Consider the following 57671-nt stretch of genomic DNA (forward strand, 5'->3'; position numbering starts at 1 on the left):
CCTTATGTAGGGGGATTCTTTGTGGCCGATCCGGACCAGCGTTACTTCTTTGTCAGTCAGAATGCCGCTGGCTGGGCCGGCGCCCTGCGTGAGGCTAAGGCAAGCCTGGGCGACGGGGGTGGATTCCTGACCTGTGAGGGCAGTTTCACGCAGTACGCAGTGGGCGAGTACTTCCAGGACGTCGAGGGTCGCTTCCCGATTCAGGAGCTGGTGGAGTGCCTGGAGGATCGCGAGACCCCAGGGCCGGTCTGGTTCGCGGACCTGACCCCGCAGCAGCGCCCTCATCCGCATGCCCAGCTGGCCTTGGCCTATCCGGCGGCCACGGAGCTCGGCTACGCGCTCACCTTCGTGCTCGTCACGACCAGCCTTCGCTACATCGCGACGTTGGTGCCGACGGAGTAGGGGTCAGGTCCTGAGTAGTCCGCGGACGACGTCGGCCGGGTCGGTGCGGGATGTGTCCTTCGCCTCTGGCCGGCGGCGGCCCGGTACATCGCGGTAATCGGTCTGCAACAATGCCCATGTTCACTGATCGGAAACAAGGGTTCCTGTCGGTGGATGAGTGGGACGGAGAAGCAGATGACAGAGGCGGTTGGTGGGCCGGTGAGCCCAAGCCTGGTCGAGCTGTGCGAGCGGACCGGTACCACGTTCGTCCTCGCCCTGTTCGTGGACCTGAACGGCAAGCCGTGCGCCAAGCTGGTGCCGGCCCGGGCGGTGGACGTCCTGGAGCGCGACGGGGTGGGATTCGCCGGGTACGCGGTCGGCGCGATCGGGCAGGAGCCGAAAGACCCGGATCTGATGGCAGTTCCGGACGTCTCCTCGTTCACTCCGGTGCCGTTCGTGCGCGAAGGCCTGGCGATCGTCCATTGTGACCCGCACGTGAACGGCAGGCCCTGGCCCTTCGCGCCGCGGGTGATCCTGAAGTCGCTCGTCCAGCGGGTCGCCGATGCCGGGTTCGAACCGCACGTGGGCGCCGAGGTGGAGTACTTCCTGCTGCGCAAGGACGGCGCGGACCTGGTGCCGGCCGATGCCCAGGACACGGCCGCGCAGCCTTGTTACGACGCGCGCGGGGTGACCCGGATGTACGAGCACCTGGCCGCGATCAGCGATGCGATGAACGCGCTGGGCTGGGGCAACTACGCGAACGACCACGAGGACGGCAACGGCCAGTTCGAGCAGAACTTCGACTACGCGGACGCGCTGACCACGGCCGACCGGGTGATCACCCTGCGGTACCTGCTGTCGGTGCTGGCCTCGGAGAAGGGCATGATTGCGACGTTCATGCCCAAGCCGTTCGCGGACAAGACCGGCACCGGCCTGCACCTGCATCTGTCGCTGACCAGCGGCGGCAGCACGGTCTTCCCGGCCGACGACGCAGCGAAAGACGCTCAAGGTCTGGGGCTTTCCCCGACCGCCTACTCGTTCGTGGCGGGCATCCTGGAGCACGCGTGTGCGCTGCAGGCGGTGATCGCGCCGACGGTGAACTCCTACAAACGGACCCGGGCGACGTCTACCGCCTCGGGTGCCTCCTGGGCGCCGAACCGGCCTACCTACGGCGGTAACGACCGTACTCACTACGTCCGGGTTCCTGACGAGCAGCGGATCGAACTGCGGGGTGCGGACGGTTCGGCCAACCCCTATCTGGCGGTGGCGGCGGCGCTCGCGGCTGGGCTGGACGGGATCAAGCGCAACCTGTCGCTCGGGGCCGTGGGTACGGGCCCGGATCTGGGGACGCTGCCGTTGACCCTGCTGCACGCGGTGGACGAGTTCCGGGCGGATCCGGTGATCACCGGGGCGCTGGACACCGTCGGGGACGGGGTTTCCGAGTACTTCGCCGAGCTGAAGACCAGGGAGTTCTTCGAGTGGCACTCCGCGGTCGGGCCCTGGGAGCACGAGCGCTATCTGACGGCCTTCTGAAACTGGACTGACAAGCGTCCATTGGTTTTGAGATCAGTGACAAGGAGGTAGATCCGGATGTGCGGAATCGTGGGGTTGCACCTGCGCGACGCCGCCCTGTACCCCAGGCTCGGGGAGCTGCTGACCGGCATGCTCTGCGAGATGGAAGACAGGGGGCAGGATTCGGCCGGGGTAGCGGTGTACGGCGACCGTGAGTGGTCTCCGGAGGGGCACAGTTCCGTCTCCTTGCTGGAAGTAGCAGAGGACGTAGCGGGGCTGGCTGACGCGGTCAGCGTCTCGTTGGGTTCTCCGGTCGCCGGTCAGCGGCTGGGCGACACCACCGTGCTGACGGCTGCGTCGGGTGATCTCCTGGAGGCGGTGCGCGCGGTCAGGCCGGACGTTCTGGTCGCGGGGTTCGGTTCCGACGTGACCGTGCTGAAGGGCGTGGGACATCCGCGAGCGCTGGCCGCCTCCTGGGGGCTTGCGAAGGCTCAGGGGTGGCAGGGTGTGGGGCACACGCGGATGGCTACCGAGTCCGCGGTCACCCCCTCGGGTGCGCATCCGTATGCCGTGGGGCCGGATCAGTGTCTGGTGCACAACGGTTCGTTCGCCAATCACGCCACGATCCGCCGGGATCTGCGGGCGGCGGGGGTGCGGTTCGACAGTGAGAACGACACCGAGGTGGGGGCCCGGTTCGTGGCGCATCAGCTGGAGCAGGGGCGCGATGTGGAGACGGCGCTGAAGGAGCTGTGCTCGACCTTCGACGGTTTCTACACGTTGCTGGTCTCGAACTCCGACAGCTTCGCGGTGGTGCGGGACGCGATTGCCTGTAAGCCGGCGGTGATCGCCGAGACGGATGCGTGGGTGGCGATGGCCAGTGAGTATCGCGCCCTGTCGGATCTTCCCGGGGTGGAGCACGCGCGGATCTGGGAGCCCGAGCCTGAGGTGGTGTACGCATGGACCAGGTGATCTTCGACCTGACGCAGATGCCGTTGCGTGAGGTGAACGCGGCGTTGCACGCCCCCGGTCTGGCCGGTGATTTTCTGGTGGAAAATCCGGCCGGGGCGCACAACCTGGCGGTGGGCCTGACGTCCCCGGTGAACGTGACGGTGCAGGGGCACGTCGGGTACTACGCCGCCGGGATGAACCAGCGGGCGAGCGTGAGCATCCTCGGCAACGCCGGTACCGGCGTTGCCGAGAACATGATGAGTGGCACGGTCACGGTCCGGGGTAATGCCTCGCAGTCGGCGGGGGCCACCGCGCACGGGGGTCTGCTCGTCATCGAGGGAAACGCCGCGGCGCGCTGCGGGATCTCGATGAAGGGCGTGGACATTGTGGTCGGCGGGAACGTCGGGCACGGCAGCGCGTTCATGGCCCAGGCCGGGCGGATGGTGGTGCGGGGTGATGCAGGTGACGGCCTGGGGGACTCGATCTACGAGGCGCGGCTGTACGTGCGGGGGACGGTGGCCTCGCTAGGGGCCGACTGTGTGGCCAAGGAGATGCGGCCCGAGCACCTCGAGGAGCTGGCTGCGCTGCTGAAGTCGGCCGGTTTCGAGGGCGACGACCCGGCCGCGTACACCCGTTACGGCTCGGCCCGCACGCTCTACCACTTCCACGCCGCCAACTCCTACTGAGGTTCTCGCATGTCTTTCACCTCTGACGACCGCTCGCGGCTGGGTCTGCGCGAGTCCGCCACCTTCGACCGGGCCACCATCGCGGGTATTCAGCGCGCGGCCGAGACCGGTGTCTACGACATCCGCGGCTGGGGGGCCAAGCGGGCCCTGCCGCACTTCGACGACCTGCTGTTCCTGGGGGCGAGCATGTCGCGGTACCCGCTGGAGGGCTATCGCGAGGCGTGCGGCACCGATGTCGTGCTGGGCGGGCGCAACGCGAAGTTCCCGCTGCGGCTGGACATCCCGGTGACGATTGCCGGCATGTCGTTCGGGGCGCTGTCCGGCCGGGCGAAGGATGCTCTGGGCCGGGGTGCCTCGGAGGTCGGTACCTCCACCACGACCGGGGACGGCGGGATGACGCCGGAGGAGCGTGGTCAGTCGAAACACCTGGTGTACCAGTACTTGCCTTCGCGGTACGGGATGAACCCCGATGACCTGCGCAAGGCTGATGCGATCGAGGTGGTGCTCGGGCAGGGGGCCAAGCCCGGGGGCGGTGGGATGCTGCTGGGGCAGAAGATCTCCGAGCGGGTGGCGGGGATGCGGACGCTGCCGCAGGGCATCGATCAGCGCAGCGCCTCGCGGCATCCGGACTGGACCGGCCCGGACGATCTGACCATCAAGATCCTCGAGCTGCGGGAGATCACCGACTGGGAGAAGCCGATCTACGTCAAGGTCGGGGCCAGCCGCACCTACTACGACGTCAAGCTCGCGGTGCACGCCGGGGCCGATGTGGTGGTGGTCGACGGGATGCAGGGCGGGACGGCCGCCACCCAGGACGTGTTCATCGAGCATGTCGGGATCCCTACTCTGGCGGCGATTCCCCAGGCGGTGCAGGCGCTGCAGGAACTGGGGGTGCACCGCAAGCCCGACGGTGTGCAGCTGATCGTCTCCGGGGGCATCCGGACCGGGGCCGATGTGGCCAAGGCGCTGGCGCTCGGCGCGGACGCGGTGGCGATCGGGACGGCAGCGCTGGTGGCGCTGGGGGACAACCATCCGCGGTGGGCGGCCGAGTACGAGAAGCTCGGCAGCGCGGCCGGTTTCTACGACGACTACCAGGACGGGCGGGACCCGGCCGGGATCAGTACCCAGGACCCGCAGCTGGAGCAGCGCCTGGATCCGGTGGAGGGCGGCCGGCGGCTGGCGAACTACCTGCGGGTGCTGACGATGGAGGCGCAGACGATCGCCCGGGCCTGCGGCAAGGCGCACGTCACCCACCTGGAACCCGAGGACCTGGTGGCGCTGACCATCGAGTCTGCCGCGATGGCCCGGGTACCGCTGGCCGGCACGGGGTGGATTCCCGGCCAGGGGCTCTGACCGGTCTCCGTGGGAAGGTGACATCGTGTCTGATGCACCGCTGATCCGTAACGAGTCCGGAATCGCCCGGGACCGGGACCCCTCGGAACCGCCCGAAGAGCTGGAGCTGGAGACGGCGATCGCCCGCAACGTTCGCCGGCTCCGGCAGCAGCAGGGGCTGACCGTGGCCGACATGGCCGCCCGGGTCGGCATCTCCAAGGCGATGATGTCGAAGATCGAGAACGCCCAGACCTCGTGCAGCCTCAGCACCCTGGCCATGCTCGCCCGGGGCCTGGACGTTCCGGTCACCTCGCTGCTGCGCGGCGCCGAGACCGAGCGGCCGGCCTCGTTCGTGCAGGCCGGGCAGGGCACCCCGATCGTCCGGCACGGCTCCCGCGCCGGGCACGAGTACCACCAGCTCGGGGCCCTGCGCGGGGAACACAAGCGCCTGGAGTGCCTGCACGTCACGCTGACCAGCAAGAGCCAGGAGTACCCGCTGTTCCAGCACCCGGGCACCGAGTTCCTGTACATGCTCGAGGGCGAGATGGACTACGCACACAGCCGCTCGGTGTACCGCCTGCAGCCCGGCGACTCGCTGGTCATCGACGGCGAGGGCGCACACGGCCCGGTCGACCTGATCAGCGTGCCGATCCGGTTCCTGTCGGTGATCGCCTTCCCGGACGCCGCGGTCTGACCAGGTAACGATCTGTAGAACGCTCTGCCTGCTTATCACCCAAGAGGTCACAGTCGGTGCGCTTTCGATACGGTTGGGCGCATGTCCGCCCCCTCCGGCCCGCGCCCGCTGGAATACGAGCGTGTAGCCGGAGAGCTGCGGCAGATGATCGTCGACGGCGAGCTGCAGCCCGGCGACCGGCTGCCCTCCGAGGGCGAGCTCACCGCCCGGATGCGGATCAGCCGCGGCACGCTGCGGGAGGCCCTGCGCGTGCTGTCCGCGCAGAAGCTGCTGACCTCCTCGCGCGGGGTCAACGGGGGCACGTTCGTCGCCGAGCCCTCCCCGGACGACGTGGTCGAGCACCTGGAGACGTCCCTGACCCTGCTCTCGCGCAGCCGGGTCACCTCGGCTCACCTGCTGGAGATGCGCTCACAGCTGGAGGTTCCGGCCGCCGAGCTGGCCGCCCGCCGCCGCTCGGAGGAGGACCTGCACCAGCTGGAGCAGAGCGTGGCCGGGATGAACGAGGCCGGCGACCCCTCAGTTGCCCACCTGAACAGCCACTTCCACCTGCTGCTGCTGCGCGCGGCCGGGAACCCGGTGCTGGAGATGATGGCCACACCGGTGTTCACCGTCCTGCGCGAGCGCTTCCACCGGGTCGAGCCCGGCGAGGAGTTCTGGCTGCGGGTGGCCGCCGAGCACGCCGAGATCGTGGCGCACGTGCGCGACCGCAACAGCCGCGGGGCCCGGCGGGCGATGCGCTCGCACCTGTCCGGCCTGCGTGACACCTACACCCGCATCGACGTCAGCAAGCTGGACAACCTGCGGGCCGGATGATTCACGGCTGCCCACCCGGCGAGGTACGGCACCAGGCCGGGCCAGTATGTTGATCAAGCAATCACCGCGCCGCCGCGCCACCGGGAAACCGACGGTGAGCACGGCGTCCTCAATCGAACAGGGAGTCCAGGAGTGACCGACTTTTCCCCCGTCCACGCCGAGCTCGTCGACCGTGTGCCGCTCGGGCCCGATTCGCGGATCGAGGAGAAGGTCGTGACCTACGACCACAACGGCACCTCTCTGCGGGGCTTCCTGGTGAACGACACCGCGATCCCCGCGCCCAAGCCGGCCGTGGTCATCGTGCACGACTGGCGCGGCCTGACCGAGTACCCCAAGGCCCGCGCCCACATGCTGGCCCGGCTGGGCTACCTCGTGTTCTGCGCCGACGTGTACGGCGGCGGCCGGCAGTTCGAGAAGGACGAGGACTGCGAGGCCGAAGCCGGCAAGTACTACAACGACCTGCCGCTGCTGCGCGCCCGCGTCGGCGCCGCCTACGACCTGGTGCTGATGCACAGCCAGACCGACAGCAAGCGCATCGCGGTGATCGGGTACTGCTTCGGGGGCAGCGCGGCGCTGGAGTTCGCCCGTACCGGGGTTCCGCTCGCGGCGACGGTGTCGTTCCACGGCGGGCTGATTGCTCACGAGCCGGCGGACGTGGACAAGATCACCGGCCCCCTGCTGATCCTGACCGGCGGCGCGGACCCGGTGGTCCCGGACGAGGACGTGGTGAAGTTCCAGGAGGAACTGCGCACCAAGGAGGGCCTGGACTGGACCGTCACCACGTATTCCGGCGCGCCGCACGCGTTCACGCTGCCCGGCATCCCGATGTACCGGGAGCTCGCGGACCGGCGTAGCTGGCGGGCGATGCTGGACCTGTTCGGGGAGACCCTGGCGAAGTAGGGCCGTGAGCGGGCTGCGGCGCGGGATACTCCTGCGGTGATTGCAGCCCGCTTCCACGAACTCGACGGCCGTAGTGCCTACCAGGTGCTGGGGGTCTTGGAGACGGCCGGACCGGACGAGGTCAACAAGGCGTACCGGCGGCGGATGCGGGAGCTGCATCCGGACCGTGGGGGCGATCGGGACGAGGCCCAGCACGTCTCGGTCGCCCACCGCTGGCTGACCCGGCACCGCGGTGGGTACGAGCGCTTCGTGTTCGAGCGGCGTCAGGACGATCCGCAGTGGGGGCGGGTGCTGGAACCCGTTGCTGCCGAGGAGTTCGACTTCCCTGCGCCGGGTACGTCGACGGGGTCGTTCCGGAGCGTGGGTCAGGAGCGGATGGCTGGGCGTGCGGCGGAATGGGCCGAGCGCCAGCATCAGCAGCGGGGGTCGTGGCGAGAAGGGCCTCCCACCAGTAGCTGGCCCCGTCCCGGAGCGGAAGTACGGACGGAGTGGTCGCCGTCGCCGTCGCCGTCGCCGGAGGGGGATGGCGGCGGTTCAGGGGTAGCGGGGTCTGCGGGGGATGGGGCCGGGCCGGCGTGGGTGGTGGGGCCGCCGACGCAGGAACAAATGCTTTTGGACGTCAGCCGCCAGGAAGTTGCGCGGCGCCGGGAGGCGCGGTTGAAGGCTGATGCGCAAAGACGGGCTAGACGTCGGGCCGCTGCTGGTTCGGCTTCATCGGCTGGTGGGGCGGCGACCGGTTCTGTCCGGACGGGTGAAGGTTCCGCTGGGACGGGCCGGGCCGAACCTGGGAAGGGACCTGCCGAAACGGGACCTGGTTTCGTGGCACCCGCTGAAGTCTCTCCTTCAGGTTCTTGGTCGTTCCCTGGTTCCGCGAGCTCGGCCGGGCCCACCGGTTCCGCAGGCACGCCGACTGGTTTCGCGGGTTCGGCAAGGTCCGGTGGAGCGGACGGTCCTTCTGATCCCGTCAGTCCTGCCGGTCCTGCAGAACCCGCTGCCGGGATCAGTTCCGCCGCCGCTACGGGTGGGGCCGCCACTGCTACCCAGTTCCCTGACTCAAGCGGATCCAGCGGCTCTGCCGGTTCGGGGCGAGCGCGCCCGGGTGCTGCGACCGGTGGGCCTTCGCGGGTCTTTCATCCGCCCTATGCCGCCGAGCACAAGCCACGATCGCGTCGGCGTCTGCGGTTGCCGCGGATGGGCCTTCCCCGGCTGCCTGCGGTTGGCCTGCCTTCTGCTCCTCGGATCGGCCTTCCGTCTCTGCCCCGAGTCGGGCTGCCGCGGTTGGGCTTTCGGGTGTTGCCCAAGCGCCGGGGGCGGGCGTCGGTGGGCTTGGACGCGATCGTCCTGGCCGTGCTGGTCGTGGTGCTCGGGCTGTTGGTGGCTGCGCGAATCCCGTTTTGACGGTGGTCGCCGCTAAGGTGTGAACCCTCCCAAACGGGGCACATGGGCAGCGGCGGGGGTGGCTGTGGCCGAGTACACGCACGAGATCGACGTCCGTCGGCAGCGGGTTGCGCGGGCCGGTCCGAACGGGCTGGTGGCCGGGGGCGAGCGGCGATTGCTCTCGGGTGAGCTGGATTTCGGCGGTCCCGGCCCGGATCGGGATACCTGCTGGTGGGAGCTGGGCCCGCGAACCCGTGAGCGACTGGTCGAACTGGCCGGGCCGAGCCTGCAGTGGTGGGCCGTGCACCGGAGGGTGGGCGGGCGAACAGCCGTCGAGGCGGGCCTGCTCGGGCGCGACGGGTTCGTGTTCGCCGAGCCGCGGCTGAACACCGAGCGCCAACCGGTGGCGGCGATCCACGCCTACCTGTTCAGGCCGGGCAGCTCCCGTCAGGTCGCGATCAGCTGGAAACCCGAACGGCAGGCACCCGGCCGGCGTTCCGGTGGCGACGTCGGTCCCTCGGCGGCTTCGGCGGGGAAGGCCGCCGTGCGTCTGATCGGGCTGTCCGAGCTGGGTGCGAGCACGCTCGGGGCGATGCCGCCGAAGGCCCAGCATCTGCTGCTGGAGCCCTTCGTGCAGGGTGAGCGACTGCTGCGCTCGGAGATCTACTACTGGGGCAGCCCGAACGAGACCAGCATCTTCGTCACCGTGCTGGCCGGGGAACACACGGTCACCTCGGCCACCGGCTCACGGTTCGTCCCGGCCGGGCACGAGGAGGCCACCGCGCACTGGGACCTGGTCTGCCGCCGGGCCGACGTGGCCCGGCGAATCGGGCGGTGACCGGGTCTTGGTTGAGGCGTTGAGCGGGGTGGCTGAGGGTGATGGGCCGGTATTCGGATCTGGGTGGGCGCACGGCCTACGAGGTGCTGCAGCTGCCCGAGAGCGCGCCGGCCGCGGACGTGGTCAAGGCGTACCGGCGACGACAACGTGAGGTGCATCCGGACCTCGGGGGCGACCGGGACGAGTCGGCCCAGGTGGCGATCGCCTACCGATGGCTGACCCGGGAGCGGCCCGACTACGACGATCACCTGCGTTCGCTGCGGGGTTTCGACCCGGCCTGGGGTACGCCGGAGTCGGCCGGTGCCTCCTCGGACGGTTTCGAGGGCCCGGCCAGAGACAGCGAAGGTCCGGCCTGGGACGGCAAGGATCCGGTCCGGGACAGCGAGGGTTCGGTCTGGGACGAGGCCGTGCCGGACCCGGCGTCCGCTGCAGGCGGTGAACAGGTTTGGTGGGGTACCTGGGAACCCGAGGAAGTCGTGGAGGACCCGCCGGCTCCTTCGTCGCCTGAGTCTTCCGGGGAGAAGTTTCCGGACAAGGGCCTGGACGATGAGCCGGACGACCTGTGGGCCCGGGTCCAGGCCGATCAGGAGGCGAAGGAACGCTGGCGTGAAGGACTGATCCGGGCCGCTCGCCAGAGCCGGCAGCCGCGGGAACGGAAGACGGGCCGCAGGTGGAGTTTCGCGGTGTTCTGGGCGGTCCTGACCGCGGTGATGGGCCTGTACTTCATGTCGATCCCGCTGGCCCTGTGGATGCTCTTCCAGATGTGGCGCTTTCCGGAGAGCTACCGGGGCAAGGTCCTGATGTGGATCGTGCTCGTCTGGTCGGTGGCACAGTTCTTCCGGGAGGCGGTGACCTCGGTGGGCGGGCTGTTCACGGGGCTTTAGCCTGCGGGTCGGCGATCGACTGGACGGCGTCGTAGAAATCCGAGTGCGGCATGACGACGTACTTGGCCGAGGGCTCAGGATGCTGCGCTGCGGCGCCGGGCTTCGAACTCCTCGACCTGCTCGGCCAGCTCGGAGTTCATGGCCTGGACGAAGGCGTCTGGCAACTCGCCTTCTCGCACCGGATTGGCCCGGTGTCGGCGCAGCGCGTTTTCATACTCGGCCGGCGTCATGGCCGCCAGCTCTTCGCGGCTGTAGAACGTGTGGCCCTTCCACTGGCGTGGCATGAAGGGTCCTCCTCGCGTTCGAGTCCCGACAGTGTTCCACGGTTCAGGAGGCGGGGCGTTCGGAGCTGGTCAGGACGGCAAGGGCGACGAGGACACCGGCGGGGCCGAGGACGAGCCAGGGGGCAGTGGCCAGGTAGCCGACGCCGGCGGCCAGCATGGCGCCGAGTTCGGGGCGGTCGGGGTCGGCGCCGAGGCCGAGGAAGCTCAGGCCGGCGATGCCCAGGGCAGCGGCGGGCAGGCGGACCAAAGCGTGGCGGAGCAGGGGCGTGAGGACAGCGGGCAGGACGTGGACCCGCAGGAGTCGCCAGGGACCGGCACCGGCCAGGACGGCGGCGCGGACGTAGCCGGCGGAGCGGGTCTCGGCGGTGAGGGTGCGGGCATGCACGGCCAGGGGGATCCAGGCGACCAGGAGAACGGCCAGGCAGGCGCCGTGCAGGCCTGGCCCCAGGGCTGCGGCCACGAGCAGGCCGACGAGGTTGGAGGGCACGGTGGCCAGGACGTCCAGTGCGCCCGGGTTCCCGCTGGAGCTGGTCAGGCCGGCGGCCGTTCCCAGCAGGGCGCCGATCAGCAGCGCGGCGAGCGTGATCGCGGCGGCCAGGGAGACGGTCAGGACGGTGCCCTCCGCCAGGCGTCCCCACTGGTCGTGTCCTACAGCGTCGGCGCCCAGCGGGTGAGCCAGGCTCGGCGAGGCCAGGCGCAGGGACAGGTCCGTGCCGGTGCCGTCGCGGAACAGCCCCGTGACCAGGCCCGCCAGCAGCAAAGCCATCAGGCCGCCGAGAACCCAGCGCCGACGTCCCACATTTCCTGACCCCAGCCCGGCGTGTACCCCCAGGGTCCGCTCCGCCTCCAGCACGGCAAGCCCCCGGTGGACCGCGGCCGCTACCCCGGCGGCAAGCAACCCGACCACGACGAAACTGGCGAGCACCGCCTGCACGACCGGCAGGTCCTCGGCCAGCACGGCGTCCAGGGCGAGCGTTCCGGCGCCGGGGATGGAGAAGACCTTCTCCACCGCCACGGACGAGCCGACGATCGACATGCCCACCACCACGACCTGCGGTGCGCCCACGGCCACGAGGCGCCGGACCACCGCCCGCCGCAGCGGCCGCCGGTCCAGGCCGCTGGCCCGCCAGGTCCGCACCCAGGGGTCGGACAGGGTTTGCTCCGCGGTGGAGGACAGCATGCGCGCCAGCAGTCCGCCCGCCGGGAGGCCGAGGGCCAGACCGGGCAGCACCGCGCTCGCGGGTCCGTTCCAGCCGAAGACCGGAAGCAGACGCCAGGTGACGGCGAACAACAGCACGCCCACGACGGCGACGACGACCTCGGGGAGGGCCGCGAGCGCTGCGGGGACGGGGCCGTTGAGCAGGCGGGGGATGCGGGCCGGGCCGGTGGGGCCGGACTTGGAGCTGTGCCGGATGGCGGGGGTCAGGAGGGCGGCGGCGACCAGGACGGCGATCAGGAGGGCGGTGCCGGCCAGGGTCAGTGAGGTGATCAGCGCGGGGCGGACGAGTTCGTCGACGGGCTGGCTGCTGACCCAGCTGGTGCCGAAGTCGCCGCGCAGGGCGTGCAGCAGCCAGGTCAGGACGCCGGTGATCGGCGAGGAGGGCAGATCGAGTTCCTGGCGGAGGGCCTCGACGGCCTCGGGGTCGTTGCCGCGGGCGGTGAAGCGCACCCGCAGCACGGTCTGGGCCGGATCTTCTCCCCGCAGCCAGGGCAGGGCCGCAACCGTGAACAGCAACAGCAGGAACGCCGCGATCGTGGTGGGGGCCGAGCGCAGGCCGGCGGGGGCCCACCGTCCCCACCTGGCGGCGCGCTTTCCGGTCGCTGAGCCTTGCTGAGGTTGGCTTGGCTGGGTGGCCTTCATTGGCTGATCGGCGATCGGGCGGTCAACGTGGCTGGCCGGCTGTGTAAGGCATCCGGCCTGAACCACCGGCTGAGCCGAGCCAGCCCTGCCCGGGTGCCTCGGGCGTCCATAGTTCTGGTCGTGATCATGGAGCTCTGGTGTGGTTGCGGCTCCATGATCACGACGGACGGTGCGCAGGATCAGTTGCTGAAGGTGGTCTGTGCGGTGACGACGGCCCGCTCCCACGGGTCACCGGCCAGGTCGGTGAGGCCGTCGGCGATGCCGAACTGGGTGCGGTCGTGGATCAGCGGGATGACGGCGACCTGGGACAGCAGTTCGTGCTCGGCGGTGACGGCGGCCTGGTTGCGGGCGTCGACGTCGGACTCCTCGGCGGCCTGGGCCAGGGCGGTGTCGAGGTCCTCGTCGCAGTACCGGCTGATGTTGTAGCCGCCCTGGCAACCGAAGTCGGCCTGCAGGTAGCTGATCGGGTCGGCGGTGTCCTGGCCGTACGAGCGGCTCATGATGACCGCGTCGTAGGTGCCCTCGAGGTAGTCGGACTCCATCTGGTTGTACTCCTGGATCACCGTCTTGACGTCGAAGCCGGCCTTGCGCCACCGGTCGGCGACGACGGTGGCGATCTCGGTCAGTTCCGGGCGGTCGGAGAACGTGGCCAGCGTGATCTGCCGGGGTGTCTCGCTCGTGTCCCAGTCCAGCGGCGCGGGGTAGGTGGCGGCGGGGCGGTCCTGGGCCCAGGTGGACACCGACGAGAACAGGCCCTGGGCCGGGTCGGCGGCGCCGGCGTAGATGGTTCCGGCCAGGTCCAGGCCCTCCAGGGCTTCGCGGGCCACTTCCCGGGCGGCCGGGTTGGCCATCACCGGCGAGTCCTGGGTGAGGTGGATCGAGACGGTCCGCGGCAGCGGCACCGCCACCACGTTGTCGGCGCCCACCTGCTCGAGCTGGTCGGCGGGCAGGGCCTGGGCCAGGTCGCTCTGCCCGGCGCGCAGCGCGGAGGCCCGCTGGTCACCGTCGGCCACGAAGCTCAGCTCGATCCCGGCCAGGGCCGGCTCGCCGCCCCAGTAGCCGGTGTTGGCACTCAGGTCGGCCGAGCTGGTGCCGTTCAGCTTGGTGATGGTGTACGGGCCGGTGCCGGTCCCGACCACCGAGGGCAGGGCCGGGTCGGCGTACGCCTTCTGCGCCAGGATCGCCAGCTCCGGCGAGGTCAGGCGCTGGATGAGGACCGGGTCGGGCGTCTTGGTGACGACCTTGATCGCGTTCTCGCCCTCGGCGCTGACGGTCAGGGCGGTGCCGGACAGCGCCCGCGGGGCGGGCTTGGCCTCGGCGGCATGGGTCAGGGACGCGGCGACGGCCTCGGCGGTCATCGGGGTGCCGTCCTGGAACTTCACACCCTCGCGCAGGGTGATCTGCCAGGTGGTCAGGTCGAGCTGTTCCCACCCAGTGGCCAGGGACGGCTCGGGGGTGCCGGACGGGTCGAGCTTGACCAGGGTCTCGGTGGCGCCGACGCCGTAGCTGGTCACCGCGTCGTCGCTGTAGGGGCTCAGCCCGGCGACCGGGGTGAACGCGTACGCGTAGCGCAGGGTCTTCTTGCCTTCTGCGGCGCCGGCCTCGTCGCTGCCGCCGCCGCAGGCGGCGAGGGACAGGGCGAACGCCGCAGCGAGCGCGGTGGTCTTCAGAACACGTGCATGGCCCATGGAACGGACCGCCTTCCAGCACCTCGTGGTAGCGAAACAGTGCCGTGGCCGGTCTCCTGGCTGTCGGGTCGAACGCTGCCGGCGCACCTTCCCAGGCTGATTCCAGCCCAGTGGCGCCCGGTCCGGACTTCGCGAACCGGCAGCTTCCCGATCACAGTGGCGAGGGCCGCTCCGGTTTCACACCGGAATTCCCGAGCACCACGGCCTGGTCAACCTAGATGACATCCTCGGCCGACGGCAAGGCGGGGTGCTTTCACCGGCGGATGTATGAATACGTGTTCATTGGGTCAGGTTTCGCAGCGGAGACCTCCGTTCCGGCCTGAGGCCGGCGGCTTCGGCCGGGTTCGGCTCTGCCGGTCCTCAGAGCTGAACCAGGACCTTTCCGCGGTTGCCGGCTCGATCCTGGAACAGGCTCTGGTAGGCAGCGGGGATGTTGTCGAAGCCGTGGTGCAGGCTCTGGTCGTAGGAAATCAGTCCCTGACGGACCAGGCCGCCCACCTCCTGACGCAGGGCGTGCCAGTTCTCGTCGGTGAACCACTCCATCGAGAAGACACCGCGGACGGTGGCCCGCGGGAACATGATGTACGGCAGCAGCCGGGGGCCGGTGTGCTCCTGGCCCACCTGGCTGGCCCACTGCCAGCACACCGCGACCTCGCTGCCGACGTTGAGCATCGAGAACGCGGCGTCGGTGATGCTGCCACCCAGATGGTCCAGGTAACGGTCGATGCCCTGGGGCGCGGCCTCGGCCAGGGTCCGGGCGACCTCGGCAGGGTCGTCGTCCTGGTGGTGGAGCAGGACTTCGTCGAAACCGAGGCCTTTCAGGTAGCTCAGTTTCGCCGGGCTGCTGGTGGTGCCGATCACCCGGGCCCCGGCCCGGGAGGCCAGCTGCCCGGCCAGCGTGCCGACACAGCCGGAGGCGCCGGAGATCAGCATGGTGTGGCCGGGCCCGAGCGTGAGGATCCGGTTCACCACGCCCCACGCCGTCATACCGCTGCCGCCCAGGACGCCGAGCGCGCTCGAGAGCGGCAGCACGTCGTCGTAGTCGGCCGGATCCAGGCGCCGGTAGGCCGGGAAGACCATGGGGAAGGTCCCGGTCTGCCAGGGCGCGGCGGCCCCGGTGCTGATCACGTGGGTGCGCCAGCCGCCGAAACCCTGCACCACGTCACCCGGCCGGTGCGCGGCGCGCGGGCCGGCCTCGAGCACCCGCATGATCGAGTCGGCCCCCATGACCTGGCCCGGCGGGGTGTCCAGGGCGATGCCCTGCAGGTACGGGTCGACTGAGACGTAGAGGGTCTCCAGCAGCATTTCCTCGTCGGCGAGCCGGACGTCGACCTCCTGGGTGACCTTCTGGTACATCCGCTCGACGTCGGGCCTGCCCTCGACGTGGTCCTTGACGATCCACTCGTGCACGTTCACGGTGCCTCCTGCGGTTGTGGTCCGACCGGGATCAGAGTGTGGGTGGGCATCGGCAGGGTCTGGTCGATGCTGGCGGAGAACTCGCGGCCGTCGTCGTGGCAGACGAACTGCATCACGTGACGGCCCGCGGCGGCGGCGCGGATCAGGCCGCCGGTGGTGGCCCAGACCCCGGACTGGTAGAAGTTCGCCAGCCCGGGCAGACCCGGGCCGTGTTTCTTGACCAGTTCCTCCAGCGTCTCGCCGCCCTCGACGAAGGGTTGCCAGCCGAGCACCGTGCCGTCGTAGTTGCCGGTGTAGCGCACCTGGCTGAGGGGCGTGGAGACGTCCCGGACCACCACAGACTCGCGCAGCCCCGGGTAGCGCTGTTCGAGGAAGTCCACGACGGCGTCGCGGACCTGACGTTTGGCCCGCTGGTAGGCGCGGCCGCGCTGGACCGGCAGCGTGTGCAGCGGCTGCCCCCGGCGCACCCGGGTGGCCTGCTCCGGGCCCTCGCTCAGTTCCCGCCAGGGTTCGATGTCGCAGAAGTAGGTGGCGTAGACCACGCTGGTTCCCTCGGGCGAGAGTTCCGGGTAGTGGGCGCTGCGGAACTGGACGTTGATGCTGGGATGCCGCAGGCCGATCAGCTTCCCGGCGGTGCCGGGCTCGAGCAGGTGCGTGGTGCACGGATCGCCCTGGGGCGCACCGGCCCGCAGGCCGAGGAAGACGATGAAGTAGCCCGGGAAGACCATGCCGGCTTCGGAAATCGTTCTGGTGTAGAGCTTGCGGTACTCCTCGGTGAGGTAGCGGCCACCCAGGAACCGGGTCATCGTGGTGTGGCCGTCGCACGCCGAGACCACGATGTCGGAGCGCATCTGGCGCCCGTCGGTGAGCCGTACCCCCACCGCCCGGTCGTTCTCGACCAGGATCTGTTCCACCTTGGCGTTGTAGGTGACCTGCCCGCCGAGCCGGCGGTAGCGCTGCTCGATCGAGGTGGCCAGGCCCAGCGAGCCGCCCTCGGGCACCCCGGCCGCCTGGTCGGCGTGCGCGGCCAGCTGGAAGTAGTTCGGCAGCACCGGGAACGCCGGATGCCGTTCGTAGAGGATGAAGTTGAACGCCTCACGCAGCAGCGGGTCCTGGAACCGGGCCGAGTAGTCGGACATCAGCACGGTGATCGATCTGCGGATCACGTTGAAGTAGGGCAGGAACGACAGCAGCATCCGGGCGCGCTCGCGTCGCCCCATCAGGCCGACCGGTTTCAGGAACGGGTACACCGCCAGGGCCCGCCGGAAGGTGCGCAGCCCGGCGCAGAACTGGCCGATCAGCCGGGCGTCGGCCGGCGACAGCGCGCACAGGTGGGCCTGCAGCCGGTCGGGGTCGGAGTAGAAGTAGACCGCCCGGCCGTCGCGCCCCCGCACCACGTTGAACACGTCGAAGTGCCGCATCTGTTTTCCCTGCAGGGCACCCAGTTCCAGCCAGATCTGGTACATCTCGCTGCCCGGCCCGCTGCCCAGCAGCCAGCTGATGCAGCTGTCGAAGGTGAACCGGCCCCGGTCCCAGGCGGTGCAGCAGCCCCCGGGGACCTCGTGCATCTCCAGGATCTGGGTGCGGTAGCCGTTCATCTGGGCGTAGCAGCCGGTGGACAGGCCGCCCAGGCCGGCCCCGATGATGATCATGCTCTGCCTCATGACTGGTTCCTCTCCCGCTCGTACCAGCGCTCCAGCTGGGGCAGCCGGCCGAGCCGGTCCGGGGTCCAGGGCCGGGTGCCCGTGCTCTCCCAGGCCCGGAACGGGACCCCGAGCTCGGCGCACAGGTACTGGGCGGCGAACCGGCCCGAGGAGGCCGCCCGGATCAGCCCGCCACCGGCCACCCACTGCCCGGCCATCGAGAACCCGCTCAGGCCGGGCAGCCTCATCCGGTCACGGTTGACCATCCGGCCGGTGACGTCCTCGGCCTCGTCGAAGCCCTTCCAGGCCAGGATGCTGCCGTGGAAGTTGCCGGTGTAACGCTCGGTGGTCACCGGGGAGGCCACGTCGACCAGGTCGATCCGCTCGCCCAGGCCGGGGTGGCGGCGGTCCAGGAACTCGCGGACGAAGGCCGCCACCTCCCGTTTACGGGCCCGGTAGGCCGCGCGGTCGGTGGTGCGCAGCGACTTCCAGAAGGAGTAGTCGCTGAAGTAGGTGCAGTGGATCACCGACCTTCCCGGGGGCGCGAAGCCGTCCGAATAGCGCGAGCGCAGCTGCACCACCAGACTTTTCTGCAGAGCGCCGGGCAGGCGGGCCGCGTCGCCGGCGGACAGCAGGTAGGTGGTGCTGTGCGCGCTGTCGGCCGAGACGTCGCCCTTGACGCCGACGAAGGCCGACACCACGCCGGGGTAGAGCGTGCCCGGGCGGTGCAGCAGGTCCTGGTACAGCCGGTCGGTGCGGGGACTGCTGAACCGACCCTCCAGCAGCCGGCCGAGCGTGGTGCGCCCGTCGCAGGCCGACACCACGTGCTCGGCGTGGTGCCGGGTGCCGTCGCGCAGTTCGACACCGGTGGCCCGGCCCTGGCTCACCAGGATCCGCTGCACCGCCGAGCGGTAGTGGATCTGCCCGCCCAGCGCGGTGTACCGCTCCTCGATCGAGCGGGCCAGGCCGAGGGAGCCACCCTGGGGGAAACCGGCGTTGCGGTTGTGGGCGGCGGCCAGGTTGAACAGGTAGGGCATCAGCGGGAAGTCCTGCGGGTCCTGGAAGAAGATGTTGGGGAAGGCCCGGCGCAGGAGCGGGTCGTGCAACTGCGCGCTGAAGCGGTTCATCGGGGTCGCCGCGTTGCGCCAGAACAGCCGCAGGGCCGGCAGCACGGCTCGTAGCAGGCCGAGCTTCTCGCGGACCGACTGCAGCGGAGCCGGTTTCAGGAACGGGTACAGGTCGAGGCGGACGAAGCGGCGCAGGTCGTTGCAGAACGAGCGGATGCTGGCGGCGTCAGCGGGGGACAGCTCGAGCAGGTGCTGCTCCAGGCGGTCCGGATCGGTGTAGAAGGTCACCGCCCGGCCGTGCTCGTCGACGACCCGGTTGAACATCTCGAAGTTGCGGATGCTCTTGCCGTCCAGGGCTCCCAGTTCCCGCCAGATCTGGTGGGCGTCGTTGCCCTCGGCGGTGCCGATCAGCCACTCGATGCAGTAGTCGAAGATGTAGCCCTTGCGCGACCAGGCGGTGCAGCAGCCGCCCGGCAGCACGTGTTTCTCGAAGATGCTCGTGGACAGGCCGCTCATCTGGGCGTAGCACCCGGTGGCCAGACCCGCGACCCCGGCGCCGACCACGATCACCCGCGGCTCAGCCGTCATCGCGGGCTCCGGTGAGGGCCTGCCGGGCCAGAGCGGCGTTGTGCGGCAGGTGCCCGGCGCCCAGCATCTGGGCGTGGTCACCGGAACCGGCCAGCACGGTGACCGGTCCGGCCGAGCAGCCCTGCCAGCTGCCGGTCGCCGCGGGCACGGCCGCCTTGGTCTCGTCGAGGATGACCGTGATCGGCGCCGCCACCGTGCCCGTGTTCGGGGTCACGCTGGAGAACTCCAGGTAGTCACGAGCCTGCCGGAGCAGGTCCTCGGTGACCGCGTCGGTGCCGGTGTGCAGCCGGACGTGCCCGGCCAGTTCCTCTTCGAACCGGGCCAGGTGCTCCCCGGTGAGCTCGAACTGCCCGGCCGTGCGGTAGGCGTCGAGCATCACCAGCCCGGACACCCGGTGCCCGCCCCGCTCCAGTTCCTTGCCGACCTCGAAGGCCAGGTTCCCGCCGAGCGAGTAGCCGAGCAGCCGGTAGGGACCGTGCGGTTGCAGGCCTCGCACCAGCTCGGCGTAGCGGCGCACCTTGTCCGGGCCGGGCAGGTAGTTGAAGGCGATCAGCCGGTGCCCGGGCAGATGGCCGGCGAAGCCGCGGTACACCAGGCCGTGCCCGCCGGCCGGTGGGAAGCAGAACAGCGGCTCGGGTGCGTCCCGGTTGAAGGTGAGGAACGGTTCGCCGAGCCCGGCTTGGCCGGTGACGGCCTGTTCGAGCGCCTGGGCCATACCCTCCAGCGTGCTCACCCGGAACAGCTCGCTGACCGGCAACTGGACGCCGAAGTCGCTCTGCAGCAGGTAGATCAGCTCGATCAGCCGGATCGAGTTGCCCCCGAGCTCGAAGAAGTCCTCGCCCCGCCCGCACTCGCCGCAGTCGAGCAGGGCGGCCCAGTGCCGGGCCGTCTCCTGTTCGTAGAGGGTGGCCGGTGGGTCGTCGCCCGGGGCCGGCCCGCTCCAGGGGCCCGCCCCGGGGTGGGCGGCCAGCGCCCCGAGATCCACCTTGCCGTTGGCGCTCAGTGGCAGCTGCGGCAGCTCCAGCACCAGGGCCGGAATCATGAAGGTGGGCAGGTGAGCGCTCAGGTGCGAACGCAGGGCCCGGCGCTCCAGGGTCCGGCCCTCGGCGAGGACCAGGTAGGCGCACAGCACCTGCTCGCCGCCCGGGCCCGGGCGAAGCCCCACCGCCGCCCGGGACACCGGCGGCCAGTCCGTCAACTGGGTCTCGATCTCACCGGGCTCGATCCGGTGCCCGCGGATCTTGACCTGGCTGTCGGTCCGCCCGGTCAGCTCCAGTTCGCCACGAGTGCTCCAGCGGGCGCTGTCCCCGGTGCGGTAGAACCGGCCGGCCGGGTGCTGGACGAACCGGCCGTCGGCGGGCCGGGTATCACCGACGTAGCCGCCGGCCACGCCGCTGCCTCCGACCCAGAGCTCACCGACCACACCGGGCGGCACCACCTGACGGTGGCGGTCCAGCACGTACACGGCGGAGTTCGGGAAGGGCCGGCCGATCGGCACCGTCTGGGTCGCCGGCAGACCCTCGACCGAGCCCTCGAAGTAGGTGCTGTCGATCGTCGCCTCGCTGAGCCCGTAGGAGTTCACCAGCCGGGTGCCCGGGCCGCACAGCTCCTGCAGCTTGCGGTACTCCCCGACGGTCCAGACGTCGGAACCGACCACCACCAGCCGCAGGCCCGCCAGCCGCCGCCCGGTGCGCTCGCAGTGCTCGATCAGCCCGCGCACCACCGCGGGCACGAACTCCGCCGCGTGCACGCCGTGGGCCTCGACGGTGTCGAGCAACCGGGCCGGGTCGAACAGCAGATCCCGGTCGGCGAGCACCAGGGTGCCGCCGGTGGACAGGGCCCGGGCGAGGTCGCCGGTGAACACGTCGAACGGGAAGCCGGCCAGCTGCAGATGGGTGCGTACGTCGGAGTCCAGCCGGTACTCCTGGCGCCAGGCGGCGGTGACGGCCGCCAGGTTGCGGTGGCTGACTTGAACGGCCTTGGGAGTGCCGGAAGAACCGGAGGTCTGTACGACGTACGCGGCCGAGTCCGGCTCGGCCAGGCCGACTGGTTCATCAAGCCCGGGTCCGGGCCGGACGAGCTCGTCCAGCGTGCGGACCGGCGCCCCGGAAAGAGGACTCGGGGCGGAACCGACCACGATCAGCCCGGCGCCGGCGGTACGGATCACCCGGTTCAGGCGAGCCGGTGGATCATGCGGGTCCAGCGGAAGATAGGCGGCCCCGGCCCGCCACACCGCCAGCAGGACGACGAACAGGTCGGGTGTCTTGTCCAGGGCCAGCGCCACCACCGAGCCCGGCCCGATCCCCAGTGCCCGCAGTCGGTGTGCAGCCGCACCGGAACGGTCTGCCAGATCCCGGTAGGTCAGCGGCCCGGTCCCCGAAGCCGGCACCACGGCGATGGTTTCCGGCGAACGGTGGGCCGCCTGCAGAATCAGCTCGGGCACCGGTGGGCCGGTGGGCACCGTGCGCCCGCTTCCGCTCCAGTGCTCCACGATCTCCTGCCGCTCGGACCGGCTGATCAGCTCAAGGGTGTGCACCGGGGTCTCCTGCGGCACCGACGTCAGCCCGTCCAGCAGGCTGACGTAGTGCCGGGTCAGCCGGGCGACCGTGGCAGCGTCGAACAGGTCGCAGTTGTACTTGAGCACGCAGTGGAACCGCTGCTCGGCCTCGTCCTCGTAGACCGAGAGCGTGAGGTCGAACTGGCCCTCCTCCTCGGGCAGCTCGACGTACTCCAGCCGGTGGCCGTGCCCGACGGCCGAGACCTGGTGCACCAGCAGGATGAACATGGCCTGGAAGACCGCCGAGCGGCTCGGGTCGTGCGGCAGGCCGAGCTCGTCGACCAGCAGGACGAAGGGATACTCCTGGTGATCCAGCCCGCCCAGCACGCTGGAGCGCACCGAGGCGATCAGGCCGGCCACGCTCGGGTCGCCGGCCAGGCTGACGTGCAGCGGCAACGGGTTCACGAAGTACCCGTACACCGAGGCGAACTCCTTCTCGGTGCGGCCGGTCACCGGGGTGCCCACGACGATGTCGTCCTGCCCCGAGTACCGGTGCAGCAGAAGGTAGTAGGCCGCCATCAGGACGACGAACACCGTGACGTCGTGCTCGCGGGCCAGGGCGTGCACCCGGGCGCTGGTGGCGGTGTCGAGGACGAAGAACTCCGAGGCGCCGTTGGTGGTCTGCACCGGTGGCCGGGGCCGGTCGGTGGGCAGCTCCAGCACCGGGATCGGCTCGGGCAGGTGCTGCTTCCAGTAGGCCAGCTGCCGGGCGGCCCCCGGCCCGGCCAGGAACCGGTTCTGCCAGTTGAGGAAGTCCAGGTAGTGCGCACCGACCGGGGGCAGCGTGACCGGCTCACCCCGGCGCAGGCCTTCGTAGATGTCGAGGAGTTCCTGGATGTAGGTGAAGGTCGAGACCGCGTCCGAGACGATGTGGTGCACCGCCTTCATGAGCACCCACCGGTCGTCGGCCCGCCGGAACAACCGGAACCGGACCAGCGGGTCGTGCTCCAGGTCGTACGGTCGCCGGTACTCCCGGATGATCATCGGGTAGATCTCGTCCCAGGCGAGGTCCGGCACGTCGAACACCGCCAGGTCCGGGGCGACCTCCCGGGGATCGCGGATGCGCTGCTGCGGGCGTCCGTCCCGGACCTCGAAGGCCGCCCGCAGCAGCGGATGCCGGGCCACCAGCTGCCGGGCCGCCTCGAGCATCAGCTCGGGCCGCAGAGGGGCGTGCACCTGCACTGCTCCGCCGATGTTGTAGGCGAACCCGTCGGGGTTGAGCTGCTTGAGGAACCAGAGCGCCTTCTGGTTCTGGGTGAGCGGGAACCGGTCGGGGTCGGTGAACACCTCGATGTCGGTGTCTGGAGCGGCCACTGCCCCGGACGGATCGCTGCTGAGCAGGTCGCACAGCTGCCCGGCCAGATCCGCCACACCGGCGCCGGACAGGAGCGCCATCACCGGCAGCGAGACCTGGAACTCGGTCGCGACCCGGGCCCGCAGTTCCATGGCCAGCAGCGAGTCCAGCCCACTGGTGGTCAGCCCGTCCTGCAGGGACAGGCGCTCGGCCGGAACGTGCAGGACCGAGGCGACAGCAGCGGTGAACGCCTCGGTGACCAGGGCCGGACGCTGCTGCGCAGGGCAGTCCCGGAACCGGTCCAGGAAGGCCGTACCCACCTCGACGGCCGGACCGGCCGTGGCCGCCAGCTCCGACACCAGCGGCGGCGGCACGGGATACCAGGCATGGAAGACCGGCCAGTCGACCACGGTGACGATCACGAACTGGGCCCGGTCCTGGCCGAGCAGCCGCTCCAGTACGGCCATCCCCGCCGCCGGGGTCAGCGCCGACATTCCCCGCGCGTCGCGGTAGTGGTCGACCAGGCCCAGATCCTTGATCATGCCGGTGGCCCACGGCCCCCAGCAGATGCTGGTCGCGGGCAGCCCCAGGCCCCGGCGATGGTGCGCCAGCGCATCCAGAAAGGCGTTACCGGCGGCATAGTTCGTCTGCCCGGCCGTGGTCAGCAGCGAAGCCATCGAGGAGAACAGGACGAAGTGCTCCAGCGGCTCGTTCACCAGCAACTGGTGCAACAGCCAGGCCCCTACCGCTTTCGGGTCGTGCACGGCCTCGAAGGTGCCGCGATCCATCTGCGGCAGCAGGACGTCGTGGACCTGCGCAGCCAGGTGGAAGACACCCCGGATCGGCATCCCGGTGCGAGCCCGGTACCCCGCCAGCCAGGTGCGCAGACCTTCCTCGTCGGTGATGCTGACCGGCGCCAGAGCCACCTGCGCTCCAGCGGCCTCCAGCTCCCGGACGAACCGGACGGACGGGTTCTCGCTCGCCAGGGACGGCCACTGCTCGCGCTCGGGCAACCGGGTCCGGGCGAGCAGGATCAGCCGCCGTGCCCCGCGAGCCACCAGAAACCGGCACAGGACCTGGCCGAGGGCACCGAAGGCGCCGGTGACCAGATAGCTCCCGTCGGCGCGCAGGCTCAGCGGCAGCGCCTGCGGCAGATCGGCCGCGGCCGGCCGCAACCGGCTCGTCAGGCGAGCTGTTCCCCGCAAGGCGATTTCGTCGTCCTCAAGTTCAGGGTCTTGAAGTTCGCGCAGTAACGCGGTGATCTGCTCGGGGCCGGAGGCAACCCCTGGATCAAGATCGATCAGCCGCCCCCGGTGCTGCGGCAGTTCCTGATGCCGCAGCACCCTCCCGACACCCCAGACCCGGGCCGCTGCCGGGTTCGCCGGATCACCGGGAATCACGGCCTGGGCGCCTCGGGTGATCACGTGCAGCCGAGCGGAGGCGCTGCCGAGCAGGGCCTGCGCCAGGGTGATCAGCGAGTAACACTCCAGCGCGGTCGAATCCCTCAGATCGGAGGCGGTCATCGTCTCCGGCGCCGAAGCGTCCAGACCCCACAGATGGACGACGTGGTCGTAGCCGCTCACATCCGGTGGCAGCGGGGTGCCGGGAACCAGGACCTGCACCTGCTGCCCGGCCGCGATCAGCTGCTCGGCAAGGTCCGCACCAGTACCGCCGGCGTCCGCCAGGAGTAGCCAGCGCTCGCCGGCGTCGGACGGGATCGTCGGTGCCGGGGGTAGCTCGTGCCAGCGCAGCTCGGCCAGCCAGGTGTCGACGGTCGCGGAACTGACTGTGCCCGAGGCCTCGTCGACACGCTGGGCCTGCAGCCCGAGGATCTGGCCGAGCAGGCGTCCGTCGTCCGTGTAGAGCTGGATGTCGCCGGTGAGCGACTCGGTGTGACGTTCGGTGATGGTGGCCTGGGCCCAGAAGGGCTCGTCACCGGGCGATTCCATCCGGATCTCGGCGATCCGCGAGGGGAGGTACACCGGGTCCTGGGCGTTCGTGAGGAGCAAGGGGGTGAGCAGCGCCTGGAAGCAGGAGTCGAGCAGGACCGGATGAACGTCGTCAGCGGTGCCGACCGGCAGCACCTCCGGCCGGCGGATCCGGGCCAGGGCCTGATCGGGGCCGATCCAGACCTGGGCGATGCCCTGGAACGCCGGTCCGTAGTGATATCCGATCTGGGTGAGCTGCTGGTAGCAGGGGCCGGAATCGAGCACACAGGTGGCCTGTTCCCGCAGCCGGTCGGCGTTCCAGCGCGGTGTGACCGGGCGGGACTGCAGGGCCCGGAGGATGCCGTGGGCATGCACGCCGGTCTCGGAACTGACCGTGAACGAGGAGTCCTCGCGGGAGAACGCCAGCTGCAGCCGGGGCGCCGGGCGCGCCGGATCGTCGGAAAGGTACAGCGCCCGGCGCAGTTCCAGATCCGCCGTCACGAAGCCGGTCCCGCCGGTGAGTGCCCGTCCGGCCTGTACCGCCATCTCCACGTAGGCGGCAGCCGGGAACACGGCCACCGACTGGATCCGGTGGTCGCTCAGGTACGGCAGCGTTTCCAGATCGGGCCGGGCCGACCAGAGCGGTTCGCTGGACTCGGTGCGGATCCCCAGCAGCGGGTGGTCCTGCCGGCCGGTGCGAACCCGGGCCACCGGTTCCGGCTCGATCCAGTGCCGGTCGCGGCGGAACGGGTAGGGCGGCAGGGACACCGGTACTCCGTCCGGCTGCAGCGCGTCCCAGTCCAGCGGCACCCCGAGGGTGTGCAGGCGGGCCAGCGACCGGGTGAGACAGGCCTGCTCGTCCTCGAGCCGACGGATCGAGGGGATCGTGACGGCGTCCGGCAGGCACTCCCGGATCGAGTGCGCCAGCACCGGATGTGGGCCGATCTCCAGGAAGACCCGCTGGCCGGTCTCGGCCACGGCGTCGATCGCCGAGCGGAAACGGACCCGGCCCCGCACGTTGTCCCACCAGTACGACGCGTCCAGCTCCGGCCCGGTGGCCCGGCCCGGCCGGGCCGTCAGATACAGCGGAAGCTGCGCCGTACGGGCCGTGAGATCGCTCAGGCCGGTGAGCAACTCGTCCTTGATCTCCTCCATGGCGATGCTGTGGTAAGGCACCTGGACGTCGAGGAACTTCGCGAAGACCCCTTCGGCGCCGAGCCGGTCGCGGATCGCGGACAGCTCCTGCGGGGCGCCGGCCAGCGTCAGTGCGGCCGGGCTGTTGACCGCGGCGACCGACACCCGGTCGCCGTGCTCGGCCGCCACCCGCAGGCCTGACTCCTCGTCCAGCCCGACGGCCAGCATCGTGCCCGTGCCCACCAGCTTCTGCTGCAGGCGGGAGCGGTGCAGCGCCACCCGGACGGCGTCGGCCAGGGAGTAGACCCCGGCGTGCAGGAACGCGGCGATCTCACCGGTGCTGTGCCCGAGCACCGCGGCCGCTTCCACTCCGCGGGCGTTCCACAACGCCGCCAGCCCGGCCTGCACCGCGAGGTTGGCGGGCTGGGCCAGCCAGGTCTGACTCATCCGGGAGGCGGTTTCGTCGGCGCGCATCTCGTCGATCAGGCACCAGCCGGCCTGGGCGCGGATCAGCGCGTCGATCTCCTCGACCACCGCGCGGTAGACCGGCTCGGCCGCGAACAGCTGCTGCCCCATGCCCCACCACTGCGGTCCCATCCCGGTGAAGACCCAGACCGGGCCGGGGCAGGGTATGACCGTGCCGGCAGGGGCATCCGGATGTTCCTGGTCCTGCGTGCAGGCGGCCAGGGCGGCCTCGAGCGTGCTCCGGTCGCGATAGACCACCACCCGCCGATGAGCGTGCTGTTGCCGGCGGTGGGCCAGGGTGTGGGCGACGTCCTCGGGGCGGGCGCCGTGGGCCAGTTCCTGCCGGATGCCTGCGGCCAGAACGGAAAGGGCTTGAGGACGTTCGCCCGACAAGGGCAGTAACGTCCAGTCCGGTCGGGGCCGGGTTTGCGGAACCGGTCCGGGCCCGGCCTGTTCCAGCAGGACGTGAGCGTTCGTCCCGCCGAAACCGAAGGAGTTGACCCCGGCCCGGGCCGGGCCTTGGTGCAGCGGCCAGGGGACGGCGGTGGTCGGGATCCGGTAGGGCATCGCGGCCAGGTCGATGGCCGGGTTGACCTCGCTCAGGTTGATGTGGGGCGGGATCACCCCGTGCTTCAGGGCCAGAACGGTCTTGATCAGCCCGGCGATCCCGGCCGCGGCCTCGGTGTGCCCGATGTTGGTCTTGACCGATCCGACGTAGCAGTGCTCGCCCGGGGCCCGGCCGATCTCCAGGGCCCGGCCCAGGGCAGCCGCCTCGATCGGGTCGCCCACCGGGGTGGAGGTGCCGTGCGCCTCGACGTACTGCAGTTCGCCCGGGGTGATGCCGGCCTGGGCGCAGACCCGGCTGATCAGGCGGACCTGGGCGTCGGGGTTGGGGACCGTGATGCCGTTGGTACGGCCGTCCTGGTTGACGCCGCTGCCGATCACCAGGGCATGGATCGGGTCGCCGTCGCGCTGCGCGTCCGCCAGTCGCTTGAGCGCGATCATGGCGACCCCTTCGGCCCGGACGTAGCCGTCGGCCGCGGCGTCGAAGGTACGTGAACGGCCCGCGGGGGAGAGGAAACCGCCCTTGGTCTCGGCGATCGTGTACTGCGGGGCGAGATGCAGCAGAGCGCCGCCGGCCAGCGCCAGGCGGCTCTCGCCGCGGCGCAGGCTCTCGCAGGCCAGGTGCACCGCGACCAGGGAGGAACTGCAGGCGGTGTCCAGGGACAGGCTCGGGCCGCGCAGGTCCAGGCAGTACGAGATGCGGTTGGAGACCATCGTCATCATCGTGCCGGTGGCGGTGTGCGCGGCGATGGTCTCGAACCCGAGGTCGGAGAACTGCAGGATCTTGTAGTCGAGGGTGAAGGCTCCGACGAACACCCCGACGTCGGTTCCGGCGAGATCTCCCGGCCGCTGGCCGCCGTCCTCCAGCGCCTCCCAGCTGACCTCGAGCAGCTTGCGCTGCTGCGGGTCCATGTGGTCGGCCTCGCGCGGGCTGATCCCGAAGAAGCCGGGGTCGAACTCGTCGAAGCCGTCGATGTAGCCGCCGCGGCCACCCACCAGCCGGCCCGGCCGGGTGGCCTCGCGGCTGGCGAGCGTGTCCGTGTCGTAGCGGCTGCGGGGCGTGGGGGTCAGGCAGTCCTTGCCCGCCAGAAGGTTTCGCCAGTAGGAGCGGTGGTCGTTGGCGCCACCGGGGAAGCGGCAGCCGATGCCGATGACGGCGAAGCGGTCGGCCGGGCTCGAGGCAGCGGTCATCGCAGATCCTCCAGGACGAGAGGTGAGGCGGGGCTTGGGCGCCGGCGGCGGAACGGGTGCAGCAGACTGGCCACGGGGGCGAACTCGCCGGGGAAGGCCCCGGGATCGCTGAGGCCGACCGCGACCGGCACTCTTCCCGGCAGCCAGGTGTAGGTACCGAACAGGTGATCCCACAGGGGGATTTCGGAACCGTAGTGCCCGGCCTCGGTCAGATCGGTGCTGTGGTGCAGGCGATGCTGCTCCGGGCCGACGACCAGGTAGTTGAGCCGGCCCAGCCGCACGTCCACGTTGGCGTGGGCGAAGTAGCCGTGGGCGGTGGTGAACAGCCCGGCCAGGAAGACCGCGGGAGCCGAGAAACCGCCGACCACCAGACCGATCTGGATGACGAACTGGGCGAACGCGACGTCGAGAACATGGTTCACCCCGTTGTTGGCGACGTTGACCTTGCCCGGGGTGTGGTGCACCCCGTGAAAGCGCCACAGCAGCGGACTGCGGTGACCGAGACGGTGCACGAGGTATCCGGCCAGCGAGCTGATCAGCAGGGCCAGCGGCACCTGGACCGGCATCGGCCAGGACGGCGAGACCGTGGCCAGGGACTGCACCGCGAGTGCGGTGAGGAACTGGGCGAGGGCGCCCCCGGCCATCGTGAACCCGAAAAATATTCCGTAGAAGATCCATTCGCGCGGCTGCGGTTGCCAGGCGGTGTCGAACGGCAGGGCTCTTTCGAGGAGCGTCAGGTACAGCAGGACGGCGACCAGGAATCCGGCGCTGACCGTGGGCAGGTCCCAGCCCAGCCCCAGAGCTGCGAACCCGGCGCCCGCGATCATCGCCCACAGCGCGGGATAGACACTGTGCTGCAGAAGATTCCGTCCGGAAACGCGGTTGGTCCGGGCCGGCGACTGGGCTGGCTGCTGGGGCATCCGGAAGCTCCTCGGATCGTCGCATCGCGAAAGGTTGCCTGTAGGAACCAGAAAGACGCCGTGCGAGATGGTCTTGTTTTTCGGGGATGAAGGTCGGCTGGAGCTGCTGGGCGGGCTCGCGGCTCTCGGCGAACGGGCGACCGGACATAACGGTACGTGGCGACTGGCGAGTTCTCCAGAGCTGATGTGATGCCGAGGGAATTGCCCGGCCTTTTGGGCTCATCCCTCCCGGGAGAATCAAAGTCCCCACGAGTGAACTTCTTTCGCTACTGGCCAGTGGCCGACCGGGGGGCTGTCCGGCGTCTGAGGCCAGAAGGTGCCGCAAGCGGCCGAGCTGCACCCGTCGGTGACTCTTGGTAGCGTTCGGGGACGTTGGGTAATCGACTCTTGGGGGGAACTTTCCATGAACCGACGTGTCACCGGCCTTGCGGCAGCTCTGGGTGCGGCCGCGGCCCTGACTCTGACCGGGGCACCGGCGGCCACCGCGGCCGACGCCGCCGAGTGCGGTGCGAAACTGTCCGACTGGTCCACCCTGGGGGCGCTCGGCGCCAATCTCACCACCATCGACGACAACGACTACGGCCTGAAGAAGGCGCTCATCGTGACGGTCGGCAGCAAGATGCTGACCAAGGGCGTGGAGTTCAGCGAGTTCGACATCACGCTGGGCGAGATCATGCACCAGGGGCAGTCGATCAGCGCCCGCAGCGGAGGTGACGAACAAGCCGTCTGGAAGCTGCACAGCCCGATCTGCGCCAGTGTCAACCCGGTCGAGGAGTCCCGGGTGACCTCGGCCAAGCTGACCATCACCGAGTACGAGGGGACCAGCACCACCGAGATCACCCGAGGTCCGCTCACCGGGAACGTGCAGTCGTTGCTCCCGTGACGGTGCTCGACCCTGGTACTCATGAGGCGCCCGGACGGCCCGGCTGAGACAGGCTGACCGAGAAGGTGGTTCGGGGTTGCAGCACTCAAGCCGCGCCCCGAACCACCGCTGGTCGACGAAGGGTCTCCGGTCTCAGCGAAGCACTGGGTACGAAGCCGGCCGATCCGGGGCTGTCGCCGAAGCCGGGCCGCCACTGGCTCGCTGATCGGGGGCGAACCGGTTCAGGGTCTCGCCGTTGATCCGGTTGACGACGCGGACCGGACAGCTCTGGGCGCCGTCCTGGCTCGGATAGATGCCGATCTGAACCTGCGGCCTTCGCCAGGTCCGGCTCAACGAGAGGTTCCGCCCGAAGATCTGGACGATTCCGGGTTCGCCACCTTGCGATGGAAACCGGTACAGGGCCAGGATCAGGAAGGCGACCACGATCGGTGACGATCCGGTCGGCCCGTGATGCCCGCCTGCCGGTGATCTCGGCCCGGGCAGCTCGGCTGTCAACCCGCCTTGCGCCCGTCGTAGCCCAGATACCCCGGCCTGCGCGACTGCTGGCTCAGAGATCACCGAGAGCCAGGACCGGCTGCTCCACACAGTCGGCGACGAACCGCAGCAGTCCGCCTGCAGCCGCGCCGTCGCACACCCGGTGGTCGAAAGTCAGGGCCAGCTGCGTGACCTGGCGTACGGCGAGCTGCCCGTCGACGACCCAGGGCCGCGCGATGATCCGGCCGATACCGAGGATGGCGGCCTCGGGGTGGTTGATGATGGCGGCCGCGCCGTCCGTGCCGAACACGCCGTAGTTGTTGACGGTGAACGTGCCCCCGGTCAGGTCGGCCGGGGACAGTGCGCCGCTGGTCTTCTCGCGCAGGGCCGTGGCGAGTTCCCGGGTGCTGAGCCGGTCGGCGTGGTGGATGACCGGGACCAGCAGGCCGCGGGCGGTCTGCGCGGCGAAGCCCAGGTGAATGGCGTGGTGACGGTGGATCTCGCCGTCCTCGACGGTGGCGTTGAGTTCGGGGAAACGGCGAAGCCCGGCGATGACGAAGCGGGCCAGCAGGGCGACCAGGCTCACCGGTGGCGTTTGCTGACCGGCGTTGAGCGCGGCGCGGGCGGCCAGAAAGTCGGTGGCGTCGGCGTCGACCCAGACGGTGGCCTCAGGGATTTCCCGGCGGGAGCGGGTGAACTTCTCGGCGGCGAACCGGCGGATGCCGGTCAGTGGGATGCGCTCGAACCCCTCCGACGGGGAGCCGGGGGTCTGAGCGGTCACGGCGGCTGAGTTACCGGGTCGTCCTCCAGCGGCAGGGGCGTCCAGAGCACCGATGGAGGACGGGGTGGCCGGGCCTGCCTCAGACGCGAGGAGGGGCGCGGCGGCTGGGTCGGTTGTGCTGGTCAGGTCGGTCGTGGTGGGGGCGGCCGGTGCGTCGATGGAGGACGGGGTGGCTGGGCCGGTCTCAGAAGCTGGGTCGGTCGTTGCGGTCAGGTTGGCGGGGTCGCGCTCGTCGATGGCGCGGCGGATGTCGGCGCGCATGATCAGTCCGCCGGGGCCGGTGCCGGTGACCGTGCGCAGGTCGAGATGTGCGTCGCGGGCGATGCGGCGGGCCAGCGGTGAGATGACCCGGACGACTGGGCTGTCGGGGGCGCTCTGGTGGCTGGCCTGCGCGGCCGAGGTGGTGGGCGCGGCACCGGTGAAGGTGGGCTGTGCTGCTGGTCGGCGGCTCAGTTCCTCAGCCGCCGGCGAGGGCGCAGCGGCTGGGGAGGGTGCAGCGGCTGGGGAGGACATAGCGGCGGGCGAGGTGGACAGCGCAGGTGAGGCCGCCGCCGAGGTCAGGGAAGTGGCCGCAGGGGCCGGCGGGGGTGCTGGCACTGACCCTGGCGCTGGCCTTGGTGCGGTGGTGGCTGGGCTGGGCGGGGTAGGTCGCCCGGGTCGGTGGGGGCGTCGGCGTCGTGAGGTGCGGGCGGTGGGTGTGCCGTAGCCGATGAGGACGTTTCCGCTGGCCTCTGAACTGGTGTCGGCAAGGTCAGCAGCCACTGTGGTCCCGCTGACCGGAGCCGGAGCGATCTCGATGCCGGGCTCGCGGAGCCCACCGAGGGCGTTGGACGGCTCGTCCTTCTCGGCCACGCTGATCAGCGGTGCCCCGACCGGAACCATCGCCCCGGCCTCGGCGTGCAGTGCCGTCACGGTGCCGGCGAACGGGATCGGCACCTCGACCGAGGCTTTCGCGGTCTCGACCTCGACCACGGGCTGGTCGATGCTCACCTCGTCGCCGACCTGGACCAGCCAGGTCACGATCTCGGCCTCGGCCAGGCCCTCGCCGAGGTCGGGCAGCAGGAAGTCAGACATCCTCGTCCTCCCACTGCAGACGGCTCACCGCGTCCAGAATCCGCTCGGCGCTGGGCAGATGGTGGGCCTCGAGCTTGGGCGGCGGGTATGGGATGTCGAAGCCGGTGACTCGCAGGACGGGTGCGGCCAGGTGGTGAAAGCACTGCTCGCTGAGGCGGGCGGCCACCTCGGCGCCGTAGCCGCAGAACCCGGCGGCCTCGTGCACGACCACGGCCCGGCCGGTGCGGCGCACGCTCGCGGTGACCGTCTCGTCGTCGAACGGGTTCAGGCTGCGTAGGTCGATGACTTCGAGGTCGTAGCCTTCCTCGGTGCCGAGTGCGGCGGCCTCCAGGGCCGTGGCCACCGTGCCGCCGTAGGTGATCACCGTGACGTCGCGGCCCGGGCGCACGACCTGGGCCTGGTGCAGAGCGGGCCCCTCCAGGCTCAGCGTGGCTGTTTCCTTGGACCAGTAGCGGCGTTTGGGTTCCAGGAAGATCACCGGGTCGGGTGAGGCGATGGCCTGGCGCAGCAGCCGGTAGCCGTCGGAGGGGGTGGAGCAGGTGACGACGCGCAGGCCGGCGGTGTGGGTGTAGTAGACCTCTGAGGAATCGCAGTGGTGTTCGACTCCACCGATGCCCCCGCCGTAGGGGATTCTGACCACGACCGGTAGCTCCACGCGTCCGCCGGTCCGGTTGCGCATTTTCGCCAGATGGCTGGTGATCTGCTCGAACGCGGGGTAGGCGAAGGCGTCGAACTGCATCTCGACCACCGGGCGCAGGCCGTTCATGGCCATCCCGATGGCGGTGCCGACGATGCCGGACTCGGCCAGCGGGGTGTCCCAGACCCGTTCCTCGCCGAACCGCGCGGCCAGGCCGTCAGTGATCCGGAAGACGCCGCCCAGCGTTCCCACGTCTTCGCCGAGCACCACCACCCGCTCGTCCTCGGCGAGCGAGTCGGCGAGCGCCTGGTTCAGGGCGGCCGCCAGCGAGACCGGCGTGGCGGTGGCCGGTAGGGAGGTGATGCTCATGCCCTGGCCTCCTCGTCACGGGCGATCTCGTCGAGCAGGTCTGCCTGCTGTTGGTGCAGCGCAGCGGTCGGTTCGGCGTAGACGTGCCCGAACAGGCCCGCCGGATCGGGTGCGGTGTCGGCGTTGGTGCCGGCTCGCACGGCGGCGGCCAGGGCCTCGGCCTCAGCGGCGAACTCGGTGGGTGGTTCCTGCCCGTCGCGGTTCAGGAAGAGCTCGAGGCGGCGCAGCGGATCGCGTTCCAGCCAGAACGCGACCTCCTCGTCCTGCCGGTAGCGGGTGGCGTCGTCGGCGTTGGTGTGCGCCTCGACCCGGTAGGTGAGGGCCTCGATCAGCACCGGGCCGTGGCCGGCGGCCGCGTGCTGAACAGCCTCGCTGACGGTGGTGTGCACGGCGGCCACGTCGTTGCCGTCGATCAGGTGGGAGGGGATTCCGTAGCCGATGCCCTTGTGCGCGAGCGAGGGCGCGGCGCTCTGTTTGGCCAGGGGCACACTGATCGCGTACCCGTTGTTCTGTACCAGGAACACGACCGGGGCCTTCCAGACCGCGGCGAAGTTCAGCGCCTCGTGGGTGTCGCCCTCGCTCGTGGCCCCGTCGCCCAGCAGCACCAGCGCGACCGTGTCCTCCCGCCGTAGCCGCGCGGCGTGAGCCAGGCCGACCGCGTGCAGGGTGTTCGTGGCCAGCGGGGTGCACTGCGGCGCCACTCGATGCTCGTACGGGTCGTAACCGCAGTGCCAGTCCCCGCGGAAGCTGACCAGCACCTGCAGCGGATCCACGCCCCGGGTGAGCACGGCCACCGAATCGCGGTAAGTCGGGAACAGCCAGTCCTGCGCCCGCAGAGCCAGGGCCGCGCCGATCTGGCAGGCCTCCTGGCCCCGGGACGAGGGGTAGACGGCCAGCCGGCCCTGCCTGGTCAGCGCGGTGATCTGGGTGTCGAAGCGGCGCCCGATCACCATGGCCCGGTACAGCCGGAGCAGGGTTTCGCGATCCGGTGCCGGGCCGACCGCGGCGCCGGCCGGGTCGATCAGCTGCACCGGTGCCGGCGTGGGCAGCAGGGGGTGCGGTGGCGCGGTGATGTCGTGCGGGGACTCCTGCGTGCTGGTCATCGGGCGCCACCCTTCGGGCTCGAAGCGGACACGAAACCCCGGCCGTGCGGGCACCAGTCAAGGTGCTCGGCGCAGGGGCGTCAATGGGTGTGGTCGGTGGCCGGCCCGAACGCCCGCCACACTCAACAGAACACGTGCAGGCAGGCGCCCGGTTGAGACGTTCGGCGAACTTTTTCACCGAACGAGGTAGCCGGCAGGCGTACGCCCGCGGGCTGATGTGTGCTCGTCCGGGCGTGACTACCGTGGCCGGGTGAGTACCTCGACTGCGCGCCCGGCCCGTGCGGGGCTGCGACGACTGCGCGGCCCCGGACGTCGTCCCTGGTGGGCGCTGCAGGTAGGGGCCGCGCTGGTCGTGCTCTGGCTGGTCCTGGGGTATCTGGGTGCGTCGGTGATGATCGTCGCGGCGGTGGTGTTCGCGGCGGCGCCGGTGATGCTGGTGCACCACCCGGTGCTGTGCTGGTGGGTGACCATGCTGTTCGCGCCCTTCCTGGCCTTCCTGGCCAGGGACGAGGGTGTGCTGGTGCTGTGCTGCCTGGCGATCTACACGGCGGCCGGGATCCTGAGCTGGTCTCGTCCCTGGCGGGTCTCGGTACCGGCCACGGCTGGGTCCGGGGTGCTGCTGCTGATGCTGTTCGCCACGCTGATGCCCGGCGTCCGGGTGGACCAGAACGCGCCTGTCCTCGTCATGGCGCTGCTGTGCGTGTGGGTGGTGGCCAACTCCGGCGGCCAGGCCCGGCGCCGGGCGCTCGCGGCCCGGACGCGCGCGACCGAGCAGGCGATCGAGGCCGAGAGGCTGCGGATCGCCCGGGAGATGCACGACCTGATCGCGCACAGTCTGGGGGCGATCGCGTTCCAGGCCGGCATGGGCGCTCGGGTGATCGACTCCCAGCCCGCGCAGGCGCGTCACGCGCTCAGCGCGATCGAGAGCACCAGCCGCCAGACCCTGGCGGAGCTGCGGCGCACGCTGGGTGCCTTGCGCCGTTCCGATCCCGAAGGTGCACCGGCGGCGCCGATGCCGAACCTGGCGGATCTGGACCGGCTGATCTCCACCACCCGCGAGGCCGGGGTGACGCTTGAGCTGGAGCGTCTCGGCGAGGTCCGGGAACTGCCCGCTGACCTGGAGCTTTCGGCGTTCCGGATCGTTCAGGAGTCGGTCACCAACGTGGTCCGGCACGCGGGCACGCCCAGCTGCCGGGTCCGCCTGGTCTTTCACCCGGCCGAGCTGGAGATCGAGGTCCTGGACCAGGGCCGTGGTAGTGGCGCGGCGCTGAGCAGCGGGTACGGGCTGGTCGGGATGCGGGAGCGGATCACGTTGCTGGACGGGCAGTTCAGCGCGGGGCCGCGGGAGCAGGGTGGGTTCCGGGTGGGTGCGCGGTTCCCGATTCCGGCAACGGACGCGTGAACGTGCGTGAGGATGGTGCATCGTGAGTGTGAGCGTGGTGCTGGCCGACGACCAGCCGCTGATCCGGGCCGGGCTGCGGGTGCTGCTGGCCGAGACCGAGGACCTGAGGTTCGTGGGGGAGGCCGGTGACGGTCTGGAGGCGGTCGAGCTGGCCGGGCGGCTGCGGCCGGACGTGGTGGTGATGGACCTGCGGATGCCTCGGCTGGACGGGATCGGCGCGACCCGGCAGATCGTCGAGAAGTATCCCGACGTCAAGGTTCTCGTCCTGACCACGTTCGACGACGACGAGTACCTGTACGGGGCGCTGCGGGCGGGGGCCAGCGGGTTCCTGGTCAAGGACATCTCGCTGGACGACATGCTGGCCGGGATCCGGGTGGTGGCCGCCGGTGACGCCCTGATCGCGCCGAGCCTGACCCGCCGGCTGATGCATGCGGCGATCGGCCGGAACGCACCCGCGCACCCGCCCCAGCAGCTGGCGGCCATCACCGAGCGCGAGCAGGAGGTGCTCACCCTGATCGGCAACGGCCTGTCGAACGCGGAGATCGCGGCCCGGCTGGTGATCAGCCCGGCCACCGCCAAGTCGCACGTGGCCCGGCTGCTGACCAAGCTGAACGCCCGCGACCGGGTGCACCTGGTGATCCTGGCCTACGAGTTCCAGCTGGTCACCCCCGGGCGGTAGGCCCAAGACCCCCTCCCAGGGATGCAGCCCGCAAGCCGATGTGAAGCCAGGGCCTGGCGCGCCAGCCTGAAGTCATGGCGAAAATCATGGCTTGGCAAGGGTTTCGCGAGCGCCTGGAACACATCGGCCCGGGCCGGGTCCTCGGGGTGCAGGTGCTCGTGGTGGCGGTGTTCACCCTGCTGTGGAACCCGCTGGACTTCTTCATCTACCGGCTGGGCGGGGCGGCCATCGGCTCCGGCACCGACCTGTACCTGGAACGTCAGGCCGGGCTGTTCTTCACCTACACGCCGTTTGCCGCGCTGTCGTTCGTACCGCTGAACTGGCTGCCGCTGATCCCGGCCCGGCTGTTGTGGAATCTGGCGGTGTTCGCGGCCTTCGCCTGGGCGGTGCGCGAGATGCTGCTGCTGGCCAGGATCCCTTTCTCGCGAAGGATCTTCGGCTGGTGCGTGGCCGGTGGGCTGCTGCTGGAGCCGGTCTGGCACACGTTCTTCCTGGGCCAGATCAACGTGTTCCTGCTGGCGCTGGTGCTGTTCGACGTACGCCGGGTGGCCGAGGGTAGAGGCCGGGGCGTGGGTATCGGGCTGGGGGTGGCGGTGGCGATCAAGCTGACGCCCGGGGTGTTCGTCGTGCTCCTGCTGCTGGCCGGGCGGGTACGGGCGGCGCTTACCGCGGGGGTGAGCTTCGCGGTCTGCACGCTGCTGGGCTTCGCGGCCGACCCGGAGGCGTCGTGGCTGTACTGGCGGGAGATCTTCTTCGACTCCTCCCGGGTGGGCATCCCCTACATCAGTAACCAGTCCCCGTACGGTGCGCTGGTGCGCCTGGTCGGTGGCCGGGAGAACGTGGGCGAGTGGTTCCTGCTGGTGCCGGTGGTCTTCCTGGCGCTCGGTCTGGCGGTGGCCACCCGTGATGCCCGCCGCGGCGACTGGGCCAGTGCGTTCGCCACGGCGGGCCTGACCAGCCTGCTGGTCTCCCCGATCTCCTGGGCCCACCACTGGGTGTGGGCGTTGCCGGCGCTGGTGGTCCTGGTCAATGAGGGACGCTTTCGGGCAGCTTCCTGGGCCGGTGCCGTCTTCGTGCTGTCACCGATGTGGTACCTGCCGCGCACGCTCGGCCCGATCCCGCTCCTTCCCACGGTCAACGCCTACCTGGTCGTCGGCCTGGCCCTGTTCACGTGGCTGACCCTGCGCTCACGGGATCAGGGCGAGCTTGCCTCCGGGATGGCCACCGAGCAGGAGCTCGAGCGCGGCGGGAGCCTCGTCCAGGGGGAAGGTGCGGGCGAGCGGGACGGTGAGGTCGCCGGCGTCGGCCAGTTTGACCAGGGCCCGGCGGGAGCGCTCGCGGAATTCCCGGCTCTGCGGGGTGGTGCCGCCGACTGCCAGGAACCCGTCGCGCTCGGCGCGGGCCCAGCCGGCGATGGTGACGATGCGGCTGCGGTCGGAGACCAGGTTCAGCGACACGTCCGCAGCCTCGTCGGTTCCCACCGTGTCCAGCGCCGCGTCGTACCCCTGGGGCGCGATCTGCCGCAGTCGCTCGGCCAGACCCTCCCCGTAGCGCACGGGGGTGGCGCCGAAGGCCTTCACCCGCTCGAAGTTCCGCTCGGACGCCGTCCCCACGACCCGGGCGCCCAGCAGACGCGCCTGCTGCAGAAGGCTCACCCCGACCGCGCCGGACGCGCCGTGGACGACGACGGTGTCTCCTGAGACGACCGCGCTGGTGTGCAGCATGTCCGCCGCCGTCGCACCCGCCAGCAGCAGGTTGGCCGCCTGTGCGAAGTCCAGCCCGGCCGGCTTGGGGAACACGTCCGCGGCCGGCACGGTGATCCGGGTGGCGTACCCACCGCGCACCTGGCCGGCGATGACCTCGTCGCCGACCTCGAAACCGGCGCCTGCCCCCACCGCGTCCACCACGCCGGCGACTTCGAGCCCGATCACCTTCGGCAGCACCGAGGGGTCCTTGCCCGGCCCGGCCGCGAATCCCTTGGCGTCGGCCGGGTTCATCCCCGCCGCCCGCACCGCGATCCGGACCTCACCGGGACCGGGCTCCGGGACCGCGAACGTCTGCAGTTCCAGTACCTCAGGCCCTCCAAAAGCGGTGGCGACCCAGCGACGATCCACGACACGTCCTTTCTCGATCCTTGACACTGCGACCTGCTGGGCCCCGATCCTGCCGTGTCACGGGCGGGCAGGCGCGCCGACACGGGGAAGCCAGGTCGTGCGTTGGCCGGGCCGGGGACGACTGGACCGCCCGGTCCGTGACCGAGGCGGTCGCTCGTCCGTTGCTGGAAGTTCTTGCTGTTCAGTAACTTTTCCGGCTGCCCAGCCGGCTGCGCGGGCTGGTTACAGCCGGGCGGGTGCCCGGCCGATGCGATGGTGTGGGGAGAATGTCGCGGACGGTGTCGTTGCGGGCCACGCTGATCCTGTTGGGGGTCGGCAGCATCGTGCTGACCGCGGCCGTGCTGGGTGGGGTGGCCGCCTGGCAGAGTCATGTCTTCAGTGATCAGGCCGACCGGACCATGGCCGGGCAGCGGGACAACGAACTGGACAGCCTGACGGCCCAGGTCGATCAGCTGGTCGCCAATGCCGGCGCGGCCACCCAGGCCAGCGTCGACCGGGCGAACACGGTTCTGCTGTCGGACCTGGCCGAGAAGGGTGGCCTGCGGCTGGCCCAGACCTCGGTGCGCTGGGACGCGGTCAACCAGGTCACGCAGGAGACCCGGCGGGTGAGCCTGCCGCGGGTCCTGCTCGAGCGCACCTGGCTCGGCCGTAACCGCGACCTGCGCAAGCCGACCCCGATCGTCGACACCCTGGCGGCCAAGGTGGGTGGGGCCGTCACGATCTTCCAGCGGATGAACGACGACGGCGACCTGCTGCGGGTGGCCACCACCGTCCCGAACGCCGAGGGGAAACGGGCGCTGGGCACGTACATTCCCGCGGCCGGCGCTGACGGCAGCCCGAACCCGGTCGTTGCGGCGATCAAGTCCGGCCGGCCCTACCGAGGTGTCGCCCAGGTGGTCGGCACCTGGTACGTCACCGCCTACGACCCCCTGAAGAACGCGGACGGCGACGTCATCGGCGCGGTCTTCTTCGGCGTCCCCCAGGCCGAGGCGATCAAGGAACTCACCGAGAGCATCGCCGCCACCAAGATCGGCCGTCACGGCGGCGTCACCATCTTCAGCAACGGCACCGCCGACCGCGGCCGCGTCATCGCCTCCGGGCTCCCTCAGGACGCCTCGACGTCCGAGGAGCCCTTGAAGGCCGTCGACGCCAACGGAACTCCCTACGTCCAGGAAATCGTGGACGCGGCCGCCCGCCTGGGTGAAGGACAGGAATGGACGCGCGACTACCGCCTTCCCGGAAGCGGTGACGTCGCCGCGGCCGACAGCACGCTCCGCGTCCGGTATTACGCCCCCTACAGCTGGGCGATCGCCGTACAGACCTACAACCCGGACTACGCCGCCGCCAGCCAGGCCCTGAGCGACGGCCGGGCCGGGATGCTGAAGATCTTCGCGCTCGCCGCCGTCCTGCTGGCGGTCTTCGGCGGGGGTCTGGCCTGGTACTGGGCCCGCCGCACCGCCCAGCGCCTGGCCGTTCTTACCGGCGCGCTGGACCAGGTGGCCCGCCGCGACCTGACCGCGAAGGTCACCGAGGGCAGCGACGAGATCGGGCAGATGAGCACCGCCCTGAACACGGCCGTCGGGGAGATCCGCGCGCTGCTGTCAGACATGGCCGGTACCGCGACGGGGGTGGCGAAGGCGGCCGGTCAGGTCTCCACCGTGGGGGACGAGGTGGCGGGGGCTGCGGATGCGGTGGCGGTGCGCACGGGGCTGGTGGCCTCGGAGGCGGACGAGGTCAAGCGCACGATGCAGACGATCGAGACCGGCGCGAACGAGATGCACGCCGCCATCAACGAGATCAGTGTGAACGCCACCCAGGCCGCCACCGTGGCTCAGGAAACGGTGCTGCGGACCGAGCAGGCCCGGGCGGTGATCGACCGGCTGGGGCACTCCAGTGCGCAGATCGTCGACGTGGTGGAGGTGATCAGCGCGATCGCCGGGCAGACGAACCTGCTGGCCCTGAACGCGACGATCGAGGCTGCGCGCGCCGGTGAGGTGGGTAAGGGTTTCGCGGTGGTGGCCAACGAGGTCAAGGAACTGGCTCGCCAGACCGCCGAGGCCACGGTCGACGTGACCACGCGGGTGAACACGATCCGGGCCGACACCGATGACGCGGTGGCGGCGATCATGGCGATCGGTGAGGCGATCGAGCGGGTGAGCGCCTTCCAGGACGCGATCGCCGGTGCGGTGGAGGAGCAGAGCTCGGTGGCCTCGGAGATGAGCCGCAGCGTGGAGACGGTCAGTTCCGGGGGTACGCAGATCAGCACGGGTATCGGCGAGGTGGAGGCCACCGTGGCCAGCACGCTGAAGGCGGTGGGCAGTTCGCGGGAGGCAGCGCGCACGCTGGACGAGAACGCCAACGAGCTCACCCGGCTGGTGCAGCGCTTCGCCCGCTAGCCGTTGTCGGCTGGTTCAGCGGTCGGCGCTGCTCAATTCGATGTGGAGGAGGTCATAGCTGGTGGTCTCGCGCCCGGTGGAGACACTCCGGCGCACTTGCGCTCGCACCGTGACCCTGACTCTCTGATCGTAGAAGTCCTGCAGTTTCTGCGGATGCCCAGGGCTCGTCCGAAGTGAGACCTTCTCGCCGTCGTCCAGAAGTATGGCAGCGGGATCGACAGAACTGACGGTGACGAGGATGCCTTCCAGGGTTTCCTCGCTCACGTCGATGGCGTTGCTCTTGATGATTTCCTTGAGGAAAGCGGCGGATCGTCGGTCGAGAGAAGCGAACTTGCGGTGTTGTGTTCCCGGGCCGAGAGTCAACTCCATCGAGATGTCGTCAGCAACGATGAGATCCGACAGCGACTGAAGGTGTTTGGCGGCCCGTGGGCCCGCCCCGCGAATCTGCCGCGCGATCTCTTGTTCGCCTAGCGAGTCGTTGGCGACTTCATTGAGAATGCGCAGCAGTTCGGCGAGAGATTCGGCCAGCAGAGAAGGTTCGGATCCCGATTCGTCCGTACTCTCGGCTGAAGGCTCGGCCAAGAGGGTGAAGACCACTGAACCGGGCGTCGTCACGGGGGTCATCTGCAGTTCGGTAGCGCTGCGGATCTCACGGGAGATCTGCCCGAACAAAGTTGCTTGACCGGACCGGGCCGCCCCGATGGAACTGATGACTTCCTGCAGTGTGCTCAGGGCGGAGGCAGCAGTCTTGACTGCTACCCGGTTGCGCTGGACAGCGGCACCGGCCAGGCGCATCTGCAAGGTCTTGCCCTGCTGAAGGGCGGACATCTCGGCCAGGGTGGCTGTGTTGATGTCGGCTGCGGTGACAACAGAAGCCTCGTCGGTCTGCTCACCGTCCATCAAGGTCTGCCAGAGCTGCTCCGGGGAGGAAGAATCGCCTGTCACCAGTTCACCTCCAGGTAGCCGCGGACCGGGTCTGAGCTCTCGATAGTAGGTGCATCGTCCTTGTCTGGACCACGGCGACTCCGCTGCCACCAGTCGTCCCAGGCACCGCGCAGGGCGAAGGCGGACTGGAACTCCGGGTCGATTCCGCCGGCCCGCCAGGGCTGGGGGATCCGTTGCCGCACGAACATGAACGCATCGACGCGAAGACCGAGTTTCTTGCGCAGTTGCTGGCTCTTACCGAACTCAAGCACCTTACGCTTCTTGTTGTTGCTGCCGAGTTCATCGAAGGCCGATTCGCGGATGATGAACAGCGAGTCCAGGTCATCGGGGTCCACCTTGGCCGTGGTGAAACTACCGCCAATCCAGTTGGCTTCGACCAAGGCAGGATGAAGCTGATCCAGCATCGTTTTCGCCGAGCGGAAGTCTGCGAGGCATTGTGCCCGGGTCGACGAGGTCGAGAAGGGCGGGCTGAGAACGAACGTCTGCTCAAGCTCTTCGATGGTGCAGGAATGACGGCCCAGGGGGAGGAACCCTGCCGGCGACAGAGTCGGGATCATTGGGAGAGAGTCGCAGAAAAAATGGAAAGAATGCGATTCTGGACCATGGAATACCGCTCTGGAATTGGGGGCCCGGTGACCCGGGAAAAGGTCACCGGGCACCCGGTCGATCGGTGAAGTGGTCAGTGCGCTGCGCCCGCCGCCTCGGCAGCGGGCTGGGCGTGCGGGTCTTCGGCCGGGGCCTTGCGCAGTAGGTAGAAGGTGATGCCGGAGCCGATGATCCCGACCAGGCCGGCCACGATGAAGGCGCCGTGCAGTCCGTTGGCGAAGGCTTCGTGGATCGCGGTCTCGAGTTGGGCGTGGAAGGCGGGCGGGGAGGCCTGGATCACGGCCTGGGTCTGTCCGCCGGAGACGGCCGAGGCGATGCTGTCGGCGGAGGGGACGCCGTTGGCGGCGAGGGTGTCGGCGGCGCGGGAGGTGAAGACTGAGCCGAGGATGGCCACGCCGAACGCGGTGCCCAGTTGCCGGGAGGTGTTGAGCACCCCGGAGGCCATGCCGCTGCGCTGGAGCGGGACGGCGGACAGGGCGGCTGAGGTCAGGGGTGGGGCGGCCAGGCCGACGCCGAGGCCGACGACCATCAGGCCGGCCAGGAGCGCGGTCCAGGTGGAGCCGGGCTTGACCAGGAGCATGAGCAGGCTGCCGCAGCCGATCAGGAACAGGCCGGCGCCGATCGGGCGGGAGGCCGGGATGCCGTGCAGCCGGCTGCTCAGGGCGCCGCTGACGGTGAACGCGACCAGGGACAGCGGCAGCAGGGCCAGTCCGGCCTTGAGCGGGCTGAGGCCGGCGACGGACTGCAGCCAGATCGAGATCAGCACGCTGGAGCCGAACGCGGCCGAGGAGAGCACGGCGGCGGCCAGGACGGCGCCGGTGAAGACCGGGCTGCGCAGCAGGCCGAGGTCGATCAGGGGGTGCTCGGTGCGGCGCTGGATGAGCACGAACCCGGCCAGGGCCACGAGCCCGAGCACGGCGCAGGTCACGGGGGTGCGGGCGCTCCAGCCTTCGGATCCGGCCTCGATGATGGCGTAGGTGATCAGCCCGGCCGCGGCGGTGAAGGTGATCATCCCGGGGACGTCGAGGCGCACGCGGCGGCGGGCGCCGTCGGTGAACAGGATGAGCGACAGGGCGATGGCGAGGGCGGAGATGGGCAGGTTGACCCAGAACGCCCAGCGCCAGGACAGCAGTTCGGTCAGGACGCCGCCGATCACCGAGCCCAGGCCGGCGGCGGCGCCGCTGACCGCGCCCCACAGGCCGAAGGCGGTGCCCCGGTCACGGCCGGTGTAGGAGACGTTGATCAGGGCGACGGTGGTGGCGAACATGGCGGCGCCGCCGACGCCCTGCAGGGCGCGGGCGATGATCAGGACGTTGATGTCCTGGGCCAGGCCGCAGGCCACCGAGGCGATGGCGAAGATGCTCAGGCCGGCCACGTAGACCCGGCGCCGGCCGATCGCGTCGGCCAGGCCCCCGGCGCCGAGCAGCAGCGCGGCCAGGCTGAGGGCGTAGATGTCGATCACCCACTGGACCTGGCTGAAGCTCGCGTCCAGGTCGCGGGTGACGTGGGGCAGGGCGACATTCACGATGGTGATGTCGATGAGCAGCATGAAGGTGCCCAGGCAGACCGCCAGCAGCGGGGTCCACTTCCGCATGGTGTTTTCTCCCGGCAAGGTTCGGTGGTGACGCTGATCAGGATCGGCACTCGCGGCGCTAAAGCGCAGGTGCTCGGCGTCAGGTGTCTAGAATCCTCCGTCGAAGGGCGGTGTGGCGATGGAAATCCTCACGACGGACGGGCTGGATCACCGGTTGCTGCACGCGCTGCGGCTGGATCCGCGGATTCCGTTCGCCCGCATCGCCCAGCTGACCGGGGCCTCGGAGCAGACCGTGGCGCGCCGGTTCCGGCGACTGCGCGAGCACGGCGTGGTGCGGGTGGTCGGCCTGGTCGACCCGTACGCCACCGGGCAGGGCACCTGGATGGTGCGGATCCGCTCACGCCCTGATGCTGCCGGGGCCCTGGCCGATGCACTGGCCCAGCGGCCCGATGTCAGCTGGGTCACGCTGACCTCCGGGGGTACGGAGATTCTCTGTTCCGTGCTGTCCGCCGAAGGCAGCGGGCAGGAGATGCTGCTCCGTCGGCTCCCGCACACCAAGGAGGTCATCGACTTCACCGCGCAGATGGTGCTGCACCGTTTCGACGAGCGGCTGGGCTCGCTGAGCGACCTGACCGAGCTGGACGACGAGCAGGTGGCCCACATCGCCAGCAAGACGCTGACCCGTCGCGAGGACGCTGCCGCGGCCGTGATCGGGCCCCAGGACAAGGCGTTGCTGGCGGAGCTGCACGCGGACGGGCGGGCGCCGGTGTCGCGTCTGGCGCAGGTGACGGGCTGGAGCCCGGCCCGGGTGCAGCGGCGGGTGGAGGAACTGGTGCACGCCGGGGCCTTCTACTTCGACGCCGAGATGGCGGTGGAGTCCCTGGGCCTGAGCACGCACGCCACGCTGTGGCTGACCGTACCCCCGGCCCATCTGGAACGGGTGGGCCGGGAACTGGCCCAGCACAAGGAGATCGCGTACGTGGCGGCGATCAGCGGCGACCGTTCGCTGATGGGTACGGCCGTCACCAAGGACCCCGAGCACCTCTACCGGTACGTGTCCCGGCGGCTGGGCGAGATCCCCGGCATCCAGCAGCTGGAGATCTCGCCCATCCTGCGCCGCCTGAAGCAGAACAGTTCCTTCATGCGGGAGGGCCGCCTGTACGCCCCGCCGGCGACCTGAAGGGCTTCGAACCAGAGGACGGGGTGGCCGGGTGGCGCTCGCCGTCAGGCGGTTGCGTGGGTGTCGGGGGACGTAGGGGCCGGGGTGGCCGGTGTTCTGGTCGCCTGGAGTGCTTCGTCGTTGCGGATGGTCTGGGCGAAGCCGAGCGCGAGCAGCGCGAAGGCTGCTGCTACCCCGAAGGCGACCCGGTACGCGTCCACGTTCGGTTCCCCGGTGCTGGTGGTGGTGCCGACGGTGATCATGCTGGTGGTCAGGAAGGCCACGCCCGCTGCGCCGCCGATCTGGCGGATGGTGTTGAACAGGGTGGAGGCCTGGCCGGTCTGGGCGGGGGAGATGGTGGCGAAGGCGACGGCCTGGCTGGTGACGAACACGTGGGACATGGCGAAGCCGAGGGTGACCATGTAGAGCCGGGCCAGCCACAGGCTGGAGCCGGTGCCGAGGGTGGCCAGCAGGGCGCAGCTGAGCATGACGCCGGTGAGGCCGAGGCTGACGGTCAGGCGGGGGCCCAGGCGCGGGAAGACGAACCGGCTGGCCACCTGGGCGCCGAGCATCACGCCGATCGCCTCGGGGAACACCGACAGGCCGGCCTCCAGCGGGTCCATGCCGCGGCCGTCCTGGAAGTACAGGGAGATCGCGTACAGGGTGCCGAGGAAGGCCATGGATGCGCAGATGGTGACCAGGCTGGCCGAGCGCAGGAGCCGGTTGCCCATCAGCCGGACGGCGACCATCGGCTGGGCGGTGCGGCTCTCGACGGTGACGGCGATGATCAGGACGGCCAGGCCGCCGATCAGCGTGGCCAGGATCTCGGGGGAGCTCCAGCCGCGTTTGGGGCCTTCGGAGACGCCGAACATGAAGGTGGCCAGGCCGAGCCCGCACAGGACGAAGCCGGGCAGGTCGAAGCGGCCGGCGTTCTCGCGGGGTGCCTCCCTGAGGAAGATCAGGCCGAAGGCGATGGCGGCCACGCCCAGGGGGATGTTGACCCAGAACACCCAGGGCCAGGAGTAGTGCGTGACCAGGAGCCCGCCCAGGACCGGGCCGAGGGCGGGGGCCAGGGCGGTGGGGATGGTCAGGATCGAGGAGGCCCGCACCCGTTCGTGGGGTGGGAAGGTGCGAAAGAGCATGGCCATGCCGACCGGGGCGAGCATGCCGCCGCCCACGCCCTGCAGGATCCGGAACGCGACGAGCTGGCCGAGGGTGTCGGCCATCCCGCACAGCGCGGAGGCGAGGGTGAACACGGCGATGGCCACGAGCATCACGCGGCGGGCGCCGAACTTGTCGCCCAGCCATCCGGAGGCGGGGATGAACACGGCCAGGCTGACCATGTAGGCGATGGCCACGCTGTCGATCGCGGTGGAGGTGGTGCCGAAGTCGCGGGCCATCTGCGGCAGGGCGACGTTCACGATGGTGGCGTCGAGGATGTTCATGAACATCGCCGAGACGAAGACGACGCTGACAGCTATTTTCTGGTTGATCTGCACGCGGGGCATACCGGGGCGGGTCCGTTCCGGGGGTTAGTTCTTCAAGGAAACTGAACCCGCATTGTCACCCGAAGGTCAGGTCGCCGCCGGGGGCAGGGGTGAACGCATGCGTCACCACGGCCGCGTCCACGTCGCGCACGTGGGCGGGGTTCCAGCGCGGTTTGCGGTCCTTGTCGATCACCTGGGCGCGGATGCCCTCACGGACGTCCTGCCGTTCGAGGCTGTGCGACATCACCTGGTAGTCCTGGATCAGGCTCTGGCGCAGGTCCTCGTGGCCGGCGGTGCGGCGGATCGCGGTCAGGGTGATCTGCAGGGCGGTGGGGCAGCGGGTGAGCAGGACCTCGGCGGTGGCGGCGGCGTTCGGGTGCGGGTCCTGCTGCAGGCGTTCGATGATCGCGGCCACGTCGTCGCCGGTGTAGCAGCGCTCGATCCACTCCCGGTCGCCGTCCAGCGTCCCGGCCTCGGGGGCGGTGGCGTGCTCGGCCAGGATGTCCTGGGCGTGCTGCCAGGAGGTGGCGGCGGCCAGTTCGGTGAAGACCTCGAAGGGCGTATGGACGTCGGCCAGGCCCAGGTGGATGGCATCGGCTGGTCCTACGGGCAGTCCGGTCAGGGCGAGGTGGGTGCCGAGCTCGCCGTGGCCGGGCCGCGACAGCAGCCACAGGCCGCCGACGTCGGGGACCAGCCCGATGATCGTCTCGGGCATCGCCATGAGGGTGCTGCCGGTGACCACCCGCGGTGAGGCGTGGCAGCCGAGGCCGACACCGCCGCCGAAGGTGACGCCGTGCAGCAGGGACAGGACCGGTTTCGGGTAGGCGGACAGCTGCTCGTTCATCCGGTACTCGTCCCACCACAGGGCCCGGGCGCCGGCCCCGCCGTCGGACAGCGCCGAGATGGACACGGCCTTGATGTCGCCGCCGGCGCAGAAGCCGCGGGGGCCTTCCGCGTCGATGATCACGCACTCGATCGTCTGGTCGCCGGCCCAGGCGCTCAGGGCGGCGCTGATCGTGGTGATCATGGCGTGGGTGAGCGCGTTGATCGAGGAGGCCCGGGTCAGGGTGATCCGCCCGGCGCGGTCCTGGCGGCTCAGGCGCACGTGATCGGTGGAGGTGGGGGCAGCCGGCATCATCGTTGATTCAGACATTGCCGCGAACCTACCGCTACCGGCTGTGCGCGCCAGCATCGGCGAGGTGCTGCTGATCACGGATGGCCTGCTGTTCTTCTGCTGGTTTCCTGGTGAACCACGCGTGGTGCGCCCGTCGCCGCGCTGGCCCCTCAGGGTCCGTGGATGAGGGAAGATCGGCGCCATGACCTCATCCACGCGCCGGATCGGGCTCGGGCTGGCGGCGGCGGGCCGCCCGGCCTACATCACCCCGGCCCGCTCGGCCGATCTCGGGGGTGAGCGGGACGTGGACCGGTTGCGCTCGCTCAGTCATGACCTGCTCGACGCCGCGTACGCGGGCGGGGTGCGTTACGTCGACGTGGCCCGTTCCTACGGGCGGGCCGAGGAGTTCCTGGCCGGATGGCTGCAGGCCCGGCCCGAGATCGAGGACGTGGTGGTCGGCTCCAAATGGGGCTACCGGTATGTGGGTGACTGGCTTCTGGACGCGCACGTGCACGAGGTCAAGGACCATTCGCTGACCGCGTTCACCGAGCAGTACCGGATCAGCCGGGACCTGCTGGGCCCGAAACTGGCCATCTACCACATTCACTCGCTGACGCCGGACTCCCCGGCGCTCGCGGACAAGGGTCTGCACCGGGCACTGGCGGGGGTACGGGCCTCGGGCTGCCGCGTGGGCTTTTCCACCTCCGGTCCGCAGCAGGGGGAGGTGATCCGCCGGGCGCTGGAGGTCGAGGTGGACGGCCTGCCGTTGTTCACGTCGGTGCAGACGACCTGGAACGTGCTGGAGCCCTCGGCGGGCCCGGCTCTGGCCGAGGCGGCCGCCAGTGGGGTGACGGTGGTGGTGAAGGAGGTCGTGGCCAACGGCCGGCTGACCCCGGCCGATCACGACCTGGCGCCGGGCGCGGTGGCGGCGCGGGCGCTGGCGGCTGATCGGGGGGTGAGCGTGGATCAGGTGGCGATCGCGGCGGCGCTGGCCCAGCCGTGGGCCTGGCGGGTGCTGTCCGGGGCGGTGTCCGCGGCGCAGGTGGAGTCGAATCTGGCCGCGGCGCAGGTGAAGCTGAACGCGGTGGAGGTGAACCGGCTGACGGCGATGGCCCAGCCGCCGCAGGAGTACTGGGCGCAGCGTTCGGCCCGCGCCTGGACCTGAGTGCGCCGGGCCGACCGCGATGAGATCCGGGCCGGCCGGGGGTCGTATCTCCCGACGGGGATGCGCATGTGCTGAGAGGGCTGTGATGACGCAGATGACGCACACGAACCAGGCCAAGGCCTCAGGACGTCGCGGCCGCATACAGGGTCAAGCAGGCGACGCACCGGGGAGCGGCGTTGCGAGTCGTGCAAGCGGGTCCTGGCCGGAGTGGTCCACTTGATCGCCGTGCTGCGGGGGAACAGGATCACCGCGGCCGCGGCCACCCCGATCAGCTCGGCCGGGCCGCCGATGGGCGGTGAGGCGGATGCCACCGGCTGCGAGTTGGGTGACCGCGACCGGGGCCGGCCCGGATCCAGTCAGATGCGCCTGATCGCCGCCCTGTGTGCTCTCGGCGGTTTGGCTCATCTGGCACCTGACCTGCTGACTCGGGTCTTGACCGCGCGCAGCCTGCTGATCGACGCCGGTGGGGCTGCTTTCGCATCGTCGGCCGGGCAGCACGGCTGGTTCTTCACCGTCATGGCGCTGGTCTGCCTGATCTGTGCCGCTCATCTGGTGTGGTCGCGCTCGCAGCGGGCGCTGGCCATGACCGTGGTGATGGAGGCGGTGATGCTGTCGGCCCATTTGGCTTACTTGCTGGCCGTGGCGCCGTCCTTCTCCCCGGACGGGCGCGCTGCGGGGCACAGCCATCTGAACCCAGGTGACCCGGTGGTGACGTCCGGCGTGCCCGCTGCTGCAACCCACGAGTCCCACGCGTCGCCCGGGCCGTACCTGCTGCTGCCGGTGGGGGCCGAACTGGTGGTGCTGGTGGTGGGCGTGCCCGCGTTGCGTCGCGAGCGGTTGGCCGCACACCGTCCCTAGTTTTGAAGGCTCTGAGACCGCTCCGGCGCGAGGTGCCGGGTACCAGCGGGTTCGGCGGCTAGGGTCGCGCGCGGATCATGGGGGAGGCCGGTTGCGTCCGGCCCAGTTCGTGGGGGTAGATCGAATTGCAGCTCAGTCATGCCTTTTTCCGTCGGCTCCGCGGCAGTGCGCTGGGGGTGGCGGCTGCCGGACTTGCTCTGGGGTCGGTGCTTACCCCGGCTGCTCCGGCTCAGGCGGCCGCCTCGGGCGTCGTTCAGGTCGCCGCGACGACTCAGGTTGCGCGGGTGGCGGTCACGACGTGCTCGGCGGATTTCTCGGAAGGGGACTCGCGTCTGGGCCCGAAGACTCTGCCGAACTCGGGCACGGTCGGCTGGGAGTTGAAGGGGTACAAGCGCACGGGGTCCCTGGCGACGGCCGAGTTCCTGGCGAAGTATTACGACAGTACGGCCAAGAGCTGGATCTACCCGCCGCAGAACGGGTATCAGCTGCGTGAGGACGGTACGCCGATCACCTGGCGTAAGAAGCTGAAGGTGGGGCGGGAGCTGGATCGCTTCGGGAGTGAGTACGGGGGTTTCCTGAGCCCGGCCGGTACCCCCTATGCCGAGCGTGCCATCCCGCCCTCGAACCTGGCGGGGACGCCGGCGGAGGCGTGCAACTACAAGCGCTATCGGGTGGTCAAGGAGTTCGACGTCTCGGCGGGGCCGATCGCGTCGTGGTTCGAGCAGCGGGGTGACGGGTGGCAGTACCAGCTGACGGGGGCGTACGTGAGCGGGGCGCCGGGTCTGCTGAATGTGCTGTGGCTGGTCGAGAACGGCTATCTGGAGCGCGTCACGTCCTGAGCCCGCGCCGCCGCCCGGGCCGGAGAATTGGACGAATTCTGGCAATGACCGGAGGTCCGGGCGGTGTCTGGGAAGATGAACCACGTGGCAGAACTGGTGATCTCCCTGGACGACCTTTCCGATCCGCAGGTCGTGGCCCTGTTGGAGGGGCACGTGGCGCAGATGCGGGAGGTCTCGCCGCCGGAGAGCGTGCACGCGCTGGACGTGGAGGCGTTGCGGGCGCCGGAGATCACGTTCTGGGCTGCGCGTGAGGGTGACGTCGTGGTCGGGTGCGTGGCGCTGAAGCGGCTGGATGCTACGCATGTGGAGCTGAAGTCGATGCGCACGCTGCCGGCCCGGTTGCGTCAGGGGATCGCCGGGCAGTTGCTGCGGCACGCGGTGCACGAGGCCCGGGAGGCCGGGTACCAGCAGGTCAGCCTGGAGACCGGCAGTGAGGACTTCTTCGAGCCGGCCCGCACGCTGTACGCGCGGTACGGGTTTCTGCCGGCGGAGCCGTTCAACGGGTACACCGACGACCCGAACAGCACGTACTTCACGCTGAAGCTGTGAACCGCAGATCAGCCCTGACCTAGCTCGGTCAGGGCTGATCTGCGGTGCGGTGGGGTGTTACCGGGCGAGCTCGTAGTTCTCGTTCAGGGCCGCGCCGCGCTCGGGCTTGTACTGGTCGAAGCCGCGCGGGTCGCACTGCAGGCCGCCGTTGATGCAGTGCTTGACCAGGGCCTTGAGGGTGGGCTCGTCCCAGCCGTTGAAGAAGTCGTAGTGCCAGCTCCAGTCGGTGCCGCTGGAGAGCCTGACCTGGGACATGTCACCGGAGACGTTGAAGCCCATCTTGATCTCGACCATCGGCACGGCCACCGGGTGGTCGCCGGGGCAGACCCGCCGGTTGTCCTGGGTGACCGGGTAAGCCATGTGACTCTTGTGGTCGGCGGAGTCCAGGTTGACGCCGTCCCAGCAGCTGGGCGCCTGCATCCGGATGTTCAGGTAGGAGCCCGGCGCGCAGTCCTCGGGGATCTCCCAGTTGTTGGCGCTGTTGCCGCACTCCCAGCCCTCGACGGTGCCGGGGTGGTTGCGGAACTCGTCCTTGGTCTGGTTCGGGCTGCCGACCACGAACCGCAGGCCCTGCGGGAACGCGCGCACGGTGCGGAAGTCGCTGATCCCGGACTTGTAGTAGATCGTCTGCTTGTACTCGTTGGTGACGACCTTCTCGCCGTTGAGCACGGTGGGGTGCCAGTAGGCGGACTGATCGCCCGGGGTGATGCAGCTGGTCTTCTCGGCGCCCTTGAGCGAGCCGGTGGTGCTGGCCGCGTCGGTGTCGGAGGAGCCCATGAAGGTGTGGTTGTGCGAGGCGCCGGCCATGCCCGGGTAGACGATCGGGTCGTCGTCGGCGAAGTGGCTCATGAAGCAGTTGGCCTGGAACTCGCGGTGGGTGACCTGGTCCGGGCCGGGGTTGAAGGCCATGTCCGGCGCGATGCCCTGCACCGCCGGGTTCACGGTGATCGACTCGCCGGCGTCGAGGTTGGGGTTGAACCCGGGGACGGCGGCCATGCCGGGCATCTGCAGGCTGTCGGTGCCGCCGGTGGTCGCGGCCGGGGTGGGGGTGTTCTCCGGCTGCGGGGTTTCCTTCTTCTCCGGGTACTTCTTCTCGGCCGGGTTCTGGCCGTCCTTGGTGTTCTCCATGTCCGTGCGCTCGCCGGTACCGCTGGTGTGGTGTGCGCCGGGCTCGGCCGTTTCAGGGGTGGCGGAGGCGTGGTGTCCGGCGCTGGTCTTCTCGGAGCTGAACGCGGGGACCCCGGTGGAGACGGCGACCAGGACTCCGGCGAGCGCGAGACCGACCGCGCCGCCGGCCACCGTATAGCGTCGTTTCACTGTTGAGGGGTTCCCTTCGGGACGTTCCACCCGGCTCGGTCCGGCTCGGTGATGCGAGGTGGATGCCGGTGGATGTCTGACGTTGCGACGTCCCGAAGTCTGTCGGTGGCCCGGCTGTGGGCTCGCCGGTCAGGGGTCCCGGTTGGTTCCCGTCAAGGGCCCAGGTCTCTGGGCCTGTCCTTCGTTCTGCGGCCGGTTGTCCAGACGGCGCAGGTCAGACGCGGCCCTGCCAGCGGGCGACGGCCTGGGTGCGGTGGCGGACCTCGAGCTTGGCGTAGACGTGGTTGAGGTGGTTCTTGACCGTCTTCTCGGACAGCACCAGCTGGGCGGCGATCTCGGCGTTGGTCAGGCCCTGGACCAGCAGGTCCATCAGTTCGCGCTCGCGGCGGGTGAGGTCGAAGCGGATCCGGGCGGCGGACTCGCGTTCGGCGCGGTCGCGCAGCTGGCGGACGGCGACGGCGGCGGCGACGGGGGCCAGCCAGCCTTCGCCGGCGTGTACGGCGCGGACGGCCTGCAGGACGTCGTCGCGGGCCAGGCTGTTGTGGGACAGGAAGCCGCTGGCGCCCTGGGCGAGGGCGGCGGTGATGACGTCGGTGCTGTCGTCGGAGGTCAGCAGGATGACGCGGGTGAGGTCGGCCAGGCGGGACAGGACGCCCAGGCCGTCGGCGACGGGCATCCGGTAGTCCAGGAGGGTGACGTCGGGGCGGTGCTGGCCGACGACGTCCAGGGCGGCGATGCCGTCGGCGGCCTCGGCGACCACGGGCAGGCCGCCGAGTTCGAGCATGGCGCGCAGGCCGGCGCGCACCATCGGGTTGTCGTCGATGATCGCGACCCTGATCGTCATGGCCGGACCTTGTCAGACATTTCGGGTCAGGGGGAAACCGGGTTTGCTCCGTTCGGGTGCCCGCCGGCCCGGGCGGTGCCTGCAGTCGTGGGGGTGGCGGTGGCGTGCGTGGCGGGGGCCCAGAGCACGACCTGGGTGCCGCCGACGGCGCCGAGGTCGGCGCCGGAGAAGACTTTCAGGCGTCCGCCGATCTGCTGGGCGCGTTCGGCCATGCCGACGACCCCGTAGTGACCTGCGCCGGAGAGAGCAGTGAGGTCGTGGGGGACGGTGAAGCCGTGGCCGTCGTCCTTGATCATCAGGCGCAGGGTGCTGCCTTCGAGGGTGAGGTCGACCCAGGTGTGGGTGGCGCCGGCGTGCTTGGCCACGTTGCCCAGGGCTTCGCGCACGATGCGCAGGACCTCGTGCCGGACCGGGAGCTCGACGTGGACGGGTGGGTCTTCGTCGAGTTGGGTGTGCACGATCAGTCCCGTCTTGGCTGCCCATTCCCGACAGGCTCGTTCGATCGCCTCGGCCAGGGTGGCGTCGAGGTCGTCGGCGCGCAGCATGCCCAGCAGTTCGCGGGCCTCGTCGGCGGCGGTGGCGGCGCCGGTGGCGACGGTACGGGCCAGGTCGGCGGCCAGGTGCGGGCGGGTGTGCACGGCCTCGGGCAGGGAGTCGGCGGCGAAGGCCAGCCCGCGCAGCGTCTTCTCGACCGAGTCGTGCAGCTCACGGGCCACGCGGGTGCGTTCGGCGGCGACCGCGGAGCGTTCGATGGCGTCCAGGGCGGAGCGGGCGAGGTTGACGTGGCGGACGACGGCGGTGCGGGCGGTGGCGGCGGCCAGGCCGATCAGGATGTAGAGGGTGGGGACGCCGGTCAGGTAGACGGCCAGGGTGGCGGGGACGTGGTCGAGGCGGATGATCCAGGCGACGGCGGCGTAGGCGGCCACGGTCTGCAGGACCCAGACCGGCCAGGCGCGCAGGCCTGCGGTCACGCCGAAGACGGCAGCGGAGCCGCAGGTGAAGGAGAAGAAGACGGGTCCGCCCTGCATCAGGGCGACGATGGCGGCCCCGGCGGCCAGTTCGACCACGACGAAGCCGAGCCAATGGACGACGGCGGTGGGCCTGCGCACCAGGACGGCCAGTTCCGCGGCGGTCACTGCGGCGGCGATCAGGGTGCCCAGCAGCAGGGTGCGGGGGTCGGGGTCGATCAGGACGGCGGCGACCACCAGCATCAGGGTGGCGCCCAGGCGCAGGAGGAGCACGAACTGGCACAGTCCGGCGATACTCTCGGTCGCGCCGCTGACCCAGTGCCGTGGTTCGACCAGGTCACGGGCCCGCCCGGCGTTCCCGGCGCGGGTGCGGGCAGCACCGGCGGTCCTGGCCGTCCCGGTGACGGGGCCGGTGGGCGGTCGGGTCGGCGCTGCGGTCGTCGGCCTGGTCACGGCTGCAGCATAGGCATGCGGGCAGGTGGGCAGGTCTGCTGTCCAGGTGGTGCTCTCGGGCGTTGGTTCTGCTGGGCTGGTCTGCCCCTCGGCCGGTGGTGGGCGTGGGGTGCTGGATGGTGAGTGAGGAGCGGTTGATGCGGTTGCCCGGCGACTGGACGGTGCGCCAGGTAGTGCTCGGGGCGGTGCTGCTGGCGTTGTTCGTGGCGGTGGCCGCGGTGGTGCCGGTGCTGATCCAGCCCGGAACCGACCCTGAGCCCTCGGCCGGTGAGGCGTCCCCGACGCTCAGTGCCCCGCCCTCGTCCGCTGCGCCTACCCCGTCCGCGGAGGCCTCCCCGACGCCCACGGCGACGCCGGCACCGAAGAAGAGCACCCCGTCCTTCGTTGTGCGCCCTGCGGTGGAGCCCCGCCCGGTCAAGGATCCCCCGCACGCGATGTACAAGGAGTTCCCCAGCGTCTGCGCGCAGGTGCGCTCGGCGGCCAAGGCGCCTGTTGCGGGACTGGCCACTGACGCGACGGGGTACGACGTGTTCGGCACCACGGACACGAAACTCGCCGCGCCGGGCAAGGTTCCCTCCGGGGCCTCCTCGTGCCTGAACCCGGGGGACCGCTCCACGTACTGGGTGCCCCAGCTGACGCAGGCAGGCGAGGCGATCGAGCCGGAGACGTTCCAGGTGCTCTACAAGGGCGCGGTGGACGACTACACCAGCGTCCAGGCCTTCCCGGCCGGTCTGCGCATCCTCGCCGGCGGCCGGGGCGCTGCTCCCTCGGCGGCCGCGGAGAGTTCCGTGTCGTTCTCGTGCACCGATTACGACGAGAACGCGCTACCCCCGGCCTCGACCTGCCGGGACGGCGACCGGCTGATCGCGCGGATCGCGGCCCCCGGGTGCTGGGACGGACGGCATCTGGATGTCTCCGGGCACCGCTCGCATCTGGCCTGGGCGGCGTCGGGGCAGTGCCCCAGCAGTCATCCGGTGGCGATCCCGACGTTGCTGGTGCGGGTGGTGTACCCGATCGATGCTGCGCAGGGGGTGAAGGTGTCGGGGCTGAAGGATGCGGAGTACGGCTTCGGCGCGGTCGCGGGGTGGCAGCCGAAGGTGCTGCGCCAGCTGGTGGGGGAGTGCATCAACGCCGGCGAGCACTGCGGCGAGACCGGGCGCCCCAACTAGGTCGTGTTTGGTCGTTCGCTGCTGTAGGCACGGAACTCCCAACCCCGCCCTAGGTTTTCAGCCGTAGCTGGGCCAGGCCGGGGCCGGTGAGGTCGGGCAGGGCGTGGGTGCGGCCGGTGATGGCCATGGCGAGCGCTTCGGCGGGGCCTTCGATGCGCTGGCCGTGCGGGTCGCCCCAGGTGTGGTCCAGATCGGTGGCGTGCAGGGCCAGGCCCTGCAGGGAGTGCACGCCGAACAGTGCGGGGGCGGGACCTGGCGCGGTGAGGTAGTCGAGCACCAGGCGCCACTGGTGGCCTTCCACGGTGGTTTCCAGGCCCAGGGGGCGGGCGATGTCGCGCAGGTGGATGCAGGTGTCTACGTAGGGGCCCATCGGCCCGACGCGGGGCGGGTCGAGCCGGTCGTGGGCGTGCGCGCGCAGCAGGCGGATGAGGTCGCTGCGGGGGCGGCGGGCGATGCGCCGGGTGATGTGGTCGACGGTGCGGTCGGTGTTGCCGCGGTAGCGGATGGCCACGAGGAAGACCTGGGCGAAGCTGGTGATGCTGGGCTGCAGGAGGTGGGCGGCCATCTCCTGGGCGCTCCAGCCGGCGCACAGCGTCGGGGTGTGCCACTGCTGCTCGTCCAGGGACTCCAGCAGGTCGGCCAGCAGCAGCCGGTTGGCGGTGGTCAGCTCGTGGATCTGGTTCATGTTTCCTCCCGCAGATGCTGGACATTGGCCCGCACGTCGCGGTTGAGCCGCCGCAGGACCTGCAGCGTGGTGTTCAGGTCCTCGTCGGGGCACTCGGGCACGGTACGGGCCAGGTGCTCGAGCTCGGACTGGCGCAGGCGGGCGAACAGCTCCTCGCCCTGGGCGGTGGTGTGGATCAGCACCGAGCGGCGGTGACCCGGATTGGCCCGGCTGTCCACCAGATTCAGGGCGGCCAGATCGTTGACGTGGCGCTGGACCCCCTGCCGGGCCAGGTCCAGGCGCTCGGCAATCGCGGGCACGGGCAGCGGCCCCTCGTGCTGCAGGATCTGCAGCACCGCTCGCATCCCGACGCTGACACCCGCCGGGCCCCACAGCGCCTCGACCGCACGGGCGGAGTTCAGGACCAGGGGCCGCACCTGGGCGAGCACCGCATCGACGAGGTGACCGCGTCCGGGGACCCCAGGCGTCCTCTGCTCGCTCAACATGACAACAATGATGTCATCTTGGCGCGTGAACCGCCAGGACCACAGAGTGACCGACTTACCCGCGCGTCACTAAGCGCAACAGCGACCCCTGCAAATGCGATCACCGGCGAAACGCAGGGCCATGGCCGCGACACCTGTAGTGACGACACATCGGCTTAACGGCTGAACTGGGCTTTTCCCTGTCGCGCGGGCTATCTTTCTCGCGAGTCGAGAGGTTTCGGCCGGGGCACCACCAGCGCCATGCGCGCGAAAGGTCCACTACAAGGAGTAACGGGATGGATATCGACATCATCACCACCACCGGCGAGCGATCAACAGTCACGCTCAGCCGCAGTGGCGATGGCTCCAGCGTCGATGTCTGGTACTGCGACGTGCAGCACGCCCACATTCCGATGGATGAACTGCGGGGCTGGCTCGCCCGCCGCGGCCCGATCAGAGAACCGGGCCGCTGGGGACGGGTCGAATTCACCATCCAGGGAGGCAACACCCTCCTGACCGTCCGGCCGGAGGTCGTCGACCAACCGCTCGTGCTCACCGACCTGTCCCGCCTGACCAGCCCCTGAAATTCACCGCCTGGCCGTCCCCACGCGTAAACAGAACGATCCGGACGGCCACCA

At 70.3% G+C, this 57671-nt stretch carries 44 protein-coding genes, 1 pseudogene and 1 riboswitch; of the genes and pseudogenes, 23 read left to right on the plus strand and 22 right to left on the minus strand.

Going from position 1 to position 57671, the window contains the following annotated elements; all coding sequences use genetic code 11:
• The 11 genes from LR394_RS33520 to LR394_RS33565 form a co-directional block, all read left to right on the plus strand.
• Positions 1-402: hypothetical protein (locus LR394_RS33520; RefSeq protein ID WP_231448646.1), on the plus strand; the 402-nt coding region annotated here is incomplete at its 5' end.
• Positions 403-576: 174 nt separating this feature from the next.
• Positions 577-1914, plus strand: a complete 1338-nt coding sequence (gene glnT / locus LR394_RS33525; RefSeq protein WP_231448647.1) for a type III glutamate--ammonia ligase — start codon at positions 577-579, stop codon at positions 1912-1914.
• Between the two features lie 57 nt (positions 1915-1971).
• Positions 1972-2862 (plus strand): class II glutamine amidotransferase domain-containing protein, encoded by an 891-nt coding sequence (locus tag LR394_RS33530; protein ID WP_231448648.1) that lies wholly within the window; start codon positions 1972-1974, stop codon positions 2860-2862.
• Positions 2850-3527 carry a GltB/FmdC/FwdC-like GXGXG domain-containing protein gene (locus LR394_RS33535; protein ID WP_231448649.1) on the plus strand — a complete coding sequence of 226 codons (678 nt, stop codon included), beginning with the start codon at positions 2850-2852 and terminating at the stop codon, positions 3525-3527. The genes LR394_RS33530 and LR394_RS33535 overlap by 13 nt, the downstream gene beginning before the upstream one ends.
• 9 nt (positions 3528-3536) lie before the next feature.
• Positions 3537-4880, plus strand: coding sequence for an FMN-binding glutamate synthase family protein (locus tag LR394_RS33540; protein ID WP_231448650.1), 1344 nt, complete (start codon positions 3537-3539; stop codon positions 4878-4880).
• Between the two features lie 25 nt (positions 4881-4905).
• On the plus strand, positions 4906-5553 hold the full coding sequence (locus LR394_RS33545; RefSeq protein WP_231448651.1) for a helix-turn-helix domain-containing protein: 648 nt from the start codon (positions 4906-4908) through the stop codon (positions 5551-5553).
• An 81-nt stretch (positions 5554-5634) separates the two neighbouring features.
• Positions 5635-6366 (plus strand): FadR/GntR family transcriptional regulator, encoded by a 732-nt coding sequence (locus tag LR394_RS33550; protein ID WP_231448652.1) that lies wholly within the window; start codon positions 5635-5637, stop codon positions 6364-6366.
• A gap of 132 nt (positions 6367-6498) precedes the next feature.
• The gene (locus LR394_RS33555) at positions 6499-7266 is read left to right on the plus strand and encodes a dienelactone hydrolase family protein (protein WP_231448653.1); all 768 of its coding nucleotides are present in this window, start codon (positions 6499-6501) and stop codon (positions 7264-7266) included.
• Between the two features lie 84 nt (positions 7267-7350).
• On the plus strand, positions 7351-8664 hold the full coding sequence (locus tag LR394_RS43800) for a J domain-containing protein (RefSeq protein ID WP_407937182.1): 1314 nt from the start codon (positions 7351-7353) through the stop codon (positions 8662-8664).
• A 64-nt stretch (positions 8665-8728) separates the two neighbouring features.
• Positions 8729-9481, plus strand: coding sequence for a hypothetical protein (locus LR394_RS33560; RefSeq protein WP_231448654.1), 753 nt, complete (start codon positions 8729-8731; stop codon positions 9479-9481).
• Between the two features lie 41 nt (positions 9482-9522).
• On the plus strand, positions 9523-10365 hold the full coding sequence (locus LR394_RS33565; RefSeq protein WP_231448655.1) for a J domain-containing protein: 843 nt from the start codon (positions 9523-9525) through the stop codon (positions 10363-10365).
• 74 nt (positions 10366-10439) lie between these two features.
• Here LR394_RS33565 and LR394_RS33570 read toward each other — a convergent pair whose 3' ends face one another.
• The 8 genes from LR394_RS33570 to LR394_RS33605 all read right to left on the minus strand — a co-directional run bounded on the left by LR394_RS33570 (position 10440) and on the right by LR394_RS33605 (position 28965).
• Positions 10440-10649: a hypothetical protein gene (locus LR394_RS33570; protein WP_231448656.1), complete on the minus strand. Its 210-nt coding sequence runs from the start codon at positions 10647-10649 to the stop codon at positions 10440-10442.
• 43 nt (positions 10650-10692) lie between these two features.
• On the minus strand, positions 10693-12510 hold the full coding sequence (locus tag LR394_RS33575) for an ABC transporter permease subunit (protein ID WP_269330224.1): 1818 nt from the start codon (positions 12508-12510) through the stop codon (positions 10693-10695).
• A gap of 179 nt (positions 12511-12689) precedes the next feature.
• Complete coding sequence (locus LR394_RS33580; RefSeq protein WP_231448657.1) at positions 12690-14198, minus strand: ABC transporter substrate-binding protein; 1509 nt, start codon at positions 14196-14198, stop codon at positions 12690-12692.
• Between the two features lie 29 nt (positions 14199-14227).
• Positions 14228-14416, minus strand: a riboswitch (cobalamin riboswitch).
• Positions 14417-14558: 142 nt separating this feature from the next.
• Positions 14559-15614 (minus strand): MDR family NADP-dependent oxidoreductase, encoded by a 1056-nt coding sequence (locus LR394_RS33585; protein ID WP_231448658.1) that lies wholly within the window; start codon positions 15612-15614, stop codon positions 14559-14561.
• Entirely contained in the window at positions 15611-17278 is a 1668-nt protein-coding gene (locus tag LR394_RS33590; RefSeq protein ID WP_231448659.1) for a phytoene desaturase family protein, read from the minus strand. The genes LR394_RS33585 and LR394_RS33590 overlap by 4 nt, the downstream gene beginning before the upstream one ends.
• A complete protein-coding gene (locus tag LR394_RS33595) occupies positions 17275-18912 on the minus strand; it encodes a phytoene desaturase family protein (protein WP_231448660.1) in 1638 nt (545 codons plus the stop codon). The genes LR394_RS33590 and LR394_RS33595 overlap by 4 nt, the downstream gene beginning before the upstream one ends.
• Positions 18902-28045, minus strand: coding sequence for a non-ribosomal peptide synthetase/type I polyketide synthase (locus LR394_RS33600; protein ID WP_231448661.1), 9144 nt, complete (start codon positions 28043-28045; stop codon positions 18902-18904). Before LR394_RS33600 ends, LR394_RS33595 begins: the two co-directional genes overlap by 11 nt.
• Entirely contained in the window at positions 28042-28965 is a 924-nt protein-coding gene (locus LR394_RS33605; RefSeq protein WP_231448662.1) for a sterol desaturase family protein, read from the minus strand. The genes LR394_RS33600 and LR394_RS33605 overlap by 4 nt, the downstream gene beginning before the upstream one ends.
• 403 nt (positions 28966-29368) lie before the next feature.
• Between LR394_RS33605 and LR394_RS33610 the strand changes: the two genes are divergently transcribed.
• Positions 29369-29848, plus strand: coding sequence for a hypothetical protein (locus tag LR394_RS33610; RefSeq protein WP_231448663.1), 480 nt, complete (start codon positions 29369-29371; stop codon positions 29846-29848).
• A gap of 547 nt (positions 29849-30395) precedes the next feature.
• Here the strand turns inward: LR394_RS33610 and LR394_RS33615 are convergent.
• Genes LR394_RS33615 through LR394_RS33625 form a run of 3 tightly spaced genes read right to left on the minus strand, consistent with a single transcriptional unit; the run spans position 30396 to position 34286 of the window.
• Positions 30396-32177, minus strand: a complete 1782-nt coding sequence (locus tag LR394_RS33615) for a dihydrolipoamide acetyltransferase family protein (protein WP_231448664.1) — start codon at positions 32175-32177, stop codon at positions 30396-30398.
• The gene (locus LR394_RS33620) at positions 32170-33183 is read right to left on the minus strand and encodes an alpha-ketoacid dehydrogenase subunit beta (RefSeq protein WP_231448665.1); all 1014 of its coding nucleotides are present in this window, start codon (positions 33181-33183) and stop codon (positions 32170-32172) included. The genes LR394_RS33615 and LR394_RS33620 overlap by 8 nt, the downstream gene beginning before the upstream one ends.
• On the minus strand, positions 33180-34286 hold the full coding sequence (locus LR394_RS33625) for a thiamine pyrophosphate-dependent dehydrogenase E1 component subunit alpha (RefSeq protein WP_231448666.1): 1107 nt from the start codon (positions 34284-34286) through the stop codon (positions 33180-33182). Before LR394_RS33625 ends, LR394_RS33620 begins: the two co-directional genes overlap by 4 nt.
• 250 nt (positions 34287-34536) lie before the next feature.
• Here LR394_RS33625 and LR394_RS43375 point away from each other — a divergent pair, with 250 nt between their 5' ends.
• The 3 genes and pseudogenes from LR394_RS43375 to LR394_RS43805 form a co-directional block, all read left to right on the plus strand.
• Positions 34537-35688 carry a sensor histidine kinase gene (locus LR394_RS43375; protein ID WP_231448667.1) on the plus strand — a complete coding sequence of 384 codons (1152 nt, stop codon included), beginning with the start codon at positions 34537-34539 and terminating at the stop codon, positions 35686-35688.
• Between the two features lie 22 nt (positions 35689-35710).
• On the plus strand, positions 35711-36367 hold the full coding sequence (locus LR394_RS33635; protein ID WP_231448668.1) for a response regulator: 657 nt from the start codon (positions 35711-35713) through the stop codon (positions 36365-36367).
• Between the two features lie 86 nt (positions 36368-36453).
• Positions 36454-37329: pseudogene (locus LR394_RS43805) on the plus strand (glycosyltransferase family 87 protein); the annotation flags it as partial.
• Positions 37330-37554: 225 nt separating this feature from the next.
• On the opposite strand, the gene LR394_RS43810 reads toward LR394_RS43805, so the two are convergent.
• Positions 37555-38508: a quinone oxidoreductase family protein gene (locus LR394_RS43810; RefSeq protein ID WP_407937181.1), complete on the minus strand. Its 954-nt coding sequence runs from the start codon at positions 38506-38508 to the stop codon at positions 37555-37557.
• A gap of 239 nt (positions 38509-38747) precedes the next feature.
• Here LR394_RS43810 and LR394_RS33645 point away from each other — a divergent pair, with 239 nt between their 5' ends.
• Positions 38748-40877 carry a methyl-accepting chemotaxis protein gene (locus tag LR394_RS33645; RefSeq protein ID WP_231448670.1) on the plus strand — a complete coding sequence of 710 codons (2130 nt, stop codon included), beginning with the start codon at positions 38748-38750 and terminating at the stop codon, positions 40875-40877.
• A 15-nt stretch (positions 40878-40892) separates the two neighbouring features.
• Here the strand turns inward: LR394_RS33645 and LR394_RS33650 are convergent, their stop codons facing one another.
• From LR394_RS33650 to LR394_RS33660, 3 genes are all read right to left on the minus strand, one after another.
• Positions 40893-41822, minus strand: coding sequence for a hypothetical protein (locus LR394_RS33650; RefSeq protein ID WP_231448671.1), 930 nt, complete (start codon positions 41820-41822; stop codon positions 40893-40895).
• A complete protein-coding gene (locus LR394_RS33655; protein WP_231448672.1) occupies positions 41819-42379 on the minus strand; it encodes a DUF6932 family protein in 561 nt (186 codons plus the stop codon). Before LR394_RS33655 ends, LR394_RS33650 begins: the two co-directional genes overlap by 4 nt.
• A 122-nt stretch (positions 42380-42501) precedes the next feature.
• A complete protein-coding gene (locus tag LR394_RS33660) occupies positions 42502-44022 on the minus strand; it encodes an MFS transporter (RefSeq protein WP_231448673.1) in 1521 nt (506 codons plus the stop codon).
• Positions 44023-44140: 118 nt separating this feature from the next.
• On the opposite strand from LR394_RS33660, the gene LR394_RS33665 reads away from it, so the two are divergent.
• Positions 44141-45142 carry an Lrp/AsnC family transcriptional regulator gene (locus tag LR394_RS33665; RefSeq protein WP_231448674.1) on the plus strand — a complete coding sequence of 334 codons (1002 nt, stop codon included), beginning with the start codon at positions 44141-44143 and terminating at the stop codon, positions 45140-45142.
• Between the two features lie 44 nt (positions 45143-45186).
• On the opposite strand, the gene LR394_RS33670 is transcribed toward LR394_RS33665, so the two are convergent.
• Both LR394_RS33670 and LR394_RS33675 read right to left on the minus strand, forming a co-directional pair.
• On the minus strand, positions 45187-46629 hold the full coding sequence (locus tag LR394_RS33670; RefSeq protein WP_231448675.1) for a DHA2 family efflux MFS transporter permease subunit: 1443 nt from the start codon (positions 46627-46629) through the stop codon (positions 45187-45189).
• A 55-nt stretch (positions 46630-46684) separates the two neighbouring features.
• Entirely contained in the window at positions 46685-47761 is a 1077-nt protein-coding gene (locus LR394_RS33675; RefSeq protein ID WP_231448676.1) for a 3-hydroxyisobutyryl-CoA hydrolase, read from the minus strand.
• Positions 47762-47924: 163 nt separating this feature from the next.
• Here LR394_RS33675 and LR394_RS33680 point away from each other — a divergent pair, with 163 nt between their 5' ends.
• The 4 genes from LR394_RS33680 to LR394_RS33695 all read left to right on the plus strand — a co-directional run bounded on the left by LR394_RS33680 (position 47925) and on the right by LR394_RS33695 (position 51133).
• Positions 47925-48887, plus strand: a complete 963-nt coding sequence (locus tag LR394_RS33680; RefSeq protein ID WP_231448677.1) for an aldo/keto reductase — start codon at positions 47925-47927, stop codon at positions 48885-48887.
• A gap of 225 nt (positions 48888-49112) precedes the next feature.
• On the plus strand, positions 49113-49745 hold the full coding sequence (locus LR394_RS33685; RefSeq protein ID WP_231448678.1) for a hypothetical protein: 633 nt from the start codon (positions 49113-49115) through the stop codon (positions 49743-49745).
• A 206-nt stretch (positions 49746-49951) separates the two neighbouring features.
• A complete protein-coding gene (locus LR394_RS33690; RefSeq protein ID WP_231448679.1) occupies positions 49952-50584 on the plus strand; it encodes a TNT domain-containing protein in 633 nt (210 codons plus the stop codon).
• 93 nt (positions 50585-50677) lie between these two features.
• Entirely contained in the window at positions 50678-51133 is a 456-nt protein-coding gene (locus tag LR394_RS33695) for a GNAT family N-acetyltransferase (protein ID WP_269330235.1), read from the plus strand.
• A 57-nt stretch (positions 51134-51190) separates the two neighbouring features.
• Here LR394_RS33695 and LR394_RS43380 read toward each other — a convergent pair whose 3' ends face one another.
• The 3 genes from LR394_RS43380 to LR394_RS33710 all read right to left on the minus strand — a co-directional run bounded on the left by LR394_RS43380 (position 51191) and on the right by LR394_RS33710 (position 54715).
• A complete protein-coding gene (locus LR394_RS43380) occupies positions 51191-52450 on the minus strand; it encodes a DUF1996 domain-containing protein (RefSeq protein ID WP_231448681.1) in 1260 nt (419 codons plus the stop codon).
• 214 nt (positions 52451-52664) lie between these two features.
• Entirely contained in the window at positions 52665-53294 is a 630-nt protein-coding gene (locus tag LR394_RS33705; RefSeq protein WP_231448682.1) for a response regulator, read from the minus strand.
• A 26-nt stretch (positions 53295-53320) separates the two neighbouring features.
• Positions 53321-54715, minus strand: a complete 1395-nt coding sequence (locus tag LR394_RS33710) for a sensor histidine kinase (protein ID WP_231448683.1) — start codon at positions 54713-54715, stop codon at positions 53321-53323.
• 119 nt (positions 54716-54834) lie between these two features.
• On the opposite strand from LR394_RS33710, the gene LR394_RS33715 reads away from it, so the two are divergent.
• Complete coding sequence (locus LR394_RS33715; protein ID WP_231448684.1) at positions 54835-55884, plus strand: DUF1996 domain-containing protein; 1050 nt, start codon at positions 54835-54837, stop codon at positions 55882-55884.
• Positions 55885-55933: 49 nt separating this feature from the next.
• On the opposite strand, the gene LR394_RS33720 is transcribed toward LR394_RS33715, so the two are convergent.
• Both LR394_RS33720 and LR394_RS33725 read right to left on the minus strand, forming a co-directional pair.
• Positions 55934-56569: a maleylpyruvate isomerase family mycothiol-dependent enzyme gene (locus LR394_RS33720; RefSeq protein WP_231448685.1), complete on the minus strand. Its 636-nt coding sequence runs from the start codon at positions 56567-56569 to the stop codon at positions 55934-55936.
• Positions 56566-57054 carry a MarR family winged helix-turn-helix transcriptional regulator gene (locus tag LR394_RS33725; RefSeq protein WP_231448686.1) on the minus strand — a complete coding sequence of 163 codons (489 nt, stop codon included), beginning with the start codon at positions 57052-57054 and terminating at the stop codon, positions 56566-56568. The genes LR394_RS33720 and LR394_RS33725 overlap by 4 nt, the downstream gene beginning before the upstream one ends.
• A 275-nt stretch (positions 57055-57329) precedes the next feature.
• Between LR394_RS33725 and LR394_RS33730 the strand changes: the two genes are divergently transcribed.
• A complete protein-coding gene (locus tag LR394_RS33730; protein ID WP_231448687.1) occupies positions 57330-57617 on the plus strand; it encodes a hypothetical protein in 288 nt (95 codons plus the stop codon).
• The last annotated feature ends 54 nt before the right edge of the window (positions 57618-57671 follow it).

Source organism: Kineosporia babensis (assembly GCF_021129305.1).
Taxonomy (GTDB): domain Bacteria; phylum Actinomycetota; class Actinomycetes; order Actinomycetales; family Kineosporiaceae; genus Kineosporia; species Kineosporia babensis.

What these genes read in the sequence shown, in the direction of transcription:
- glnT (WP_231448647.1), top strand. Translation starts at nt 577, where the DNA reads ATGACAGAGGCGGTTGGTGGGCCGGTGAGCCCAAGCCTGGTCGAGCTG.
- LR394_RS33720 (WP_231448685.1), bottom strand. Translation starts at nt 56,569, where the DNA reads ATGAACCAGATCCACGAGCTGACCACCGCCAACCGGCTGCTGCTGGCC.
- LR394_RS33625 (WP_231448666.1), bottom strand. Translation starts at nt 34,286, where the DNA reads ATGACCAGCACGCAGGAGTCCCCGCACGACATCACCGCGCCACCGCAC.
- LR394_RS33615 (WP_231448664.1), bottom strand. Translation starts at nt 32,177, where the DNA reads ATGTCTGACTTCCTGCTGCCCGACCTCGGCGAGGGCCTGGCCGAGGCC.
- LR394_RS33590 (WP_231448659.1), bottom strand. Translation starts at nt 17,278, where the DNA reads ATGAGGCAGAGCATGATCATCATCGGGGCCGGCCTGGGCGGCCTGTCC.
- LR394_RS33580 (WP_231448657.1), bottom strand. Translation starts at nt 14,198, where the DNA reads ATGGGCCATGCACGTGTTCTGAAGACCACCGCGCTCGCTGCGGCGTTC.
- LR394_RS33600 (WP_231448661.1), bottom strand. Translation starts at nt 28,045, where the DNA reads ATGACCGCTGCCTCGAGCCCGGCCGACCGCTTCGCCGTCATCGGCATC.
- LR394_RS33670 (WP_231448675.1), bottom strand. Translation starts at nt 46,629, where the DNA reads ATGCCCCGCGTGCAGATCAACCAGAAAATAGCTGTCAGCGTCGTCTTC.
- LR394_RS33530 (WP_231448648.1), top strand. Translation starts at nt 1,972, where the DNA reads ATGTGCGGAATCGTGGGGTTGCACCTGCGCGACGCCGCCCTGTACCCC.
- LR394_RS33645 (WP_231448670.1), top strand. Translation starts at nt 38,748, where the DNA reads ATGTCGCGGACGGTGTCGTTGCGGGCCACGCTGATCCTGTTGGGGGTC.
- LR394_RS33620 (WP_231448665.1), bottom strand. Translation starts at nt 33,183, where the DNA reads ATGAGCATCACCTCCCTACCGGCCACCGCCACGCCGGTCTCGCTGGCG.
- LR394_RS33675 (WP_231448676.1), bottom strand. Translation starts at nt 47,761, where the DNA reads ATGTCTGAATCAACGATGATGCCGGCTGCCCCCACCTCCACCGATCAC.
- LR394_RS33680 (WP_231448677.1), top strand. Translation starts at nt 47,925, where the DNA reads ATGACCTCATCCACGCGCCGGATCGGGCTCGGGCTGGCGGCGGCGGGC.
- LR394_RS33575 (WP_269330224.1), bottom strand. Translation starts at nt 12,510, where the DNA reads ATGAAGGCCACCCAGCCAAGCCAACCTCAGCAAGGCTCAGCGACCGGA.
- LR394_RS33550 (WP_231448652.1), top strand. Translation starts at nt 5,635, where the DNA reads ATGTCCGCCCCCTCCGGCCCGCGCCCGCTGGAATACGAGCGTGTAGCC.
- LR394_RS33570 (WP_231448656.1), bottom strand. Translation starts at nt 10,649, where the DNA reads ATGCCACGCCAGTGGAAGGGCCACACGTTCTACAGCCGCGAAGAGCTG.
- LR394_RS33655 (WP_231448672.1), bottom strand. Translation starts at nt 42,379, where the DNA reads ATGATCCCGACTCTGTCGCCGGCAGGGTTCCTCCCCCTGGGCCGTCAT.
- LR394_RS33605 (WP_231448662.1), bottom strand. Translation starts at nt 28,965, where the DNA reads ATGCCCCAGCAGCCAGCCCAGTCGCCGGCCCGGACCAACCGCGTTTCC.
- LR394_RS33595 (WP_231448660.1), bottom strand. Translation starts at nt 18,912, where the DNA reads ATGACGGCTGAGCCGCGGGTGATCGTGGTCGGCGCCGGGGTCGCGGGT.
- LR394_RS33535 (WP_231448649.1), top strand. Translation starts at nt 2,850, where the DNA reads ATGGACCAGGTGATCTTCGACCTGACGCAGATGCCGTTGCGTGAGGTG.
- LR394_RS33660 (WP_231448673.1), bottom strand. Translation starts at nt 44,022, where the DNA reads ATGCGGAAGTGGACCCCGCTGCTGGCGGTCTGCCTGGGCACCTTCATG.
- LR394_RS33565 (WP_231448655.1), top strand. Translation starts at nt 9,523, where the DNA reads ATGGGCCGGTATTCGGATCTGGGTGGGCGCACGGCCTACGAGGTGCTG.
- LR394_RS33705 (WP_231448682.1), bottom strand. Translation starts at nt 53,294, where the DNA reads ATGACGATCAGGGTCGCGATCATCGACGACAACCCGATGGTGCGCGCC.
- LR394_RS33610 (WP_231448663.1), top strand. Translation starts at nt 29,369, where the DNA reads ATGAACCGACGTGTCACCGGCCTTGCGGCAGCTCTGGGTGCGGCCGCG.
- LR394_RS33725 (WP_231448686.1), bottom strand. Translation starts at nt 57,054, where the DNA reads ATGTTGAGCGAGCAGAGGACGCCTGGGGTCCCCGGACGCGGTCACCTC.
- LR394_RS33540 (WP_231448650.1), top strand. Translation starts at nt 3,537, where the DNA reads ATGTCTTTCACCTCTGACGACCGCTCGCGGCTGGGTCTGCGCGAGTCC.
- LR394_RS33730 (WP_231448687.1), top strand. Translation starts at nt 57,330, where the DNA reads ATGGATATCGACATCATCACCACCACCGGCGAGCGATCAACAGTCACG.
- LR394_RS33665 (WP_231448674.1), top strand. Translation starts at nt 44,141, where the DNA reads ATGGAAATCCTCACGACGGACGGGCTGGATCACCGGTTGCTGCACGCG.